This window comes from Flammeovirga sp. OC4, from assembly GCF_000812565.1.
GTDB lineage: Bacteria > Bacteroidota > Bacteroidia > Cytophagales > Flammeovirgaceae > Flammeovirga.
The window spans coordinates 1-57,671 of record NZ_JTAM01000061.1; the positions used below are offsets into that span (position 1 = coordinate 1).

Annotated in this window: 52 protein-coding genes and 2 tRNA genes (1 of these 54 running past the window's edge); 21 read left to right on the plus strand and 33 right to left on the minus strand. The window is 35.2% G+C overall.

What is annotated here, in order from left to right; all coding sequences use genetic code 11:
* Positions 1 to 445, plus strand: a 445-nt coding sequence (locus PL77_RS22885) for an NAD-dependent epimerase/dehydratase family protein (RefSeq protein WP_044210724.1), incomplete at its 5' end; no start/stop codon positions are given.
* A gap of 63 nt (positions 446 to 508) precedes the next feature.
* Here PL77_RS22885 and PL77_RS22890 read toward each other — a convergent pair.
* Positions 509 to 1,759, minus strand: coding sequence for a T9SS type A sorting domain-containing protein (locus PL77_RS22890; protein ID WP_044210725.1), 1,251 nt, complete (start codon positions 1,757 to 1,759; stop codon positions 509 to 511).
* A gap of 566 nt (positions 1,760 to 2,325) precedes the next feature.
* Here PL77_RS22890 and PL77_RS22895 point away from each other — a divergent pair.
* The gene (locus PL77_RS22895; RefSeq protein WP_044210727.1) at positions 2,326 to 2,940 is read left to right on the plus strand and encodes a hypothetical protein; all 615 of its coding nucleotides are present in this window, start codon (positions 2,326 to 2,328) and stop codon (positions 2,938 to 2,940) included.
* A gap of 82 nt (positions 2,941 to 3,022) precedes the next feature.
* Here the strand turns inward: PL77_RS22895 and PL77_RS22900 are convergent, their stop codons facing one another.
* The 5 genes from PL77_RS22900 to PL77_RS22920 all read right to left on the minus strand — a co-directional run bounded on the left by PL77_RS22900 (position 3,023) and on the right by PL77_RS22920 (position 6,784).
* On the minus strand, positions 3,023 to 3,751 hold the full coding sequence (locus tag PL77_RS22900) for a siderophore-interacting protein (protein ID WP_044210728.1): 729 nt from the start codon (positions 3,749 to 3,751) through the stop codon (positions 3,023 to 3,025).
* On the minus strand, positions 3,748 to 4,368 hold the full coding sequence (locus tag PL77_RS22905; RefSeq protein ID WP_044210805.1) for a ferric reductase-like transmembrane domain-containing protein: 621 nt from the start codon (positions 4,366 to 4,368) through the stop codon (positions 3,748 to 3,750). Before PL77_RS22905 ends, PL77_RS22900 begins: the two co-directional genes overlap by 4 nt.
* 204 nt (positions 4,369 to 4,572) lie before the next feature.
* A complete protein-coding gene (locus PL77_RS22910) occupies positions 4,573 to 4,887 on the minus strand; it encodes a hypothetical protein (protein ID WP_044210730.1) in 315 nt (104 codons plus the stop codon).
* 145 nt (positions 4,888 to 5,032) lie between these two features.
* A complete protein-coding gene (locus tag PL77_RS22915) occupies positions 5,033 to 5,581 on the minus strand; it encodes an RNA polymerase sigma factor (protein ID WP_044210732.1) in 549 nt (182 codons plus the stop codon).
* A gap of 231 nt (positions 5,582 to 5,812) precedes the next feature.
* The gene (locus tag PL77_RS22920; protein WP_044210734.1) at positions 5,813 to 6,784 is read right to left on the minus strand and encodes a linear amide C-N hydrolase; all 972 of its coding nucleotides are present in this window, start codon (positions 6,782 to 6,784) and stop codon (positions 5,813 to 5,815) included.
* A 425-nt stretch (positions 6,785 to 7,209) separates the two neighbouring features.
* On the opposite strand from PL77_RS22920, the gene PL77_RS22925 reads away from it, so the two are divergent.
* Positions 7,210 to 8,196: a helix-turn-helix transcriptional regulator gene (locus tag PL77_RS22925; RefSeq protein ID WP_044210736.1), complete on the plus strand. Its 987-nt coding sequence runs from the start codon at positions 7,210 to 7,212 to the stop codon at positions 8,194 to 8,196.
* Between the two features lie 3 nt (positions 8,197 to 8,199).
* On the opposite strand, the gene PL77_RS22930 is transcribed toward PL77_RS22925, so the two are convergent.
* The 6 genes from PL77_RS22930 to PL77_RS22955 form a co-directional block, all read right to left on the minus strand.
* Complete coding sequence (locus PL77_RS22930; protein WP_044210807.1) at positions 8,200 to 8,589, minus strand: VOC family protein; 390 nt, start codon at positions 8,587 to 8,589, stop codon at positions 8,200 to 8,202.
* Positions 8,590 to 8,693: 104 nt separating this feature from the next.
* The gene (locus tag PL77_RS22935) at positions 8,694 to 9,089 is read right to left on the minus strand and encodes a hypothetical protein (protein WP_044210738.1); all 396 of its coding nucleotides are present in this window, start codon (positions 9,087 to 9,089) and stop codon (positions 8,694 to 8,696) included.
* A gap of 114 nt (positions 9,090 to 9,203) precedes the next feature.
* Entirely contained in the window at positions 9,204 to 12,440 is a 3,237-nt protein-coding gene (locus tag PL77_RS22940) for a VIT domain-containing protein (protein ID WP_172665931.1), read from the minus strand.
* 143 nt (positions 12,441 to 12,583) lie between these two features.
* Positions 12,584 to 13,192: an outer membrane beta-barrel protein gene (locus PL77_RS22945; protein WP_044210742.1), complete on the minus strand. Its 609-nt coding sequence runs from the start codon at positions 13,190 to 13,192 to the stop codon at positions 12,584 to 12,586.
* An 87-nt stretch (positions 13,193 to 13,279) separates the two neighbouring features.
* A tRNA-Glu gene (locus PL77_RS22950) sits at positions 13,280 to 13,354 on the minus strand.
* A gap of 32 nt (positions 13,355 to 13,386) precedes the next feature.
* Positions 13,387 to 13,458, minus strand: a tRNA-Glu gene (locus tag PL77_RS22955).
* Between the two features lie 150 nt (positions 13,459 to 13,608).
* Between PL77_RS22955 and PL77_RS22960 the strand changes: the two genes are divergently transcribed.
* The 3 genes from PL77_RS22960 (at position 13,609) to PL77_RS22970 (ending at position 16,271) form a co-directional block, all read left to right on the plus strand.
* Positions 13,609 to 14,373: a TIGR02757 family protein gene (locus tag PL77_RS22960; protein ID WP_044210744.1), complete on the plus strand. Its 765-nt coding sequence runs from the start codon at positions 13,609 to 13,611 to the stop codon at positions 14,371 to 14,373.
* Between the two features lie 164 nt (positions 14,374 to 14,537).
* Positions 14,538 to 14,936, plus strand: coding sequence for a cytochrome c (locus PL77_RS22965; RefSeq protein WP_044210746.1), 399 nt, complete (start codon positions 14,538 to 14,540; stop codon positions 14,934 to 14,936).
* Between the two features lie 168 nt (positions 14,937 to 15,104).
* Complete coding sequence (locus tag PL77_RS22970) at positions 15,105 to 16,271, plus strand: AIR synthase related protein (protein WP_044210748.1); 1,167 nt, start codon at positions 15,105 to 15,107, stop codon at positions 16,269 to 16,271.
* Here the strand turns inward: PL77_RS22970 and PL77_RS31880 are convergent.
* Entirely contained in the window at positions 16,177 to 17,145 is a 969-nt protein-coding gene (locus PL77_RS31880; RefSeq protein ID WP_156152502.1) for a hypothetical protein, read from the minus strand. The two genes, PL77_RS22970 and PL77_RS31880, sit on opposite strands and share 95 nt — an antisense overlap.
* A 188-nt stretch (positions 17,146 to 17,333) precedes the next feature.
* Positions 17,334 to 17,498 (minus strand): DUF5522 domain-containing protein, encoded by a 165-nt coding sequence (locus tag PL77_RS32085; RefSeq protein WP_172665932.1) that lies wholly within the window; start codon positions 17,496 to 17,498, stop codon positions 17,334 to 17,336.
* Between the two features lie 539 nt (positions 17,499 to 18,037).
* Between PL77_RS32085 and PL77_RS22975 the strand changes: the two genes are divergently transcribed.
* Positions 18,038 to 18,376 (plus strand): hypothetical protein, encoded by a 339-nt coding sequence (locus PL77_RS22975; RefSeq protein ID WP_044210750.1) that lies wholly within the window; start codon positions 18,038 to 18,040, stop codon positions 18,374 to 18,376.
* 150 nt (positions 18,377 to 18,526) lie between these two features.
* Here the strand turns inward: PL77_RS22975 and PL77_RS22980 are convergent, their stop codons facing one another.
* On the minus strand, positions 18,527 to 19,171 hold the full coding sequence (locus tag PL77_RS22980) for a glucosaminidase domain-containing protein (RefSeq protein WP_044210751.1): 645 nt from the start codon (positions 19,169 to 19,171) through the stop codon (positions 18,527 to 18,529).
* A gap of 607 nt (positions 19,172 to 19,778) precedes the next feature.
* Here PL77_RS22980 and PL77_RS22985 point away from each other — a divergent pair.
* The 4 genes from PL77_RS22985 to PL77_RS23000 all read left to right on the plus strand — a co-directional run bounded on the left by PL77_RS22985 (position 19,779) and on the right by PL77_RS23000 (position 24,631).
* Positions 19,779 to 20,684: a hypothetical protein gene (locus PL77_RS22985; protein WP_044210753.1), complete on the plus strand. Its 906-nt coding sequence runs from the start codon at positions 19,779 to 19,781 to the stop codon at positions 20,682 to 20,684.
* Positions 20,685 to 20,981: 297 nt separating this feature from the next.
* On the plus strand, positions 20,982 to 21,578 hold the full coding sequence (locus PL77_RS22990; RefSeq protein WP_044210754.1) for a hypothetical protein: 597 nt from the start codon (positions 20,982 to 20,984) through the stop codon (positions 21,576 to 21,578).
* Between the two features lie 60 nt (positions 21,579 to 21,638).
* On the plus strand, positions 21,639 to 23,183 hold the full coding sequence (locus PL77_RS22995) for a glycoside hydrolase family 10 protein (RefSeq protein WP_063769046.1): 1,545 nt from the start codon (positions 21,639 to 21,641) through the stop codon (positions 23,181 to 23,183).
* 17 nt (positions 23,184 to 23,200) lie between these two features.
* Positions 23,201 to 24,631, plus strand: a complete 1,431-nt coding sequence (locus PL77_RS23000) for a hypothetical protein (protein ID WP_044210756.1) — start codon at positions 23,201 to 23,203, stop codon at positions 24,629 to 24,631.
* A 97-nt stretch (positions 24,632 to 24,728) separates the two neighbouring features.
* Here the strand turns inward: PL77_RS23000 and PL77_RS23005 are convergent, their stop codons facing one another.
* The 8 genes from PL77_RS23005 to thrC all read right to left on the minus strand — a co-directional run bounded on the left by PL77_RS23005 (position 24,729) and on the right by thrC (position 39,101).
* On the minus strand, positions 24,729 to 26,975 hold the full coding sequence (locus tag PL77_RS23005) for a pyridoxal-dependent decarboxylase (protein ID WP_052444663.1): 2,247 nt from the start codon (positions 26,973 to 26,975) through the stop codon (positions 24,729 to 24,731).
* Between the two features lie 22 nt (positions 26,976 to 26,997).
* On the minus strand, positions 26,998 to 27,795 hold the full coding sequence (locus PL77_RS23010) for a hypothetical protein (RefSeq protein WP_044210758.1): 798 nt from the start codon (positions 27,793 to 27,795) through the stop codon (positions 26,998 to 27,000).
* A 13-nt stretch (positions 27,796 to 27,808) separates the two neighbouring features.
* Positions 27,809 to 32,962 carry an AAA family ATPase gene (locus tag PL77_RS23015; RefSeq protein WP_044210760.1) on the minus strand — a complete coding sequence of 1,718 codons (5,154 nt, stop codon included), beginning with the start codon at positions 32,960 to 32,962 and terminating at the stop codon, positions 27,809 to 27,811.
* Positions 32,963 to 33,240: 278 nt separating this feature from the next.
* Positions 33,241 to 34,638 carry a TolC family protein gene (locus PL77_RS23020; RefSeq protein WP_044210762.1) on the minus strand — a complete coding sequence of 466 codons (1,398 nt, stop codon included), beginning with the start codon at positions 34,636 to 34,638 and terminating at the stop codon, positions 33,241 to 33,243.
* Positions 34,639 to 34,653: 15 nt separating this feature from the next.
* Positions 34,654 to 35,775, minus strand: coding sequence for an HlyD family secretion protein (locus PL77_RS23025; RefSeq protein WP_044210764.1), 1,122 nt, complete (start codon positions 35,773 to 35,775; stop codon positions 34,654 to 34,656).
* 39 nt (positions 35,776 to 35,814) lie between these two features.
* Positions 35,815 to 36,213 (minus strand): DUF3302 domain-containing protein, encoded by a 399-nt coding sequence (locus PL77_RS23030; protein ID WP_082026695.1) that lies wholly within the window; start codon positions 36,211 to 36,213, stop codon positions 35,815 to 35,817.
* Positions 36,214 to 36,661: 448 nt separating this feature from the next.
* A complete protein-coding gene (locus PL77_RS30955) occupies positions 36,662 to 37,657 on the minus strand; it encodes an AraC family transcriptional regulator (RefSeq protein WP_052444664.1) in 996 nt (331 codons plus the stop codon).
* 118 nt (positions 37,658 to 37,775) lie between these two features.
* The gene (gene thrC / locus PL77_RS23040) at positions 37,776 to 39,101 is read right to left on the minus strand and encodes a threonine synthase (protein ID WP_044210768.1); all 1,326 of its coding nucleotides are present in this window, start codon (positions 39,099 to 39,101) and stop codon (positions 37,776 to 37,778) included.
* Positions 39,102 to 39,326: 225 nt separating this feature from the next.
* Here thrC and PL77_RS23045 point away from each other — a divergent pair, with 225 nt between their 5' ends.
* Positions 39,327 to 41,564 carry a caspase family protein gene (locus tag PL77_RS23045; protein WP_044210770.1) on the plus strand — a complete coding sequence of 746 codons (2,238 nt, stop codon included), beginning with the start codon at positions 39,327 to 39,329 and terminating at the stop codon, positions 41,562 to 41,564.
* Positions 41,565 to 41,982: 418 nt separating this feature from the next.
* Here the strand turns inward: PL77_RS23045 and PL77_RS23050 are convergent, their stop codons facing one another.
* The 5 genes from PL77_RS23050 to PL77_RS23070 form a co-directional block, all read right to left on the minus strand.
* On the minus strand, positions 41,983 to 42,939 hold the full coding sequence (locus PL77_RS23050) for a kelch repeat-containing protein (protein WP_044210772.1): 957 nt from the start codon (positions 42,937 to 42,939) through the stop codon (positions 41,983 to 41,985).
* 254 nt (positions 42,940 to 43,193) lie between these two features.
* The gene (locus PL77_RS23055; protein WP_044210773.1) at positions 43,194 to 43,592 is read right to left on the minus strand and encodes a nucleoside 2-deoxyribosyltransferase; all 399 of its coding nucleotides are present in this window, start codon (positions 43,590 to 43,592) and stop codon (positions 43,194 to 43,196) included.
* 113 nt (positions 43,593 to 43,705) lie between these two features.
* Positions 43,706 to 44,593, minus strand: coding sequence for a hypothetical protein (locus tag PL77_RS23060; RefSeq protein ID WP_044210775.1), 888 nt, complete (start codon positions 44,591 to 44,593; stop codon positions 43,706 to 43,708).
* A gap of 165 nt (positions 44,594 to 44,758) precedes the next feature.
* Entirely contained in the window at positions 44,759 to 45,943 is a 1,185-nt protein-coding gene (trpB, locus tag PL77_RS23065) for a tryptophan synthase subunit beta (RefSeq protein WP_044210777.1), read from the minus strand.
* Positions 45,944 to 45,947: 4 nt separating this feature from the next.
* Complete coding sequence (locus tag PL77_RS23070) at positions 45,948 to 46,619, minus strand: phosphoribosylanthranilate isomerase (RefSeq protein ID WP_044210779.1); 672 nt, start codon at positions 46,617 to 46,619, stop codon at positions 45,948 to 45,950.
* A gap of 33 nt (positions 46,620 to 46,652) precedes the next feature.
* On the opposite strand from PL77_RS23070, the gene PL77_RS23075 reads away from it, so the two are divergent.
* Together PL77_RS23075 and PL77_RS23080 are read left to right on the plus strand one after the other, a co-directional pair.
* Positions 46,653 to 47,345, plus strand: coding sequence for a hypothetical protein (locus PL77_RS23075; protein ID WP_156152503.1), 693 nt, complete (start codon positions 46,653 to 46,655; stop codon positions 47,343 to 47,345).
* 53 nt (positions 47,346 to 47,398) lie between these two features.
* On the plus strand, positions 47,399 to 47,797 hold the full coding sequence (locus tag PL77_RS23080) for a hypothetical protein (RefSeq protein ID WP_044210783.1): 399 nt from the start codon (positions 47,399 to 47,401) through the stop codon (positions 47,795 to 47,797).
* Positions 47,798 to 47,804: 7 nt separating this feature from the next.
* Here PL77_RS23080 and trpC read toward each other — a convergent pair whose 3' ends face one another.
* Genes trpC through PL77_RS23100 form a run of 4 tightly spaced genes read right to left on the minus strand, consistent with a single transcriptional unit; the run spans position 47,805 to position 51,618 of the window.
* Complete coding sequence (trpC, locus tag PL77_RS23085; protein WP_044210785.1) at positions 47,805 to 48,587, minus strand: indole-3-glycerol phosphate synthase TrpC; 783 nt, start codon at positions 48,585 to 48,587, stop codon at positions 47,805 to 47,807.
* A gap of 29 nt (positions 48,588 to 48,616) precedes the next feature.
* Complete coding sequence (trpD, locus tag PL77_RS23090) at positions 48,617 to 49,603, minus strand: anthranilate phosphoribosyltransferase (RefSeq protein WP_044210786.1); 987 nt, start codon at positions 49,601 to 49,603, stop codon at positions 48,617 to 48,619.
* Positions 49,604 to 49,617: 14 nt separating this feature from the next.
* Positions 49,618 to 50,184 (minus strand): aminodeoxychorismate/anthranilate synthase component II, encoded by a 567-nt coding sequence (locus tag PL77_RS23095; RefSeq protein ID WP_044210812.1) that lies wholly within the window; start codon positions 50,182 to 50,184, stop codon positions 49,618 to 49,620.
* Positions 50,185 to 50,211: 27 nt separating this feature from the next.
* The gene (locus tag PL77_RS23100) at positions 50,212 to 51,618 is read right to left on the minus strand and encodes an anthranilate synthase component I family protein (RefSeq protein ID WP_044210788.1); all 1,407 of its coding nucleotides are present in this window, start codon (positions 51,616 to 51,618) and stop codon (positions 50,212 to 50,214) included.
* A gap of 560 nt (positions 51,619 to 52,178) precedes the next feature.
* On the opposite strand from PL77_RS23100, the gene PL77_RS23105 reads away from it, so the two are divergent.
* The 3 genes from PL77_RS23105 to PL77_RS23115 are packed head-to-tail and all read left to right on the plus strand — an operon-like array spanning position 52,179 to position 54,668.
* Positions 52,179 to 52,820 (plus strand): ABC transporter ATP-binding protein, encoded by a 642-nt coding sequence (locus PL77_RS23105; protein ID WP_044210789.1) that lies wholly within the window; start codon positions 52,179 to 52,181, stop codon positions 52,818 to 52,820.
* Positions 52,821 to 52,822: 2 nt separating this feature from the next.
* Positions 52,823 to 54,220 (plus strand): ABC transporter permease, encoded by a 1,398-nt coding sequence (locus PL77_RS23110; RefSeq protein ID WP_044210790.1) that lies wholly within the window; start codon positions 52,823 to 52,825, stop codon positions 54,218 to 54,220.
* A 1-nt stretch (position 54,221) separates the two neighbouring features.
* The gene (locus PL77_RS23115) at positions 54,222 to 54,668 is read left to right on the plus strand and encodes a hypothetical protein (RefSeq protein ID WP_052444665.1); all 447 of its coding nucleotides are present in this window, start codon (positions 54,222 to 54,224) and stop codon (positions 54,666 to 54,668) included.
* A 9-nt stretch (positions 54,669 to 54,677) separates the two neighbouring features.
* On the opposite strand, the gene PL77_RS23120 is transcribed toward PL77_RS23115, so the two are convergent.
* Positions 54,678 to 55,103: a MerC domain-containing protein gene (locus PL77_RS23120; protein ID WP_172665933.1), complete on the minus strand. Its 426-nt coding sequence runs from the start codon at positions 55,101 to 55,103 to the stop codon at positions 54,678 to 54,680.
* Positions 55,104 to 55,392: 289 nt separating this feature from the next.
* Here PL77_RS23120 and PL77_RS23130 point away from each other — a divergent pair, with 289 nt between their 5' ends.
* The 4 genes in view from PL77_RS23130 to PL77_RS23145 are tightly spaced (at most 28 nt apart) and all read left to right on the plus strand, a layout consistent with a single transcriptional unit that may run on beyond the window.
* Positions 55,393 to 56,613, plus strand: a complete 1,221-nt coding sequence (locus PL77_RS23130) for an aminotransferase class V-fold PLP-dependent enzyme (RefSeq protein WP_044210793.1) — start codon at positions 55,393 to 55,395, stop codon at positions 56,611 to 56,613.
* A gap of 24 nt (positions 56,614 to 56,637) precedes the next feature.
* Positions 56,638 to 57,066 carry a SufE family protein gene (locus tag PL77_RS23135; protein WP_044210814.1) on the plus strand — a complete coding sequence of 143 codons (429 nt, stop codon included), beginning with the start codon at positions 56,638 to 56,640 and terminating at the stop codon, positions 57,064 to 57,066.
* 19 nt (positions 57,067 to 57,085) lie between these two features.
* A complete protein-coding gene (locus PL77_RS23140) occupies positions 57,086 to 57,403 on the plus strand; it encodes an iron-sulfur cluster assembly protein (RefSeq protein ID WP_044210794.1) in 318 nt (105 codons plus the stop codon).
* A 28-nt stretch (positions 57,404 to 57,431) separates the two neighbouring features.
* Positions 57,432 to 57,671, plus strand: partial view of a BrxA/BrxB family bacilliredoxin gene (locus tag PL77_RS23145; RefSeq protein WP_044210795.1) — the 5' portion only. It continues 177 nt past the right edge of the window; 240 of the gene's 417 nt are visible here — the first part of the coding sequence; it begins with the start codon at positions 57,432 to 57,434; its stop codon lies off the right edge, out of view.

Sequence of the window (57,671 nt, forward strand, 5' to 3'; positions counted from 1 at the left end):
GAGAGTACAAATCGTTTTGCCGTTTATATATGGCCCTAAACAAAGCACTGACTTTGTAATGTCTAAGTTTATTGATGCTGCACTAAAAAATGAGCCGATCACAATTTATGGAGATGGTTCACAAACGAGGACTTTCTTCTATATTCAGGATAATCTTGATGCAACCATCAAAATGCTCGAAGAAGACTTAGTAGTCAACGATGTTATTAATGTTGGTAATGATCGCATTACAACCATCAAGGAACTTGCTGAACTGATTATTGAAAAAACAGGTTCTTCTTCAGAAATCATTCATTTACCACCTCTAAAAGAAGGTGACATGACAAGAAGACAGCCTGACGTTGAAAAATTAAAAACAATCCTAGATCGTCCTTTCACTTTACTAGAAGAAGGAATGGACAAGGTTATTGAGGCTAGAAAAACTCGTATGCAAAACAATGCATAGCATTTCTATCTTATAAAGGGTGAAAAGTAAAATCATTAAACTGATACTTTTCACCCTTTTTATTTATCTCTTGATTATTTTCAAAGGTTCTTTTCCCTCAATACTTAAAATGTACACCCCTTTTGGTAAATCTGATAAATTGGCTTTACCATTGGTAATATTCACCTCATAATTTATACCTATAAGATTCGTGAATGTTGCAATAGCATTACTTACCTCTTCCACAACCAAATAATCTGATGTTGGGTTAGGGTAAATTTTCATTGATTTCGATAAGTTTATATCATCTAGAGATGTAACATCATTAGAGTCATCAAAATTAAACTCTCCGTAGGTATACTCTCGTTTAGTTTTATTATTTCGTAGCAAATCTTCTGAAGTCAACGACTGTACCTGATATTTAAAATCAAAGTAAATATTTCCAACTGGTCCATCAAAGAAAAGAGTATAGTGTAAATCGTGAAATTGCTCTCCAACTCCAACAAATGGCTTTGACTTATCTAATTCATATGTTATGATGGATTGAAGCTCTTTTTCGTCTTCTTGATCAAAGTATCTATAATAATTAAATACAATTTGATTATCAGAATAAATGTAGTCGGTCTCCCCTCTTAACTTATATCCAATGTCTTCATACCAGTATACCTTATCATGTATTAAAACTTCATCATCATTATAATCATAGGTAGTTTTGCTAGATCTTGAAATTGGTCTGTCATTATATATTGTATAAAGCTCCACTTCAATAACTCTTGTTCCTTCGTATTTTAATTCCTTTATATTTTCCTGTTGCCATGTATCTTTATCAACAACGCCTTCAGCTAAATTAATTCTAGTCCTGTTTCCTAATGCGTCATATTCATAAAACATAGCTGTTTCATAAATCTTCCACTCTTCTTTTTCCTCATCCCAATATTCAAAAATGCCCTCGGTGACCTGTGATTTATCATTTAACTTGAATATATCTCTTGTTTTATTCCCATAATTAAAAATAAGCGTACGTGAATCAGTGTATTCAACCTTTACACCTTGTACTATATTTCCTTCAAGATTAGATACTTCATATTCCATGCTCGTACTGTTTGGATAATCGAACATCAGGCTTACATTAGGTGACCATTCATCATTACCCGATGCTTCCAAAATATCCATCATTGCCAATTTTGTAATGCTTTCTTGAGTTCTTGCCGAAGAAGAGGGTAAGAAGAAATTGGGGGAAAAATAGGCTTGATTTAGCTCATTTCTTGGTTTGATTTGCCCAAAAGCTGATACTACCGATAAAAAAGAAAGTGATAATAATAATAATAATCTCATTGGATTGAAGTTTAGAATTCAGACAGAATCAACTCCACTTTTATGAATAATGTCATCAAAAGTTTACAGATATAAGTAAATAGTTCACCCATCAGAAAAAGTCGATCACTAAGTTTCAATGCTTCTATTAATACTGTCTAGTTGCTTTAAAAAACTATCTTGTTAACTAAAAAATAGGTCTTCAATTTAACCTACTCCATTTATAATAAAAAGGAGAGTCAATATAAACTCAATTTGTCCCCTCTTTTTTAATTAATGTACCGCTCACAATACTAGTTTGGAGTTATTCCAACTTGACATTTCACTTAAAACTGTAAAACTGTTACAAATACCCGTGATTTAGTTAGATCCTTCTCTTTTATACTTTGGATATTTGCTATAACGAAATCATTCTACTGTTATGGTAAAAAACTTCCTCAAACCCTTATCTGTAAAGATGAAGCATCCAATCGATCCTTACACTAGAAAAATCCTAATCTTTTTAAGGAAGTTACTTCATAGACAAACCTATACAATTGCTTTCCATAACTGAAGAGTGAGTAAGATTTAATTTAAATTTTGTAACTATGATCAGCATCAAAAAACTCACTTCAATTTTAATACTTGTTTTGGCTACTCTTGCAGCCGAGGCACAAGATGAATGGAAGTCTTATGATATTCAAGACGGCATTACAACCTTGAAAAGTAAGGTTGAAAAAAAGAAAAACTTCACTAGAATTGATTATGTAATTAAATCAAAAGGCAACTTCACACTCACTCAAGCAGATGAGTTTTTTAAAAATTCAGACAACCACAAAAAGTTTTGGGAGAATTGTCAAACAAGTGAAGAGATCAAAAAGACTTCAGAAAATGAATGGTATACTTATTTGTTTTTTGACTACTCATGGCCACTATCTGATACAGATTGTGCTCAAAAATATACTCGAACAATAAGTGATAATAAATTAGTCTTCAGCGGGGTGACTGTACCTGATGCCATCGAAGATAAAGGTGTCAATAGATCTCCTCTTTTTGATGTGACCATAACCATGGTAGCAATTGATGAAGTCAGTTCTGATATTACCCTTGATGTTTCTTTTGGTAGTACTATGAATGGCCCACAGTGGATGATTAAGGCTTGGTTTCCGAAAGGTCCAGTCGCAATTATGGATAGAATAATTAATGAACTAGAGTCAAAGTAAGAAAAGAAGTTCCAATACTTAATGATAGATGATGATGAAGAGCTTGCTGAAGATATTCTTTGCAAGCTCTTTTATTTTTAAACTACTCCAAACCCTTCTTCTCTGGGTTCCAAAAAGGCTTAGTCTTAATTTGAGAAGGTTCCCAATTCAATTCCTTTCTGAAAAATTGAGTGAGGGCCACACATAATCGGCTATCTCCTGCGATATAAACCATCTTTTTCCCTTCTAAATCTGGTAATATTTCTTTTATTTTTTCAATGATTTCTTGAGAAGGATTTTGAGGTAATTCGTAGAAATCAAAAGGAGTATTCCCATCCAGATCTTCAAACAACTCACTTTGATCTTGACTGTACACTATCCCCTTGATATTCTTATTTACTCCTAGATTTTTTTGAATCATATAAAGATGTGAAAGTGCCGAGAGGTCTCCAATCATTAAATAACTGTCCGCTGAAGCATCGGCTAAAAACTTCCCTTTTTTCAATTTAAAGTAAACCTTCTCTCCCACTTTACAATTCGTCACCCAATGTGATCCGATACCATTGCTATGTGTAGCAATCGCAATATCAATAGAGCCTTCTTTCTGATCTATATCCCAAATACTATAACTTCTGACTTTGTCTTTCATGGAAAGTTCTTCCTTTCCAATACCGATACCCATTCTCAGAAATGCACCAGGATGAAAGTCTAATCCTTTTATTTTTTCACTTTGAATACGAATTCTGTAAGCAGATTTTGATAGTTGTTCTTTTTCAGAAATCACGGCTTCGTCCAAAACGACAGATTTCAATATATTTTCTATAATTTTCATTTTTTTCTTTTCAAACGGAACCCTATGATACGTTCCTTCACCGCAGGTATTCTAATAATGAAACCTACTCCTACCACCACAGCATAGATGATCCATGTTTTTTCTAAAAGTGCTACATGCACTAAACTTAAAATGATAGCGACATAAGCATACTTCTGCAGTTTCTTCCATTTGCTTTTTAAACGCTTCATCGATTTTCTATTCGATGTAAATAACAATGGAATTAATATCAATACAGCAATAAAACCAGCTACATAATTCACCTCCGTGAACGTTTCCAGAAAGCCTTCCATCGCTATAAAAATCACGAAATGAAGAATACTCCAAACGGCAGCCGCAATACCCATCGCTTGACGTACAAAAAGATTTGTGACTCCAAACAGTATAAAGAATGGCGTACAAGTCAGAACGGCTGTCAACCATCGGATGGCAAATTCACCTGAAATATGATACAACATATCCAATGTGGTACGATCCCCTTTTCCTGCACTTTCTACCAATGACATTGATAGGTCATTCGTCCAGTCAATGTGAATCATTTTACTTAAAATAATCAGAGGTAATACCGCAAGGATCGTCACTATGATCCACCCGTAGTTTCGCTTTAAAAATGCCATTCTGTCTTTTTGTTTGTTAGATATATGTTTTGATGTTTCGTGCACCATAGTTAAAACTATGGGCAAGTGATATGTCATCCTAATCAAGACTAAAGTCTTGAAGGTTGAAAACGGAATCAACACTTTAGTGTTGTTGGAGTTAATATCACCTGCCCATGACTTCAGTCATGGTGCACGTTTTCACTCCTGCCTTTTTGCTAAAATTTATTCATTATTGTCTTCTTTCTCTTCAGTACATTTCGATTCTCTCGCCTTAAATTTCTGCATAAATTTTTCTCTATGCATCATAGCTCTACTTCCACCACGACCTTTAAAACGTGGTCTACCACCCCTGCCAAATAAGATTTTAGACATTGCTAATAACCCTAATGACTGTAAGAATGAAATGGTAGTTAACCCAAATATCACAGGCATTAACCAATTCCATAATTGCATAAAAATAAAGGTAATGGCAGTAATGATGACTGCTCCAAAAACGATCTTTTTAGCGATGAACTTTTTCTTTGAAAACTTTTCCATGTCTTTTTATCAATTTTGATCACCCGTGGTGATCTGTTGTACCATTTAATTCAGAACAATTGAATACATCGTGCACCATGACTGAAGTCATGGGCTTTTGATACTGACTCCACCAACACTAAAGTGTTGCCTTCGTTCTCAATCTTCAAGACTTCATCAATTTGAAAAGACTCTCCAATTGTTCTCTTAGATACAATACAGCATATCGCTTTCTACTGATTAATGTGTTCACCGTTTCCCCTGTCATCTCTGAAATCTGTTTGAAGCTGAATCCTTCCAATTCATGCCACTCAAAAACTTCTCTTTGTTCTTTGGGTAATTCTTCCAATCTCAATTGAATTTCCTCCCAAATCATATCTTTCATCAATTGTTCATCAGGCATAGTTTCCAATGAGGGCAATAAATCCATTAGGTTCAATCCTTCCTCTTCATCATTCACTTTTTGATCTTCGATAGAGAGCGGTTTCTTTTTCCTACGGTAATCCACAATCTTATTTTTCGCGACAGTATAGAGCCAGGAGATTGATTTGCGCAAATCAGAGATCTCATCAAATCCCCCTACAAAACTTAAAAACACATCTTGAGCGATGTCTTCAGCATCTTCCATAGAACCTACCTTCCCTTTGATGTAATTCTTCAAACGGCCTTGTTCCTGCTGGAATGTGTTTTCTATATTTTGATTTTTCTCTGCCATAATTATTGTATCTATCTCTTAAGTCGGATAAGGGCAGATTATATTTTAAGAAAAGTGATATTTTTTTGATTTTTTTTCATGAGAAACGAAAAATGTCCGTTTAAGGGCTTAAAAAGACGGTTTTCTGAAGAATAAAAAAAGATGGGTATTTTTTCTTTTGAATACAAATAGCCCCAACTTATTATAAACAAGATGGGGCTTCATATATAAACCTAAAATACTATTTCAATTTTATAAGAAAGGATATGGTGTAGCTGGTGTAAAGTGTTCAGAAACTTCTCCTGCATAAACTGTATCTGTATCACAGTCCAATGATTTAATCTCAGCTTCTTCTGAGAAATCTAATTGATCAAGATCAACCCAAAAAATGGAAGGCTTTAATGCCGACTCAAAATAATATCTGTTGGTTTGATTATCAGAAATTGTTCTCCAAAGCGTAGCAGAAATATTCGGACGATCAGGGTCTTCCATTCCCAAAGGCACACCGATCGCTCTCATTTGAGACATTACTGAAGCCGTAGCCATTGCTTTATCTGTATATTTTGGAGAAGATTCCAAAGCATAACTTAATCTCACGAAACGGTCTGCAGCATTAATCGTACCTGGCAACATTTTACTACCGCCAATCAATTTCCAATATTTATCGATGGCGATTTGCTCCGAATAAATTGGTGAGTTGGTCATCACTTTGTATTCTCTACTATGGTTGATCACTAATTCTCCATTTAAAAACTCAAAAATAGCCGAATCACCTGTTTTGTCTGAGATAGAAAGGTGAACTGTAGCTCCTCTTCCATTCGGTAAAATCGGTGCTGAAATGATAAATGGAACATCCTGCATTGCATCTACTGCTTCTTGAACGTTAGCAAAATTATCAAGGAAGTATTGTCCCCAAGCACCAACCGATAATGAAGGTTTATTACTTGTTGTTATATCTCCATAATCTGACTCTGCTAAGTAAAGAATATTTGCTGTCAGGCCTGCCTCATTCATTCCGTCTGCTGTACCAGCATTATAAAAACTAGCTCCTATTGATCCATATTTGGAAGTCCACTCTATTGGATTATTTTTCGTCCCTCCATCTTTTTTCATTCCTCTAGGATAAATCCATAATGAAGTCTGAGCCGTTGGATCATTCCAATCCATTCCGCGACCTACAATAAACTCCTGATTTCCTGTTTCATAAATAATTCTTGAACACATAATAGCAATATTTTGATTGATAAATAATTAATTTTTGCAATCGAATAAGTTGATTATTAATAGATTGATTTCCTTATTGATCACATTACAAATGTCGCTGGTTCAGAACCAAATGATATACAAGATTTGAGTAAGTGGTTACAAGATTTCGGCAAAATCAGAAAACAATCATGATAAAAAAAAGCTAAAGTGGATTTCACCTTGGCCTTACTGCGGATAATTCTTCAATTTGATTTTTAACAGTACAAAATTAGAGGTTAAGACGAAGAAAGATTGTCACGGTTTGGTTAAGTATTTATATGATTTGAGCATTTTACCTTAAGTTTATTTCCCTTCTTTTTTGACAAAATAACCTGTAATTCATTAGATTAGTACATTGCTATTTATAATGTTTTTAATGATCCTATAGCTCAAAACCAATCATAATGCTAGAAAAAGACAAGTATACCATAGACCCAAAAGGTGCTCACCCACATGATTCCTACCAACAGTTTGCTGATGAATTAGGCGGAACTTGGGATGGTGAGGAATTGGTAATTAAGACAGATTGGTGTGATATAAAAGGATATTCTTTTGAGTTTTTGGATAAATTCATCGTAGCTATTTTTGAGATGGATTCCGATCGACCTATTATTTCTCAGCATACTGTACTGCCTGATGATCATTATATCACTATTCGATTGGGTTTAGGTGCTACTTATAAAAGAGACGGCACCGTCAAAAAGTTCAACAATGCAGGTATATTGATCTTAAACTCTTCACAAGTTCATGATTTTGAATTTCCTCATGGACAACATAGTCAATGGGTTTCTATCCGTTTTTCTTTGAGTTTTTTCCAACAATTTGTAAGAAATCCTAATATCAAATTAAAAGATCTTGTAGAGAATAATAGTCCATGGATTAATTACTATTCTATTAATGCGGATATAGAAAGTAGGGTGAGAGCAATTATTAAAAATGTTGATAAAGAGAAAAGGAAACACACTTTCTTTTTTACAAAAGCAATGGAAATTATTGAGTTGCTAAAAGAGAAAATTGAGAAGGATTCCGAAAAGCATAACAGAAATATTCACCCCGAAGATCTGAAACTAATGATTGATTTAAGGGATAATCATCTTACTGATTTTACAGAAATCCCCAATCTTACAGAATTAAGTGATAAGTACGGCATGAGTGTTTCAAAACTAAACCGTCTCTTCAAATCCATATTTGATAAACCTATTATTCAGTTTTATAATCAGCAAAAAATAGAGGAGGCACATCGACAAATTATTTATACCAATAAAAGCCTGACTGAGATCTCAATGGACTTAAATTTTAGTCACGTGGGACACATGAGTCAAGCTTTTAAAAATCATTTTGGCTATGCTCCTTCTGCTTTGAAAGGGAAGAATATTGATTATTTCAACTAACTCTTACTTCTCATACAACTCAATCGGCAATTCATCTGGATCATCAAAGAAGCAGAACTTTTTACCTGTATGTGGATCAACCATAATATCACCTACAGGTACTTTATTTTCTTTTAGAAAAACGATACTGTCTTCTATACTATCGACTTCAAAAGCGATATGCCTTAGCCCTCTCGCTTCTGGCCATGAAACCCTCGGAGGATTGCTAGGAAATGAAAATAATTCAATCAGGTATTGTCCATTAAATGACAAATCCAATTTCCATGAGTCTCTTTCTTCTCGATACACTTCCTGAAGAATCTCAAAACCCATGATTTCTGTATAAAACTTTTTTGATTTGGGATAATCGGAGCAGATAATGGCGATGTGGTGTAATTTATTTAATTTCAGCATTTTCTCTGTTGTACGATTTATAGATTCATTTATGTACATCTAATATAAATAAAAAAGGCACACCCCGAAGAGTATGCCTTAATATTGGACGACTTTGAATAAAGTTATTTTTTCAACATTTCAACCTGATCTTTCAAGAGTTGAATAATGTCTTCTTTGTCTTTTAACTGAGATTTTAACTGCTTTACTTGAGCTTTTAATTGAGCAACCTCATCTGAAGAATTTACATCTTCCTTAGTTTCCTCAACTTTTTTCTTCTTCTTTTTCTTTTGTTTGATGTCCACTCGGATGTTACGAGTTTCTGGATCCTCAGATTTGATTTCATTTACTTCCACATCAACTGTTTTTGATGCTTCTTGTACGTCTTCCACCGCACCCTGTACAGCTTCAAAAACATTCTTGATGGTCGTTTTTACTTTTTCCTTCTGCAGTTCATCGGTCATACGAGGAAAAACGAAGTCTTTTAGAATATCCTCAAATGGATTGTCTTTTCTGCTCATAATTGATTTAATTAATTTGACATGTTGATTGACTCAACTTAATTTTTTAGTTCAATAAATAAGTTAACGAATTTAAATGATAAGTGTTTCAAGTGAGCTTATTTTTTAACATTCCTAATTCGCAATTTTGTAATCCAAACTTCCAACCTCATAAACACTTTTACCCGCCTTCTTCAATTGTAAACTCAGTTCTTGTCTTTTTTCTTTAGAATTACTGTAAGAAGTATACAAGAAGGTTCTGAGCGTGACAGGCCCAAACAACGACTGCTTGGAGCTTCCATAATAATTGACCTTAATGATGTATTGTCCTTCGATAGCGTGCTTCAAACGAAATTCTTCAGGTCCATAACCTCTTGTAAAGTCATTGGACATTTTTCCACCAATTCTAGTGTCTTTATGAGAATAAAAGCATTTCTCGTTAATAGGATCAATCACCCACAAGTCAATGTCAGTATCCAACATATCCCAATCAATCACAATTCTGACATCCAAAGGCATCGCATGAATAAAGCGAGCATCAATTTTTGAGGTATCAATCTGCTTTGGATACTTGGTGATCAAATTATTCATTTCATGTAAAATGATTAACTCTATATTCCCAAATCGAGCAATGATATCAGCATCCCAATCACTCTCAATTATACTGTAATACTGATCTACCGCTTTTTGATACTCACCCTTATCCACATACAACAATGCCAAATCTCTATAATTCTGAGGTTCGAAAGGTCTTAAGTCAATCAGTTTTTTAAAGATATATTCCGCTTCTTCATAACGTTCAAACTCTTGTAGTTTCCTTCCTAGATTTCTTAATACTTCATGGTTTTCTAAATCAATCTCTGCCAAATTACTCAACACCTGAAAACTCATTTTCTGATCTCCTTCGCTATAAAAATAGGAAGCGACATCATAGTAGAAGGATGGTGCATTTTTATATTCCTTTTTCAATTCATAATACTTGGATGATCTTTTACTTTTTTCTGTCGACTTTAATGCTTCCAAGTACTTTGCATCCGACTCATAAGGAATCAAAGTAGTTTTTACAGTCTTTTTGGGTTTACTTTTTCTTTTTGCAGTAGAAATCTCTTCAACTTCTGCCAATGCCATTTCTTCAACCACTGTCGCTTCTTCCAAATCTACATCCATCATTACTTCTCGCTCATTTGGTACACTTTCCACTTCCACTCCCTGAATAAGTGCAGGTGCTTGCCTTGTAACATCTACTTCAATCATTTCCTCATCTAAAACTTCATTAGGTAATTCAATAGTCTCCACCATAATCACTAAAAGTTCCATGTCAATTTGATACATATCTACCTCTTGACTATCAAAACCTTCAAAAGTAAAAACCAATATCCCATTGAGTGGCACTTCAATACTAAATTTCCCTTGATAATCCGTTACTACACTTTGAGAGGTTCCTCTTAATTTCACCTGCACACCAGGTAATATTTGATTTACTCCGTTTTCCTTTACAATCCCTGATACAATCTTCTTTTGCGAAACATATTCTCTAGGAGGAAGAGGTTGATGATTGTTCTGACCAAGGGATTTTGGTTTATTCAATTTTTCCTTTCGAATGACTTCACTCATGTCCTTAGAATTCTCCCACCATTTTATATCCTCTTGAAAAGAAGCATAAATGCGATCCTTACGAGTCGTCAATTCTTTTGTTTTGTGCTCCTGTTTTTCTTTCAGCTTCGCATAATACTCCTTTCGCATAGAAGCAGGAGGAACAATCTCATGCGTTACATAATCCTCCAGATTGTCTAATACAATAAATGACGTAAAATCCGTCACTATTCCATATTTCAATGCCAAATCCGTAATTTTCTCTTCATTCTGTTTTGAAAGCTCACTGAATTCATCAATCTGTTTTTGTGCCCACAACTTCTCCAGCATTTCATATTTTTTCTCTGAAGACTCAATAACCACTACATCAGAACTCAACACTTGTCCCCCAATACCATAGTTGATTTTCACCTTAGCTTCATTTGATTTCAATTTTCCCGTTATCGCAAAATTCTTTTTCACCAAGGCTACTTTGCTAGGGTAAACTTCCGCTACCTCCCCTTCCAATACTTCTACTCCTAAAAATCGAATAGCAGGCTGTTGCATTTTTTCCAAGAGGGCCTCTAGCTTACGAGAAGACAGATTAAGATAATCTCCCGAATTTTGATTCGCTAAAGCCGAGAGATAAGCTTGATTGACACTACTGCTTGATGAAATAGTATAAAGAGGCTGTTTGAAGTCAAAAAGTATTTCTTGAGCTAAATTAGAAATCCCATCAGAGAACAACCACACTTCTTCTGAGCCTACATTCTGTGTTAAATATTCCCCTAGCTTACAACCTCCATCGTATTCGAAACCATCAATATATTGAAGCAGTTTTGATACATCTCCTTCTTTAATTTGAAACTTCTTAGAAGTAGTCACCTCATAATTGAAAGTCCTGAAATCTACACTTACATTTTTATTCCACTTGAAATATTCATTCATCAATTCCTTCTCTTTCTCAATATCTCTTCCTTTATAATGTGCAGAAACATCCCAAAGGAAAGTAATACTACTTGGTTTCTTTTTATCTTTTGAAACGGCCTTGGGCTGACTTTGTACATAGAAAAACTGATCTGCCGAGAACTTCCCTTTAGTAGACTTGGTCTTTTTGGTTTTTCCCTTTTGAGGTAATGTAAATGATAGGTTAGATTGAACGAAAGTGTCTTTTGCGATGTAATTGGCAATCGTAGATTCATGAACATCTTGGAATTGAATATCTAGTGGATTATCGCCATTTAATGCTACATCAGACTTATTGATGATTTCTACATGCACCTCGAATTCTTTTAGAAGATTCTTATAATACATCGGTAGATTGTAAATAATAGCTCCTTTATCATTCTTACTTAATTCCTGATCAAAAGCGATAATACACTTTTTATATTCTTTTGGGAAAATAGGATAGACTCTTGTTTTGAAGTTATTACCAACGGTCTTCTCCAAGATTGCTGGGTCTACATTTTGCCTTACAATATTCTCAAAAACTTCTGTTGCTTTTTCTTTCTTTACAACTACTCCTTCTCTCCATTCCCCTCCTATATCTAATGAAAAAGCTGAAACAGTAGCTCCTTGTTCCATAGGAAAGTTGAGTTCTCCTTCTAAAACACGATTACCATAATTGTAGAAATGCATTTCCATCTTAGTAGTAGCAATATTATCAAGTACCACCACATCTATATAGAGTTTCCTTAAGGCTACGGAGTCACCTTCAGTATCGGGATTGTTAATCGTAATTATTTGCCCTTTTAGGGTTACTGATACTAATAAAAAGAGAAGTAATAGTTGAACTTTCATGAGAGTAAATGTTGATTGAATATCATTTTTATCAATATAACGACCTAAATTCATAGTTGGTGTTGTCTAATGTTAAGCTCTCAATCCTACTGCGTTATACTATGTTAATGATGCTCAATAAAATTATACTCCAGTTCAACAAGTTAAAATGAATACCCAACACCAAATTTGAAACCATCTTCTACTAATTTATGATGGAATCTGTCTGCAGGCATTTCTAGAAGGGCTCTCATTTTTAAATAAGGGTTGAGCATCAAACTGATGCCGTTATTGAGCTGATATTTGATTCCAACTCCTAAATAAGCACCTACACCTGTTTGACCGTCCATTTCACTGTCTTCTGATAGATCAAAAGAGACTACTGTCCCTGTATTGATAAAAAAGTATTTCAAAAACTTTAACCGAACACCAATTGGTATCTCCAATGTATTAATTCCATGTTCTGTTAGGCTTCGTGATGAAGACATTCCTGGGTAAAAAGGAGCACGTGAAATTACCTTATGGCTGAAATATTCTACACCTGATTCAAGATCAAAAGTTTTACTTAATTGATATTGATAGTTAATACCAATACCAAAGTAGCTCTTTCCTCCTTTGTAGCCTCCTCCATCATAATTCTCAAAGGAGAGTAATTCATTGTTTCCTAGTCCAGAATAAGAAAGTAGAATACTATGCTTGGTTTCTTCTTGAGAAAAGCAGTTGATCACAGCAATAAATAATATTGCAAAGGTTAAAGTTAGCTTGTTGTACATAGTTGCTTTTTAAGTTGATTATAGTTCTCAGACAACTCAAAGAAAATAAAGGACAAAAAAAATCCTGTCTCATTTCTGAAACAGGATTGGTACTCCGTACGGGATTCGAACCCGTGCTACCAGGATGAAAACCTGGCGTCCTAACCCCTAGACGAACGGAGCGGGGTATTGATTTTGAGTCTCAATTAGACTTGTACTCCGTACGGGATTCGAACCCGTGCTACCAGGATGAAAACCTGGCGTCCTAACCCCTAGACGAACGGAGCAACTGTTTTTTGCGAGTGCAAAGGTATTAGAAAACCCTATTCACTCCAAACGGTTTTCAAAAAAAAAGAAGAAATATTACAATCATTAAGAAAAAAAGGTGATTTAGGGCTATTTTTCGGGGTCTAAACACTCAAAAATATAATTTTGACATGTACGAACTTCTTGAAAACAGTTACAAAAAATACAATCAGCCTAATTTTATTCCTGATGACCCTATCTGTATCCCTCACTCTTTTTCAAAAAAAGAAGATATTGAAATCATGGGATTCTGGGCAGCAGTGCTCGCTTGGGGGCAAAGGAAGACCATTATCAATAAGTGCAAAGAGTTGGTGAGTTTAATGGACAACGCCCCTCACGACTTTATTATCAATCATACAGAAAGTGATTTAAAACCCTTTCTGAATTTCAAGCACCGTACCTTCAATGATGTGGATACGTTGTATTTTCTTTCTTTCTTCCAAAAGCATTATCAAAAATACAATTCACTAGAAGATGCTTTTCTGATCGGTTATTCTGAGAAAGATGAAAACGTAGGGAATTCTCTCATCGCATTTCATAATTATTTCTTTGAAGATGAAGATGCACCTCAGCGTACAAGAAAACATATTGCAACTCCTGCAAGAAAATCGGCTTGCAAAAGAATCAATATGTTTTTGAGATGGATGGTGAGGAAAGATAATCAAGGTGTAGATTTTGGAATTTGGAATACCATACAGCCAAGCCAATTGATCTGTCCGTTGGATGTACACGTGGAAAGAGTGAGCAGAAAACTGAAGTTATTGACACGAAAACAATCGGATTGGAATGCAGCGGTAGAGTTAACTGAAAATTTAAAAAAGATTGACCAAAATGACCCTGTAAAATATGATTTCGCATTATTCGGGTTAGGCTTAGAAAAGTTTGCTTCTTCTTAAGAATTACTATTCAATTCGCTTAAAAAGCTCTTTTTGCAAGAAGAATGTAGAATAGTAACCCCTAATAATTCTTGTAAGAATATTGATAATAATCACTTGCCGAATCTATAAAAAAGGGTACATTTGAATTATAATTGTAAAATTAACACCTAAAGATATTCATCATGAAAAAAATAACATTATACCTATCATTATTATTAGCCATAACCTTGTTTTCATTCATCAATTATAATCCATTAGAAGAAAGTATTAAGAGAGGTCAAGGTGTTTATATGGTGAATTGTATGCACTGTCATTTAGAGCAAGGAGAAGGAATAGAGCCTCAAGTTCCACCATTATCAGGTGTAGAGTATTTAGTAAAAAATAAGCATCAAGCAATTCGTCAGGTCTTACACGGTTTAGAAAAACCTATCACTATTAATGGGGTTACTTATACAGGTGCAATGCCTGAACAAGGTGTATTATCAGACCAGGAAACTGCAGATGTATTGAATTATATTAGAAACTCTTGGGGAAACAAAGCACCTATCATTACAGCCGATGATGTCGCTATGGAACGTTAATACATTAAAAATATCAGCTAAAGTCAACAGGATAACTTATTTTCTTATAGAAAACATTTAATAATCCCCGTAAAAAGTATATTTTTGCGCCATCAGCCCATTCCCATATAAAGTTAAATAACAACAGGGTATGGGCTTTTCCATTTTCATTACAACCTATTGAATCTCATGCAAGAGCGATATGCACAGCGCGGTGTTTCCGCCTCAAAAGAGGACATTCACAATGCCATCAAGCAATTAGATAAAGGCTTATTTCCAAAAGCATTCTGTAAAATCGTTCCTGATATTCTAACAGGCGATTCCGATTATTGTGCAATCATGCACGCAGATGGTGCTGGTACAAAATCATCTTTGGCTTATTTATACTGGAAAGAAACAGGTGATATGTCTGTTTGGAAAGGTATTGCTCAAGATGCAATTATCATGAACACGGATGATCTGCTTTGTGTTGGAGCAACTGGCAGTACTCTTTTATCTTCTACAATTGGTAGAAACAAAAACCTTATTCCGGGTGAAGTAATCTCTGAATTGATCAACGGAACTGAAGAAGTATTACAAATGCTTCGTGACAATGGTTTTGACATTCACAGTACTGGTGGTGAAACAGCAGATGTTGGAGATCTTGTAAGAACTGTTATTGTAGATAGTACTGTAACAACAAGAATGAGACGTGATGAAGTAATCGACAACAGCAACATCCAAGGTGGTGATGTGATTGTAGGTTTAGCTTCTTACGGACAAGCAACTTATGAATCTGAATACAACGGTGGTATGGGAAGTAACGGTCTTACTTCTGCTCGTCACGATGTATTTGCAAAATATTTGGCAGAAAAATACCCTGAAAGCTTTGATCCTCAAGTTCCAAATGACTTGATCTACTCTGGTACACAAAAGCTTACAGATGCCATTGCAGACTTAACTTTAGATGCTGGTAAATTGGTATTGTCTCCTACAAGAACTTACGCTCCAATTATCAAAAAGGTGTTGGACGAGTTAAGACCAGAAATTCATGGTATGGTTCACTGTAGCGGTGGTGCACAAACGAAAGTATTACACTTCGTGGATAATGTGCATGTGGTAAAAGACAACTTATTCCCTATCCCTCCACTTTTCGAAATGATTCACAAGAACAGTGGTACAGATTGGAGCGAGATGTACAAGGTATTTAACATGGGTCACCGTATGGAAATCTATGTTGCTCCTGAACATGCTCAGACAATTATTGACATCTCGAAGTCATTTAATGTTGATGCTCAAATCGTTGGTCGTGTAGAAACAAAAGAAGGAAGTAAGTCATTAGACATTCACTCTCCTTATGGAACATATTCTTACTAAAGAGGTAAGAGGTAAGAGGTAAGAGGTAAGAGGTAAGAGGTAAGAGGTAAGAGGTAAGAGGTAAGAGGTAAGAGGTAAGAGGTAAGAGGTAAGAGGTAAGAGGTAAGAGGTAAGAGGTAAGAGGTAAGAGGTAAGAGGTAAGAGGTAAGAGGTAAGAGGTAAGAGGTAAGAGGTAAGAGGTAAGAGGTAAGAGGTAAGAGGTAAGAGGTAAGAGGTAAGAGGTAAGAGGTAAGAGGTAAGAGGTAAGAGGTAAGAGGTAAGAGGTAAGAGGTAAGAGGTAAGAGGTAAGAGGTAAGAGGTAAGAGGTAAGAGGTAAGAGGTAAGAGGTAAGAGGTAAGAGGTAAGAGGTAAGAGGTAAGAGGTAAGAGGTAAGAGGTAAGAGGTAAGAGGTAAGAGGTAAGAGGTAAGAGGTAAGAGGTAAGAGGTAAGAGGTAAGAGGTAAGAGGTAAGAGGTAAGAGGTAAGAGGTAAGAGGTAAGAGGTAAGAGGTAAGAGGTAAGAGGTAAGAGGTAAGAGGTAAGAGGTAAGAGGTAAGAGGTAAGAGGTAAGAGGTAAGAGGTAAGAGGTAAGAGGTAAGAGGTAAGAGGTAAGAGGTAAGAGGTAAGAGGTAAGAGGTAAGAGGTAAGAGGTAAGAGGTAAGAGGTAAGAGGTAAGAGGTAAGAGGTAAGAGGTAAGAGGTAAGAGGTAAGAGGTAAGAGGTAAGAGGTAAGAGGTAAGAGGTAAGAGGTAAGAGGTAAGAGGTAAGAGGTAAGAGGTAAGAGGTAAGAGGTAAGAGGTAAGAGGTAAGAGGTAAGAGGTAAGAGGTAAGAGGTAAGAGGTAAGAGGTAAGAGGTAAGAGGTAAGAGGTAAGAGGTAAGATACTTTTGGTATGACATTACTACAAATCTGCTTCTGAATTTTTCTTCTTATTTCAAAACTGAAATAATAGGATGGTGAAGAATACGAACCATCTCTTCCCTCTTACCTCATCACTCTTAACTGTTCTTTTTTCCTTAGAATAAAGAAAAAGGATTGATTAAAATTAAACATTTAATCAATCCTTTTTTTATTGTTGCAACGTCGATTAAAAAACGGACGTTTTCTGCTTTTTCTTTTTGAATCCCCAAGGGCAGTGTTTGCACTGGTTCTTACAACAGTATCCTCTTTTCAAATGATACTCTTTAGTGAAAACGTACAAGCCGTTTTCGATATAATAATCTTTCCCTTCTTCGAGAGGAGTATTGCTCATAGCTATAAATTTATTTTTTAATCCGGTTTACAAAACTGAAGAGCACGGACTTTCAAAATACGTAACATATTTGAGAATACAATAAAAATGAGGTCAACTTTTTGTAAAATCTCATTCTAAAAAAATCCAATACCACCCACCCTATCTTAGATGAAAAGGGCGCTTACCTTCAAAAAGTGCATTTCTCCTTTTTTTTACTTAAATTATAGATAAGTGCTTGGCACTCTTGTTACTTATCAATTTTTATCATCGACGTGCAAGCTCTAGACGGGAGACTGTGCGTTTTTTTATTTTCTAGCTTATATGTTTATTGAAATCAGCACCCATGCCTATAATGCGATGTCCAAAAGATGTCGGCATTGGCGAAAAAAAGATTATCTAAACATCGTGTACCAGGCGTATAAATCAGAGAGCTATGGTTCACACTGCCGAAGAGATAAAAGGAAGTACAAATCGTACATATTTATCTTTGAGGACACCCGTCTTATCACCGTCTATCGGTCTAGAAAAAAGTCAAAAAACTACGTAAACAGAGCCTCATGAAGCATTTCATCAAACCCCGCGTTACTGCAACAGCCCAAGGAGACAGTTATGAATTCAATGTTTCCATTCGTGCTAATTCAGATTTTGAATTAGGTGTATGTGCACAGCTAGTCCAACGCATGAAAGACATCTTGATCAAAGATGAAATTCAACGCAAAGGTCTTAAAGATCTTTACCAATTTGCTACTGAGGAAGATGAAAGAAATTTCTATGAAATCGTAGAGATGAACATCTGGGATGATCTCCTTGCACAAGGAGAAGTTGTCCGCGACCTTGGACGCAAAGGGTATAAAGATATGGACGGCACAATTAACTCTATTCTTAAACCCGAGTAATGTTATTGAAAAAAAATTGTTGAATTTCTCAGTAACACAAATTTAACACTGACATTTGTTTCACCCTTTAAATAACAACAGGAGATCTTACAATTGTAGGATCTCCTGTTTCGTATTCTTTTCGATATGTTATGTCAAAAGGGTTGGCTTCTAATACCCTGAAGGTAAACAGAAGCGAATGTGTTGTGCTTCTACGCTACTGATCGAAGTAACAGATTGAAGTTCTTCCGATCTTCTAGCTAAAGCTTCTTCTTCACGTAAATAATCTACAACTGGAGAAACAAATCTCTCCATTACCGCAGTTACCAATTCCTGGTACTTTGGATTTGTTGCATATCCACCTTTCGCAATTGATTCGATTTGCATGTTTGGATCTAAAGTCTCAAACAAACCATTTTTGCGGTAAGTGTGGAAACTAGTTAGCACTTTGCAATAATCTTCCACCGCTTGTTCTAATGACGTATAGATTCTATAACGTCGGTAACGCTGCTCCCCGTTATCGTAAACTAATTTACTTCTTGTAGGGTTTGTGGATGCAATGTTGAAAATTCTGAAGTCTTTTCTCAGTTCCCAACCTTGCTCGGCTATCGCTTGGGATATAGCCACCTTTGTATTGATACCGTATTTTCTACAGATTGGATCGAAGGCTTTATATAATGTTCTTATATATTCTTCTCTCTTTATAGTATCTGTATCCTTTACACTTGTAATAGAATTATTTGAAGATGCTACTGCAAAATCAGTTGTTCCTATACTTAATACAAACGCAGTTAAAATAAGTAAAAACTTTCTCATTAAAAGTTTATTTCGTAAGAGAATCAAGTGTCCGTCTGACGCTTGTGCTGATTATCAGCGAGTTATTTCAATATTTTTGATTTATTAAAATATTGGATGCAAATATAACACACATCAGTAATATAACAATAGTTTTTTAACAATTATTTGAAACCTATATTTTATACAATACAAGTCTTTTATTGTACTTTTCTAAGGTTACATAATTTAAAGTATATAAAATTGCATTTTACATAGTACGATAAGCAGTTTTATAAGTTTCATTTCAAGGTTGCGAAGCAAAAAAAATCGAGTTTTATTCTTAAATTTGTGTAACAAACAAAGGGATGGTGTTCATTTTTTAGTTAACTCATTGATAAGCAGTGTAAAGTATACTCTTATTATGAGTTGATCATGTAACCATGATTTTTTATTTTTATTTTGAATACAAATTGAAAATCACAATATTATAACCTATTGAATAGACATTCTCCCTTAAGCAGTTGACCAAGGTTCATTTCACTATATCACTGCTTTACATAATAATTAGGAAACTTATCTAACTTACTCGGTTAATTTTCCACTTTATCTGTTATTACATTTAATTTATTGTTCGCAAAAACAGTCAATGAGAAATAATACAAACGGTTTCAAAGAAGAGCTTGTTCAACAAAAAAGTTGGGTAAGAGTGGGGGTCATAGGACTACTAGTCTGTGGGGTACTTGGTGTATATGCGGCTTTTTCTGGTGCAGATGGCTCAAAACATCAGAGAATGAGAATCAATGAGTTAGAAAAGAAAAATGCTCAAATTGAAGCCGAAAGCGGTGCATACCTCTCTAAAATTAAACATCAAAATGATCGTATTCTTGACCTTAAAGATGACATGCTAAGGCTAGAGAAGCGATTGAATGAAAGAGAAGCAGAGTTGAATACCAATGATCAAAAATTGGATATGAAACAAGGTTCTATCCGATCACTTGAAACACGCATTTCTGAATTAAAAGACGACAAATTCCGTTTACAAAGAAATATCGACGAAAATAACCGAGTGATCCAAGAGATGAGCCAACGTGCTAAGGAACATAATGAACTCCTAAAAAGGACTCAACAACAATTGGCCGAAACACAAGAATCTCTTGCAAAAGCACAAGCAAAGCATGTGCAATCTTTAAAAGAACAAAAGCTTGCGGAACAATCTGAAATCGCTGCTCAAGAGGCTTTAAGAAAGCAAAAAGAGCTTACCAATGATCTTATGCAAGAATTGGCTACAACTAGAGGAGAGCTTAATTCGGCCGTTCTAAGTGCAAATGACAAAGACCTTAAGCTACAGTTAGCACAACAAAAAGAATTACAACAGCAACAAATTCAACTTAAAGAAAAAGAGTTAGAAACGCAGGCTAACACTGACATCTACAAGATTATGGCTGCCACAAGTATTATATTGGTGATTGCCTTGATCATCTTTGTTGTTTTTGCTTTACAAAGAAATGGTACTGACTTAATGGTTTTTCAGAAATCACAGGATAAAGATTAAACTTCTTTCAATTTAAATCATTCCACTATTTTTCAATTAATAGCAGACAGCGGATCCACTAAAACAGACTGGACTTTACTGAATCTATCAGAAAATAAAGTAGTCTCCTCCTTTAAATCGGCAGGGTACAACCCTCTTTTTTGGAGTAAAGAAGAGCTGATCAAAGCTTTTCAACAGGATCTATACGCTTTTTCACAGGTTGTTGATATCAATGACATCAAAAAGGTTTTTTTCTATGGTGCAGGATGTAGCTCAGAAGAGCGAAAAGCCAAAGTAGAACAAGCTTTATCTGCTATTTTGCCTGAGACTGAAATCACAATAGATACCGATCTGTTGGGTGCTGCCAGAGGTTTACTCGGTAAAGACAACACCGGAGTAGCTGCTATATTGGGTACAGGTGCCAACTCTTGCCTTTATAAAGAAGAGCAAATCATTGATAAGCCGGTTTCTTTAGGATATATGTTAAGTGATTTTGGTAGTGGAGCCACTCTTGGTTTATCCTTCTTGCAAAAATTACTGACCACTCAGCTATCTATGGAAACGATCAGTCATTTTATAGATACTTTCAATCTGACAACTGAGGATATCTTAGAATCACTTTATAAAAAGAAAAACCCTAATACTTTCTGTGCTTCTTTTGCCCCTTTTATTATAGAACATCATCAATACGATGAACATTTAAAACAAATGATTTTAGAGCAGTTTCATCAATTCATACAATATTACATCCTTCCCTTTTTAAACAATAACAGCTCTACTGTAAAAATTACAGGCTCTATTGCACATCACTTCTCTCCTTTACTTTTAAAAGCTTTTGAAGAGTGCCAGTTGGAGGCTCCCGAAATTATTCAATCTCCTACAGAAGGACTAATTCAATATCATTTATCCTTATAGGAAAGTAGGTTTTAACCTAAATCATGTATCTTCATGTCTCAATTGATTTTACAAACAGACATGAAGCATTTTTTTCAACTTCAATTATTTTTTATTACTCTTTTATGTACTTATTCTACCTTAATGGCCCAAAGTACAAGGGAGTTCCGTGGCGTTTGGATAGCCACAGTCAATAATATCGATTTCCCTGCCCCTCACCTTACCACTACGGAAGAGCAAAGAGAAGACTACGTTCGTTATTTAGATAAAATTCAGGAACTAGGTTTCAATACTGTCATTGTACAAGTAAGGCCGGTATCCGATACTTTTTATCCCTCCTCTTATGAGCCTTGGAGCAAATACCTTACTGGTAAGCAAGGTAAAGCACCTAGCCCCTATTTCAATCCGCTTCAGTTTATGATTGATGAAGCACACAAAAGAAACTTAGATTTTCATGGTTGGTTTAACCCTTACAGAGTAACCATGAATGCTGACACTACTGCATTAGCTCCAGGGCACCCATTTTTTCACCACAGAGAATGGTTTGTGAAATATGGCAACAAATACTACTTCGACCCCGGACATCCCGAAGGAAGAAAATTTGTATTAGATGCCATCATGGAAGTGGCTAGACATTACAACCTTGATGCTATCCATTTTGATGATTACTTCTACCCTTACAAAATCCAAGGTGAAGACTTCCCGGATGAAGCATCTTTCCAAAAATATGGTAGTCAGTTCAAAGATAAAGATGCTTGGCGCAGAGATAATGTCGATTATTTTGTACAAAGTTTATCCATGCAACTAAAAGCTGAAAGACCTGATATACAATTTGGCATTAGCCCTTTTGGGGTTTGGAGAAATAAAAATGTAGATCCAAAAGGATCAAACACTAGAGCCGGTATCACTAATTATGATGATTTGCATGCTGATATTGTCAAATGGATGAAAAGAGGATGGATTGACTATGTAATTCCTCAGGTCTATTGGCATAGAGAATTAGGAGCTGCTCCTTATGAAGAGGTAGTAATGTGGTGGAATAACAACTGCTATAATACAAACCTCTATATCGGTCAAGCACTTTATAAGTTGGGTACAAAATGGGAAGATCCTAAAGAGATTTCGGAACAGATGCATATCAATAAAAAATATGATAAAGTGAAAGGGAATGCCTTTTTCAGTGCAAAATATCTATTTGAAAATCCACTAAATGTAACCAACTCCATCAAGGTCAATTATAAAAACTATGTCTTACCTCCTTCGGTCACTACTAAAGAATTAGAAGCTCCATCAAAAGTTAGAATTACTAATAGCGGAGGGCAAGTGGATAGAGGAGCTACATTGAAATGGGAAGATACAGAGAAAGGAACTGGTACTACAAAATATGTAATCTACCGTTACGATGAGGGCGGTTTTGGTCACCTTGATGGGAAATACATCCATGACATTATCAATAAAGCACCTTATAAAGAACAAGTTTACGTAGATAGAGACCTTCAGAAAGGTAAAAAATATACTTACATTGTTACTGCATTGGATGCTAACTATAATGAAAGTGGCAGAAGCAATGCAATTATGCTTAAGGCGGGAAACTTTTTCTCTAAAAAAGTAAAAGTACTACACTAATATTAACTACTCTACAAATGCAGAAGGAAAGAAATCCATGGCAGTGGCTGCCTACTCTTTATTTTGTTGAAGGTCTTCCTTACACAATTGTAATGACCGTGGCGGTCATCATGTATAAAAATTTAGATATCAGTAATGCTGAAATTGCACTTTATACTTCGTGGCTTTATTTACCATGGGTTATCAAGCCTATTTGGAGTCCTGTAGTAGACGTAGTACGTACAAAAAAATGGTGGATATACATGATGCAATTGGTGATTGGTGGTGCTTTTGCCGCAGTTGCGTTCACCCTGCCTATGGATAACTTTTTTCAATATTCCCTTGCTGCATTATGGATCGTAGCACTAACCTCTGCCACCAACGATATTGCTACGGATGGTTTTTATATGATTGGGCTTCGTGATGATCAACAAGCCTTTTTTGTAGGTATTAGAAGTACTTTTTATCGATTAGCGATGTGGGTCGGCCAAGGAGGCATTGTTTATTTAACAGGTCATTTCTATAAAACTTATCAAAACTATACGACAATTTGGAGTACGACTTTCTTGGTTCTTGGTGCAGCTATGGCCGGTTTTAGTCTATTACACAAAGTGATTTTACCAAATACTGAAACACTAAGATCTGATAAAGAACAAGAACGTGGCATTAAAGAAGTGGCTATAATCATTAGTCAGATCTGCATCATTGGGCTTGGAGGTTTTCTTATCAATAAGTTTTTAAATATAGATACCACTTGGACTTACTTAGCATTAGGCGTTTTGGTAGTGATCTATACTTATTTCGACTTAAAGAAAAAAGCAAAGACACAACCTCAAATTCTCAATTCCCCAATTCTGACTTTCTTTAATAAAAAAGGAATCAAACTTTCTATTGGCTTCATTCTATTGTACCGTTTAGGCGAAGCTCAGTTAGTAAAAATTGCTACACCATTTTTATTAGACGATAGACAAGTAGGTGGTATTGGTCTTACGAATGAAGATTTTGGTATTCTATACGGCACCATCGGGCTTGCTTGTTTAGTCGTCGGAGGTGTACTTGGAGGAATAGCTATTTATAGAAAAGGATTAAAGTTTTGGATACTGCCAATGCTTCTTTCTATCAATTTACCTAACCTTGGCTACTGGCTATTAGCCTCTTTTACTCCCGAAGGACTTGTTTTCCCAGGAATTGTAATTGCTATTGAGCAGTTTTTCTATGGTTTCGGTTTTACGGCACTAATGATGTATATGCTCTATATTTCTCAAGGAGAAAATAAAACAGCACATTATGCGGTTTGTACTGGATTAATGGCGTTTGGAATGATGGTACCGGGGATGCCGTCAGGTTATATTCAAGAGTTTCTGGGGTATAGTCATTTCTTTCTTTGGGTGGTCATTTCGGGAATACCCGCTATTGTACTTTGCTTAAAACTGAAAATTGATCCGACATTTGGATTAAGTCAGAAGTAGAACAATTAGATCAGAAAAAGTTCAAAATAAAAAAGAGGCTGTTTACTCCAAATAAACAGCCTCTTATGCTATAAAATAGAATTCAACTTATGCTGAACTACTGTAATTTGCCACTCCAAATTTCCAATACAATTTCTTCCACGGTATTTCCTAGAATCTCAATATACTTAGGAAGGAAAGAACCTTGATCCGTAGCAGTGGTCCAAGGGTTCATCATTGTCGAAATCATAAAAGGAATTGGTGTTTCTTCATCACCTTGTAGTCCTAATCTCAATCTAAGTGAATCGATAAATTCTTTAGAATAATTGTCCAGTGAAAAATTAGAAGATGTAACTACTAATTTAGTCTCCTCCAAATCCTTTTGACCTGGACTAAAACTTAATCTTCTATAGATCTCATTATTCAACAACTGACACTTAGCGGAGTCTGTATTAACACTTCCGTCAGCATTTTTGAAATTAAACATATAAGTATTGATCGTTTGATCTTGCCCAAGTTCTCTGAACAACTTCATAGCCTCTTGGTCTTGAATCAATTCCTCATTACTTACATTGATTATTCTTTCTTGGATGTATTCCATCTGTTGAATGCCTTCCTGAACACTGCCTCCTTTATTGATCACTGGTAAATCAATCAAAGGCACACTGATATAAGGCTTCGATCTATCCAAATTCATACAAACAAGATTGGCGTAAAACTTCTTGGAAGAGAAGAAACACTCACCCAATATTTTACCATAACCTGTTTCGTCTGTTCGAATTACTTTATGGCTAAGGTACGTCGCTGCTGCTGCTGCACCTGGTTTAGAACCTTCAATACCATAAACACCTACAGTAGGATCAAATCCACCATGGAATACTACTGGAGCAGTAAACGTCACCACGTTTCTCATTGATGAATTTCTGTAACATAACCCACCTGCTGGGTAAGGAATATACCCTGCCTTATGTGGATCAACGGTGATAGAATCAGCGTGTTTAAAAGCTTTGTACTGTTCGATTACATAATCACTCATTGGTAAATCCGGCACCAATTGTTCATCGATATCTTCCGGCTGGTTTTTATCTCTCCACAATGTACCGTCTTTACGAATCATTGCAGCGAAATATCCTCCCCATGCGGCATCAACATGAACGCAGAATTCCATTCCTTTCTTTCTGAATTTTTCACGCAAGGCTAAGATCTCTTGCAATGGATCTACTGCACTTTCTTCCGTACTACCAATTACGGCAATTACCGTTAGTACAGGTTGCTTCTTCTCTAAACACTCTTGCAATTGTTTTTCAAGATCCTTCACATCCATTCTACAACGAAGGTCTACTTTTACGGCTCTATTATTAGCAGAACCCAAACCCAATAAAGTAGCTGCTTTAGGCCATGAATAGTGTCTTGTATCAGGTGAAAAAGCAAGTGGTGTATGATAAATATCTCTAAGGTATTTCTGATAATATTCGAGTAAACCAAGACTTTGAACAGAATACTTATTGATAAGATCACCAGAGACTTTCGTATCTATGCCATAATCATCTTCCATATCTTGAGGTAATTGTAACACCTCGTCAATTGGAAGGTTCAAGAGCGTCCAATTATCCAAAGACAATAATTCTTCACTGTCTCCATTTAATAAGGTTACTCTAATCTTTTTTGCAGGAGCTAAAACCTCTTCATTTTGAATCGCCAATGCTACTGCCAAAGCATAGAACTTTACATTTCTGGCCATCCACAAGCCTTCGGTATTCGCTACACTTCCGTCACACGTGATGTGTCCCCAGCTAACAATTTTATTCGTATTTACATCACTTTTTGAGGTCTTATTGGTATTGATCGGCTGTGTATTATAACCTAGCATTTCACATAGATCATTTCCCACTTCTAATTCAAGGAGAGTTGTTACGGGAGATGCTTCTGCTGCTACGTTATTTTGATTGTATAACATCGCCGAGAAGTAGCCCAACATACCAGGTAAAGAAGTATCCCAAAGCATGTGACCAATACTTCTCATACTCCAAAATGGTCCTGAAAGCTGTAATTGGCTCAACAGTTTTTGGTATTCTTTCTGAAGAAAATCAACGGTATTTTTATATTCTTCAGAATCTTTTAACTGTTCTGTGATATATGCGGGGTCATCAGGATAGTAACTTAAACGTGCTTCCTGATGAGCGTCAATTCCTTTTTGTATTAATTCTGAGAATAGAGAAATGTTTTCACCTTTTGTTCCCAAAAACCAAGCTGCAGAAGAATTTGTGCCACTAGATTTTAGATGAAGCTTTAACTCTTCTGGCATTTTTTCAAACTTCTCTCCTAACTGTATTACTCTTTCTGATAGTTCTGTTGTTGACTTCATAGTATAAGTTTTAAGAGAGTGATTAATCGTTATCTGGAGGCATATTGATCAAGGTTGTATCAAAATGAATTGTTCTTTTCACCTTGATAGTATGCAACCCTTCTTTACCTCTTATAATGACATTATGGTCACCGTCTGAAATTGGCGATTTTTCCGGTAAAGACTGACCAGGATATGAGTATAAAGCTGGGAAAGAGATTAATACACCTTGTTCCAGTTCTTCTTGTGTTAAACACTCAGGAACTTCTGCCAATTCTACTTCATGTTGGAAATCAGGGCCAATAGTTACAAAATGGCAAAGGTAAGCTTCTTTTCCTTTACCAAATAAATAATACGTTAGGTTAGGTGTGTAAGTACCTGTATCTGACATATCGAAATGTCTGAAAGCAATCACTTTTTTGATCGTTAAAGTGCTCTTTGCTAATAAAACGGCATGTTCTTCTGGTATAATCGGAACACCTCTGTACATTTCAAATGGGAAGGAATGAATCACATAAGGGTAATTATCAAAGGCTGGATTACCTCCCTTACCGATGTCCGGTAAGATCATTGGGAAAATCTCTTGGATGTTGGCCAATGTATGTGTTCTATTAGGGTATTCCTTTAGATCATTTACATACAACTGTCTATCGTTTTCAGGCATTTCTATTTCCAATATGACTTGATATTGGTGGTTTGGCATCGCAAACATCATGAAATGACTTAAAAACAATGTATCCTCTCCAAGGATAACAAAGCCGTGTTGGTCAGGGGTATCTACAGGATACCCTTTTACTAAATCACTTGATTGAGTAGCATTAGTTAGCTCTAAGTGTTCCATTAAGGTGTAATTTTTAATTGAGTTTAATACCTATTACTAGGATATCGTCGATTTGACTTTCATTAGCTTTTTGCATCCAGTCACTGAGTGTATGCTCTAGTTTGGATACCTGTACTTCTGATTTTTCTTTATGAATATCTAAGAATAGTTGCTTTAACCTTTTAGGGTAAAACTTCCTATTTGCATCACCACCAAATTGATCTTGATAGCCATCTGAGTAAATATATATAGCATCTATTTCTGAGAAATTAAACGTATGCAATTCAAATCCCACATGGTTAGAATGTAATTGTCCAATGGCTGACTTACTTCCTTTTACCGTTTTCAGTTCTCCATCTTTAATGAATACAAAAGGATTTTTAGCTCCAGAATAATATACTTTTTCTTCATCATGATCAAACATACACATGGCCACATCCATACCATCTTTTACTTGAGTAGTCTTAGTTTTCAATGCCTTCTGGAACTCTTTATGCATTCTATCCAATACATCATCTGGCATATATGTATTTTGATCTCTTACAATTTTCTTCAGAATAGAATCACCAATCATACTCATCAATGCCCCTGGTACACCATGACCTGTACAATCTGCCGCAATGATTAAACTCCTATTGTCTTCCAGACTATGGCTAAACCAATAAAAGTCTCCACTTACAATGTCTTTGGGTTTGAAAAATACAGTTGTATCAGGCAAGAATCTATTAATGTCCATCAACCTTGGAAGAATGGCTTGCTGAATCCTTTTAGAATAGTTGATACTTGCTGTAATATTCTGATTTTTACGCTCCAACTCCACGGTTCTTAACCTTACTTTTTCTTCAAGGTTTTCGTAAAGGTTAGAGTTTTCGATAGAAATTGATATTTGAGTGGATAACATCTTCAACAACTCTAAGTGTCTATCACTGAATGCTCCTTTGGTGAGATTATTTTCTAAGTAAAGAATTGCATTACAATGATTGGTGTGTACTAACGGTATGCACAACACCGACAACACGTTGTTTTCCTTTAAATAAATATCTTTATTAAAACGATCATCAGAAGACAAATCTTTCGCCAGCAAGATCTCCATTTTTCTTCCTACATAGTTGACCAATGACATTGGTACTCCTGTTTCATTTGTTTCCTGCTCACTAGAAATATATGATTTTGAAACTTCCCATTTATCATTTTGAGGTAAGAGTACAACAGCTTTTCTCGCTCCTGCATTTTCGGCTATTGTATGAAGCATTTTTTCCAACAAATCATCTAATTTCACTTCTTTCGAGAAGGTTTCAACTGACTTAATAATGGTTTTTACATCAATAGATGCGGTTGTACTTGATGAAGAACTACTTTCTCCTTCAAGAGAGAGATGTTTCGATTTATATTGAGGATAATCTTGTTCGATTAATGCCAACTTTGTTTTTGCACCCCACTTATTGTAGAAATTATAAGCCTTTTCGATGTGGATCATGTGATAGTCATCAAAATCCAGTTCTTTCCAAAGGTCTGATAACAATTCGTGAGCAATAGCGGCATGATTAGAGAAACCGTTCTTCTCCGCATCTTTAATTGCGGCCTTGAAGATCTTTACGGCTTTCATTTTTTTGCCTTCTGCGTAAACCTTCATTGCCTCTACAATCAAAAACATATGTGTAAAATTGTCAGGACAGTTGTCCATCCATTTTTTCATTTGTAATTGATTTTGTGCTACTAAATCAAAGCTTTCCTGAGTTGGTTCATCAATAAGGTGAACCAAACTTTGAATGAAGTTGAACGTTGCAGTGATGATCATACCTGCGATAGCTGGCACTACTTCTGCAACTTTATCAAGGCATGCTTTCGCTAGAGAATAGTTTTTATAAATAAATGAATTTTGTGCTTTGAGGATTAAGAAAAAGGCTACGCCGTTCAAACTATTTCTTTCCAAACACTCTTTCAAATGCTGCTCTTCCTTGAAATGATCTGTATCAAATTCAAATATATCATTAGGGCAATTGGCTAGATTCTCTGCTACTGCCTTCATTGAACGTATTCCATCATTTACCCAAATATGCTTCGTCTTGTTTGTAAATGAAATGTACTCCTCCGCATTTTTGATTACGTCATCCAATGATTGTCCCATAAAAATAGGCTTCATCACTTGGAACATCGAAATATAACCTGGGTATTGTAACTCACCCGACTCCAATCCAAGTTGAAAGCCTTGAGCATTAATTTCTGTAGATGTTTTAACGTGTTTTGTAAATGGATTGATGTAATTCGCAAATAACATGGAGTCCTTACATCTTAGGTATTTGTTGTCAAACTTATGGGTCAATGCCAAGGCCAATTCTCCAAACTGGAACGCCGCCTGATATTCTCCCATCATAGCAGCAATCACACCTCCATAATTTGAATATCCATGAGAAGACTCTGCTGAATGCCCATATTCTAATGCCAAGTTGATAATTTTGGCACTGATCACGGCATACAATTCCATTTGACCTGATAGGTAAGCTGTAGGGATAAGGTTCACCAACAATTGAGTTGAGATGATTTTACTCTGTTGCGTCATTACAGGCTCATCAATCAATGACGGTATAGGCTTGCTTCCAATTTTACCCATCATCTTTTGCACCTCTCCTCCCAACACTTCTTGAAGGTTTTCAGTTTCTAATGTAAGGCCAAGAATACTCAAGGCTTTTACACCCGTTTCTATTCCTCTCAGATAATCGGTTTCAAACGTCAGCTGAATAATGAGCATATTCAGTATTTCTGCTCTTTCTAAATCTGTATGTACATGGCTTTGGATATTCTCAATATATGCTTGAGATTCTTCAAAGTTTCTATTCAAATATTGAACATCCGCTAGTTCTTTGAACAGTTCAAGTGCAATTGTATAATTTTCAGTCCAGACTTCATCTCCCCCTAACAACGCCTTCGCTCTTTCTAAATACTCTAATGAAGATATATAAGCGGAAGATTGTTTCGCTATTTTCCCCGCTTCAAAATTCAATAAGGCAATTCTTTCTCTCTCATAGGTTGTATCGATGATCGAAAGTGCTTCATTGTATTGATTGACCAAATCAAATAAACTCTTAGGATTTTCATTGAATTGGAGGTCTAACAATCGGGCACATTTTAGGTGGTTTCGTACCCTTTCTTTTTCGTTGACGGTTGTATATACTGCCTGCTGAATTTTATCATGAATAAAGATGATGTCTTTTTCAGATTCATATATAATTCCAGATATTAGAGCAGGTTCTAATGTTTTCAATAAACTCTTTTCGTCTTCCTGGAAAACAACTTCCATAAAGCTTTTAGAGATGCTATTACCTAAGCAAGAAATTGGTTTAAGAACAGCCTGAACATCAATTGGTAAACTTTTAATTTTCTCAACCATCAAGTCTACCACATTGGATGTGATATTTTCAATTCTGATTTTTTCAACATCCCATTTCCAAACTAATATATCACCTGCAAATTCAGTGTATAATAGTTTTTTCTCATAGATAACCTCAATAAACCTATTGACAAAAAACGCATTACCATCGGTTTTCTGAATGATTAATTCACTTATCGCGTCTATATTATGCTGATCATAAGTATAATCAGCCACTTCAACCATATCACTGATCAGTGCTTTTATATCCTTTTCCTGAAGATTATCAAGGTGTAAGTTTTCAAACTCAACACCATTTTGAATGATTTCTTTTTGTGTCAGATAATAAGGATGTGAAGTATCTACCTCATTGGTTCTGTAAGCCCCAATAATCAATAAGTATTGAGAAAGATTACTTTCTGAAATTGTTTTAAGTAATCGAAGTGAAGCATTATCAGCCCATTGTAAGTCATCTATAAAAATGATCAAAGGATTGTCCTCATTACAAATCAAACTCACAAACACCTCGAATAAATAACTTAAACGGTTTTGAGCTTCTATACCACTCAATTGTGCCACTTCAGCTTGTTGGCCAATAATCAATTCAAGTGAAGGAATGATATCCGTAAGTACTTTCGCATTGTCTCCTAAACCGATTTTCAGTTTTTCACTCCATTCCTCTAATTGCTCTTGATTATGCGTCAGTATGTTATCAAGATAACGTTGGAAAGCCTGAATCCAAGCAAAATATGGAACAGTCTTTTGGTATTGATCAAACTTACCCTTAATAAAATTGACATTCGAACTTGTGATATACTTGTGGACCTCATTTACTAAAAAGGACTTACCTGTACCCGATAATCCATCAATCATGAGTAGGTTTTTACGTCCATCGACCATTTTTAATGCCGACTCCAATACAGTATTAAATTCTTTGTCTCTACCGTAAAGTTTCTGAGGTATTTTTAATTGATGATTGTAATCTCTCTTGCCTATTTCGAAAGTTTCAAGAGCTTCTTGATTCAAGTTTTCTAAAATAAATTCTAAGTCATGAATCAATCCATTGACCGAATTATATCGATCTTCTGCATCTTTCATGATCATTTTAGAGATCACTTGTTCGATAGCCTTTGGGTAATCACTTCTAAACTTAGAAATTAAAAATGGTTCTCTAGCAATATGAGAATGAATAAGCTCTAATGAATCAGTGACATCGAAAGGTAGATGATTAGTAATTAATTCAAAAAATGTAATACCAAGAGAGTAAATATCTGCTCTATAATCAATCACCCTGTTCATTCGTCCTGTTTGTTCTGGAGCAATATAGTTTAGCGTTCCTTCAAGAGTATCAACGTTATTACTAAATTCAACCCTTGTTTCCATTTTAGAGGAAATACCGAAATCAATAATAGATACTTTCTTGGTCTCTATATCAAAAAGAATATTATTTGGGTTGATATCCTTGTGTACAATCTTGTGACTATGGATATCCTTCAAGATTTTAGAAGCTTTGATTGCTATTTCTAGAAAACGCTTAGGTTTTGAAATTGGGAAAAACTTCTTCAGGGTTTTTCCTGGTGCGTATCTAGACCAAAGAGCTACTTTATCTTTATATTTTTGAATTTTGAGAGGCTCTCTTATTCCATTGATTGAAAGATCTTTTGTCAGGTTTAATTCATTATAAAGTTGAGATAATTCACTCTCTGATGGTGTCTCATTTTGTATAATTTTCAAAGAATAAACTTCCTTCGTATCAGCATCTTCTTTTCTGATGATATTGTAACGTTCGTTAGTGTAAATAAGATCTTCTGAAGTGAGCATAATAAAAATATTGTCAAAAAAATTAAGAGAGTGAAAGTAAGTGAGATATCAGTCACAATGAACGTTTAATTTACATTTGTTTACACAATAAAAACAAGAAAAAGTATAATTATTACATAATAAAACAGCAGAAAAAGCATAAAAATAACAGTGTATAAACAAATGAATACAAAATACATTACACTGCAACGGTAAAAGAATGTTTTTATACAAAAAAACTCCGCATCAATTGATACGGAGTTCAATACACAAAAGTGCACTACAAATTATTCATCCTATTAATTTTTCGCTATGTAATCACCACCTAGAGCAAGATAAAGATTGATCCTTTGAGAAATCTTTTCGTACTTCAAGTTCAACTGATTTGTCGCTTCGTTCAATAGTTGTATCTGCTTCTGTAATAGGGTAAACATATTTTCATTACCAATTTTATACTGCATTTCTGACAATTGGTAAGTACGTTCTAGGTTTTCCAATGCAATTGTAGATTGCGTAAACCTTCCTTCCACTGCATTAATACCATTCAAACTTGTCTCAACTTCGCTTAACGCTGTTAAGTACGATTTTGCATAATATAAAACAGCTTGTTTTTGTGCTTCATTTTGAATTTCAATATTCGATTTGATCGCACCCCATGTGAAGATTGGCGTCACTAAGTTACCTCCAATAGTCACCAATGGGTTTGATAAACCAAATAATGCCTGAGTTGTGGAGTTCACCGCCCCAAAAGAGGAGTTTAAACTCACTTTTGGCCAACGTGCTGCCTTCGCTACTTCTGTATTATAGAAAGCACTTTGGACTGCATATTGACTAATCATGATGTCGGGGCGGTTTTCCAACATACTCATTGGTAAATTTTCAGGTACTTCCGTTGTCAATACAGGAAGTGTTGAAGCAACTTCAATTTCTCCCTTTGGGTATCTACCGATTAACAGCTCAATCGATCTTTTCGTATCTTTTTCGATTTGCTCCAGTTTTACTAAAGTCTCTTTAAACTTGGCTTCCTGAGCATTCATCTGCAATACGTCCGACTCTTTTGCTACACCAATTTTCAATCTAGCTTCATTCAATACAGCCATTTCATTGGTCGCTTCAATAGCCTGATTGAGCAATTCTTTTTGTTGATTAATGAAGACAGAAGTATACCATGCTTTTGCGATTGTGGCTGCTAAAACTTGCTCTAGCTTCTGCTTCCCATATTCAGCAGAATAGATCATTGTTTCAGTTCCTTTCTTAGCATAGCGAAGTTTCCCCCAAAGGTCCACTTCCCATGACATATTGACCATTCCGTAGCCAATAGTCTGATTACCCCCATTAAAATTGTAACCGTTTTGTGCACCAGCACCAAACATAGGCAACAGTCTTGAATTGGCAATTTTCAATGCTGAATTAGCTTGCTCAATTCTTGATGCTGCAATATTAATATCCGCATTAAAACGGTACCCTTCTGCTATAATTGAATCTAGTTCGGCTGTCTCCCATTCTTTTGCCCAACTCAAATCAATATCCGCAGAGTCTATTTCTTCAAATACCCAATCATTTGGAATCTGCATATTTTCCAATGCTTGGTTATCTTCCTTGATCTCATCAGAAGTGGGAGCGTCTTTGAGATTAAGACATCCACTAAGTACCATTGAGGCACCTAGTGAGATGATTATTTTTTGATATAAATGCATAATGAAAGTCTGGTTTTAGTGCGCTTTCAAGATCAAGTAGTTCACTTTCGCTGAAAGACGAATCATCACTTTACGTACTACATAGAAAGGTTGCATTGTAGAAGTATAAACTGCTACAGACCCGTTGGCACCCATTGGAATGTTATAATCCTCTTCCGTAGAAAATTTCACCAAATACTTTCCTCTTTTCTGTAAATTCTGATCGATCTCCGGTACTCTACCACTTGGTAATAACTGACCTCTACTCGATGCCCAAACTACCGACTCTACTTTAGCAGGAATAATCTCACCCGGACGAGTAACGAACGTTAAATCGACCTCGTTACCTTCTTGAATTTTATGCAATTCATTTTGATCGAATGAAGCAATGATATTTTGACGACCTTCTACCAATGACATTAAGTCTGTAAGAGGAAGAGCCATTGCACCCGGACGTAATTGTAAATTGACTACAGTAGCATCAATTGGTGCTTTTACTACTGTTTGTTCCAAGTTCCATTTTGCTTGTTCCAACTTCGCTTCCAACTCTGCAACAGATACTTGCTGACCGTTGTATTCCGCAGTGATGTTAGCCAAAATCGAAGCCTCTTGAGCTTTAATTTGAGCCAATTGAGCTTCTAATTGCTTTACATTATTTTGAGCTTGTTCTAAGTCAAATTTATTACCAGCATTGGCATCAACCAACTCTTGGAATTGACGTTCACGTGTTCTTTGTAAATCCAACTGAGCTTCTACTGCTCTTCTGCTAGCTCTTAATGCATCAACATTTTTATACTGTACACTTACTGATGCTTCTGCTTTTTTAATAGAAGCATTTAATCCTTCAATTTGAGCCAAGAAAGGAGCTTGTTCAATGACAAATAAAGTATCTCCCTTATTAACTCTTGAGTTTTCTTGTACTAAAACATCTTGTACACGACCACGAACATTGGCTTTGATTTGAACGGTTTTATTATAAACTCTTACATCATCTGATGAAGGCATTAGTACGTTCATTGCCAAGATCAGGAAAGAAACCCCGATTACAGGAATAATGAAAACTATGATTTTTGAAGTGGTGTTCCAGGCTAGTAATTTGAATTTGATAAATACCAACCATACAATAAGACAATAAACAATTAATATTAAATCTACCATGATTATTGATTTTATAAAGTTTTGAAGATTAGGCTTTGATTAGGCTACGTCTGTTTTTTTAATTTCTTCAGATTCCTCTGTATCTGAATTCTCACCAAAGGCTTGCTTTTCAGTGACATGAATTTGATATGGATTAGAATAAGCCCAAATCAATGCGATAGGCCATAACATACCTCCCATAACCAATGAAAGTAAACACATGATGTGAATTGAATCTGCTTGAGGATGATTTCTCTTTTTGGCGATTTGCTCAGGAATAACGTGAATCTTCCAGAATACAATCGCTCCAACTACAGGAACAACACTGATTACTACCCAAGCCATAATATCAGCAAAAGCATTTACTTTATCAGGGCTTATCATAGCAAACGCAGAAGTAGGCATTGTTACCAGTACATACATCAGGAATAAAAACGAAAAGGTAATTTTCTTCTTCATCTCAGTTAATATTTTATTAGGTATCTATTTGTGTACCTTCCCGCTGTTTAGGAGGTACTTTTTAATGGTTTTTAGAATTGATAATCCATCAAAGACAACGTGATCATTTCTACACAATCGTTCAATTATCTCATGATGTTAATCGATTATAAGTGTAAATTATGGTTTAAAACAACTCTTTGAAAACGTGTAACTTATTTAATTGATACGTCAAATATAGTTTATGGTTTAACAAATTAATTATTTGAAAATCCATTTATAATTATGCGATTGTTCATTTCAAAATTGTTCACACTTAAACAAACTTATTAATGATAATTATCACCGAAAACAGCTCGAAGGTGAGTAAAATGGAATTGAAATCAGATAGGAAGATGAAGAAAATTTGTAGTTCAAAGAGAGACAAATAGAGGTTTTCCCTTACCATTACAGCCTTAAGAGGTAAAAATCAAAGTATATCAGAATTATAACCCTTTCTAAACTGAACAGGAGTGACACCAAATTCTTTTTTAAATCTGTTTGTAAAATGAGGGATAGATTGATACCCTACTTGAATTGAAATCTCAGAAATAGGCAAGTTTGTTGTTAATAAGAGCGACTTTGCTTTAGATAGCCTCAAGTATTTTATGTAATCATACATCGAATATTTAAAATAGGACTTAAACAAATTGTGAAGTTTTGTCTTAGAGTAACCTATCTTTTTACAAAGCATCTCAATCGTTATTTCTTTATCTAAGTTACTCTTGATATATTCTTCCAAGTCATCCAACTCCATTTGAACTTCTCTTGAAAAAGTAAATTTTTTAATTACTTCCGTTGAGGCTTGCAATTGATTTAATATATCTGCGACAATGATTAATACTAAACCTTTATAGACAGGAGTTTTGATCTCATCAGGATACTCTGTAAACATCAACTCCTCTAGAGATTTTTGATGTTTCAATGTATAAGATTGGCGAGCCAAATAAGATCTATTCGTTGTAAGTCCTACATCTACGTTAGGATATTTATCAATAAAATCTTTATAGTTACGTTTCAGCCAATCAAGCCCTATATGGATTTCAATAAACATCCTAGGCTTACTGACCGGAAAGCGACCAATCATTGTTGAGTTATCAGAATAGATTAATACCTGCTTCTCTTCTCCTAAGACTTCTTGCGGATGTTCTACAAAAACGGTCCCTTCTGGAAAACCTTGAAAAGAAAAACTAATGATAAGAGTTTGTTTATTTTTTCTTGCTTGCTCTTTAAAAAGAATTTCTTCGTTCAATGTAAAATTAATACTACGCACCTGTATTCCATCTTCTACATTATAACTACTAAACCTTCCTTTACCTATTTCATTATCAAAAGTAAAGCTATCAGCACCTTCTGTAAGGTCTGCTTTTAAAGATTTAGCAATGGTCTGAAGCCACTCATCTCTGTTCGTAATTTCAACAAGCATTTTGGTAAAAAAATAAGGATTAGGGGTTCTGGTACTAAAACAAAAAAGGTGAAAAGTAATTGAAATAACTACTTTTCACCTGATATATTTAGAAGAAGAATATGAGGTATTCTTCTGATTAACTCTTCACAAGTTCAGTTTCGTTCAATAAATATTTTTTGAACTGCTTGAAACTAGCTGGCATTAACGTTGCCTCTTTTGGTCTGTCAATGATTTCTTGTAGACGTTGAGGAATTTCGATTTTCTTGTTGATCACTGGCTCAACAATCTCTACGAATTTCACTGGATGTGCTGTAGATAAGAAAACACCTGCTGTCTTTTTACCTAGTTCATTCTCATCCATATACTCTTTCAATGCTTTGTATGCAATAGCCGTATGAGGACACATTACATATTGTGTTTGATCATACACCTCTTTCATTGTTGCTTCAGTGTCGTCATCGCTGTACCAAGCACCTGTAATTCTCTTTGTCAATTTCTCGTAAGAATTACCTGTCAACTCCAATAAACGTGGGAAGTTAGAAGGGTTTCCAACATCCATGGCATTTGAAATTGTTGAAATTGAAGTCTTTGGCTGGAAAACTTCCGTTTTCAAGTAAACAGGAACAACTTTGTTAGAGTTTGTCGCTGCAATAAAGTTTTCTACTTTCAATCCCATTCGGTTCGCGATCAATCCACCACAAAGGTTACCGAAGTTACCACTTGGCGTACAGAATACTACTTTCTTAAATCCTTCTCTCTTCAATTGAGCAAAGGCATTGAAGTAGTAGAATGATTGAGGAATCAAACGACTAATGTTGATAGAGTTCGCTGAAGTAAGATTTAATGCTTCACTTAATTCTTTATCAAGGAACGCTTCTTTTACCAAACGTTGGCAATCATCGAAAGTACCTTCAATCTCAACAGCTTTAATATTACCACCATTGGTCGTCAACTGTTGTTCTTGAATAGGACTTACTTTTCCTTTAGGGTAAAGAATAGTTACTTGAATACCTTCCACACCAAAGAAACCTTGTGCCACAGCACTACCGGTATCACCTGATGTTGCTACTAAAATATGTAGATTTTCTCCTTTGTCTAAGAAATATGACATTAGACGAGCCATAAATCTTGCTCCAAAATCTTTGAATGCTAAAGTAGGACCATGGAATAATTCAAGTGCGTAAATTTGATCTACTACTTTCACTATTGGTGCGTCAAAGTTAACGGCATCATCTACAATCTTGCGAATTTCTTCTGAAGGTACATCTCCACCCAATAAAGTATTGGTTACTTCAAAAGCAATATCTTGGAATGATAGATTCTCAATATTGTCAAAGAATTCTTGAGGTAACTTCGCAATTGTCTCAGGCATGTAAAGACCATTGTCTTCTGGTAACCCTTTGAAGAGTGCTTTCTTTAAACTCGCCTCTTCCGCTTGTCGTTTAGTGCTATAATAGATCATCTTACTTCTTCTTTTCGTTCTCGCATCACATTGATATATCCGTAAAAGATAATCGTGTTTTATTGAAAATATTACAAGCAAATATAGTCATTTAATAAAATATTTCAATAAAATAAGTGATTTACATTTGTTTTTACAATGATTTAATACTCAGCCTTGTTATATTATTTAGTATTTTTGATAAATAGTACAAACAATACTTATTCTGTTGTATTCCTTTTTTTTATGAAAAAAACAATTTTACTCGTATTCATTGCCATCACTTTTTTATTGCAAGATGCTAGTGCTAAAAAAATTGCACTTGTGATTGGCATTGACAAATATGTACCAGACACTCCCACTGGAGAAACACTTACCTGGAGAAACCTTAATGGTGCCGTTAGGGATGCTAACGCAATGTCTAATGTCTTAAAATGTAAATATCAGTTTGATGTTATCAAAGTATTAGACACCCCTGAAGAAACTACTACTAAAGGACTAAAAGAAGCGTTCAAATGGCTTCAAGATAACACAAAAGCAAACGACATCGTCTTCTTCTATTACGCAGGACACGGTTCTCAAGTAGAAAACAGTCGACACTTTGAAGCCGATAAAACACAAGAATGTATTGTTCCTTCTGATGCTTACAAAGGAAAACAGAATTATATTCTTGACACAGAACTTAATGCCTTTTTGCTTTCTTTAACCAATAAAAAAGCAATGGTTACTGCTATTTTTGACAGTTGTCATAGTGGTTCGGTCAGTAGAAATGCCATTACAGCAGAAACGCCTGCTACAAGAAGTTTGAATCACAAGTTCCCTGATATCAAAACTTCAGTACCTAAAACTATTCCTCCTGCTACAAGAGGTGCATTAATTATTTCTGCCGCTCAAAATAATGAAACGGCCTCTGAAACCGTCAACACAGAAGGGCTTCCTCAAGGTGCCTTTACGGATGCATTTCTACAAGCTATAAATGCTTCTCCTTCTGTTGAAAATGTAGCTACATTAGAAAAAAGAATCCGTTCTTTATTACGATTCAACGGTAAAGTACAAACCCCTACTTTCGAAGGACAAGAAGACCGTATGAATAAGGCTTTATTCGGTGAGAACGTTTCTAGTTCTGATAATCCACTTCTATTTGTCGAGAAAGTAAATTCTTCTTCAGGAGAAATAAAATTATTAGGTGGTGCTGCCCTAAAAATCAACAAAGGAACAACGCTTAAAAACGATAAAGGAATTGAACTTGAAATTTCATCTCTCGATGGTATGACAGGTTCTTATGCCAAAGTTACAAGCGGAAGTTTGAGCAGTATCAAAGAAGGTGATGCTTTTGAAGTAAAAGTATGGGCACATGCCAATCATCCTAACCTCGTAGTATATGCTTCAAAAAGCTCGTTGAGCGATATTCAAATCACGAGTATTGGGCACGACCTACAATCACTAAATTCATCTTCTTTTAAAATCATAAAACCATGGGAAGTAGGTACCCACACATTGGCTTTTAATGAAAGTACTGCTCAATGGGTTGTTTCTAATACATGCGGGCAACAAAAAGTGATTCCTAATCCTACTCCCGCTGTTGTAAAGAAAGCTGTAACTGGATTAACATGTGAGGGAAACAGCAATGTTAAACTCTTCGTCAACCTTCCTTTGTCAAGCGGTAAGTACAAAATGCTCGATGATGAATTTGGAGAATCTGCTACCAAATTATCAAAAAGTAGTATTGAAGCTTCTTACATTTTAGGAGGATTCTATGAAGATGGAAAATTAAAGTATGCTTGGACTTTACAATCTGCCAATGCTCAAAGTGAAGAGACAAGAACTCTTCCTACTTATGCCGACCCTGTAAATGTAAATAGCCAATCTTTCAAATTCAATTTGACTGATCAAGCTCAAAAAATTGGAGCTTTAAAAAAGTGGATGACACTTCGATCTCCTGCTAGCATGGCATTTCCATACAAACTATGTCTTCAAGATTTGGATAACGGAAGTATCATTGATGGAGGAAAAATTTACGAAGGACAAAACATGCGTTTAGCTTTCAAAAAAGACCCTGCCTTATTTGCTCGTTGGAAAAAGAGAAACATGTTCTTGTATGTATTTATGATTGATGATGACGGCGAAATGCAATTATTATTACCTTTTGATTTCTCAGACAATAAATCGGATAATATTCTTCAAGGATATGAAAAAGATGTCGTCCCTGTAGATTTAGAAGGCAATTATATTGAATTCACCGTTGAAGGAACAGGGGTGGATAAAATGTTTGTTTTGGCCTCAGAGGAAGCTATTCCGAATCCAGAACAATTATTTAATATAAATGGTGTCCGCTCTACAAGATCTGGAGTGGGAGGAGATCCGTTGGTTAACCTTCTGAACAGCATCAATACAAATACTAGAGGGCTTTCCATGAAAGAACGTAAAGTAAAAGCAGTTTGGAGTATTAGTTCAACTACATTTGAAAGTAGTTTGAGACAGTAAAGGTTCATTCCAAAATATAAAAAGCACAGATCAGTAAAGTGATCTGTGCTTTTTTTAGATTAAAATTTAGAGTTAAACCTGATCAATACTTTTGATGATCTGTTATAAGGGCTTAAAAACACCTTATAGATAAACCAAAGGATAATTAAATAGATAGTCTTTCGCATGATTGAAATTGGTCTGCTTTATAATACAATACGTTTCATCAATAAATAATATACCTAATATAATCAAAAAGTCCTCCGAATTGTTTCAGAATATTGATTGTATCTAATTAATTATTAGTTCCTTTTAATTAAAAAACATATTCAAGCAGACTTACTCTGAGGCCATTTTTAAATAGTTGACAGCCAAAAAGAAAAAAGGTCAACCAAGTATTATTACTCCATTGACCTCCTGTTAAAATGCTCTTTAGAAATTACATTTCTAGTTTCTGAACACTATTCAATGTCTTTCCTGTCGTAGATGTAATACCACCAAAAATGTATAATTCATTATTGATATAAGCACAACCACCATGACGGCTCACTTTCATGTTTGAATTGTATTCAATGTATATCTTATTAATTGGATCAATAGAAGCTAGGTAACTTTCTTCATTATAATTTCCAACAATCCATATTTTACCATCAATTACCGCTGTCGCGTGTGCTGACACTTCAACGGGTAAATCAAATACGTGTCCCCATTTATCGGTAGAAATATCATAAACGTCTACGCTATTGGATGCCTTTTCCCCATTATAACCACCAATAGTATAAAGTTTTCCATCGATGATCTCACCTTTTGTACTTTTCTTTTCTGGCATATTTGCCAACTTTTCCCAAGTATTGGTTTTAGGGTCGTACCTTTTCAATACTTTTGAATAAAACGTTTTATCGTAAGCTCCACCAAAAATATAAATTTGACCTCCCCAAACAGCAGATCCACAACTTGCTGTAGGTGTAGACTGTTCCATTCCTTTTGAAAACTTACCTGTCTTCAAATCATAGATAATCACCTTCGAGTTCACTTTACCCGTTTTCGTCACTCCACCAATGATATACAGCTTATCTGAATTTAAAGAAAGAGAAGAATACTGCAAAGGAGTCATCTTCTTCGAAAGCACTTCCCAGGTATTATCTTTTGGGTTGTAACGCTCTATTGTATTTTTAAACTCTTTATCTTCTGTTACTCCAGAAGTCATATAGATATAACTAGCATCATTTGCATAACCGAATCCTAATCTTGGAGAAAGTAATTGTTTTTGATCTTTAAACTCCAATACCTGACCTTTTTTAGAAGACAATGTGTTATGATTCGTATGAGCCAACTGAGCCACCGCAAGCAATGAAGATAAGAGATAATAAAGTAATAAAGTAAGTCGCTTTCCCATGTAATTTTGAATTTTGTATTGCTCGTAATCCTATCTCTAGTAGTAGATATATATAAAAATTAAGAGTATTAAATAGTCAGATAAAAATAACCAAATTTACTCAAGAACGACCTTGTAGTTACTTTTGTCTGTTTTCTAATAGCACAATATAGAAAAAACCCGATCTAAAAGCATGAACAATTTCAAGAAATTAGTTCGAACGTTTTTTCTCTCAACAAACTTCATGCTCTATTAACAAATACATCAAAATTGGGCTATAGCTCCTTGAATATTTTCTCAAAAAGTCCCTTTACCTCTTCTAATTCAGTATACTTATAAGTGTTGATCGTTTCACAACCAGAAATCATCGCTGAAGTCTTTTCGGTTCTATGGAAACAATAAATTGGCTTTTTCATTTCCAAACCTCTACCAATTTCATACCCTACACCTAATGATGGCACTGTCACTTCCGCAATAATAATGTCTGAAGCAGTCAACCACGCCATATCCTGATTGTGTATTTGGATGTCCGTAATTTCCTCCTCCTGGAGATCCATTTGACCGATATGTTCTGTCAATACTTCTCCATATTGTTTTAATTCATCGATGATTTGGGAATATAAATTGGCATCTTCTCTTCCTCCTCTGATGGAGCCTGAAAAATAAATTTTCATCTTATTTATTTTTAAAATTAAAAAGCAGCAAACCCAATGTAGAGATTGAATATCCCACCTTTGAATTTACTGCTTAAAGCTACATTTTACTTTTCAGATTCAATAGTCTTTTACTATCTACTTTCTACAGGAAGATTTAACTGATTGTTATAATTGATGGTATTCAATAAAAAGAATGCCCAGTTTTGCTCACTGTATTTATTAACAGAAGCCTCGTTTCCTTTCTTTAAATTAGAAACCAATTTTGCATCCTCATAAATCGATGAATCATACTCTCCATTAGACTGCTTATATGATTTTTGTGAAATATGGATTACTTCGTTCGTTCCATTATTTTTCACATAATAAGCATTTGGAACAAATTCCATCACAGCACCTTTATATCGATAACCTTGCTCTTTAATATCAAGGTTCACCTTTACTTGAGTTGATTTTGATTGAGGGTCAAAATATAAAGTCACATAATTACAGCCCATACACTCATAGTTTACGGCTTGTAAAAGTACTTCTTTTTCTTTCTTCCCTTTTTTGATCTTTACTTTCTCAAAATAAGTCACTTGGTTTTGAGCAAAACCTAATTTTTTCACTCCTGAAATATCTTTATCCCCAACATAATTAAGTGATTTATGCTGATCAGAAAGCTGTTCTACTGAAATTGTTTTTTCTCCTGTCAAAATTATAGACTTAATGTCCTCCAATTTCAATTTTACTTTATCTCCAGTAAGCTGATCTTTCACATGAATCACTGTAATAAGGTTATTCGTTCCACCTTGAATAAACTTGATAGTGCCATAGATGTAATCTTCATTTTCAGTCAGTACAGATACAGGTGAAGATAGCTTGATTTGATCCAGATCATTGATCACTGAGGGCATATCCTTCGGTAAAAAAGGATAGGTAGGGTTCTTTCTTGAAAGATCGATTTCTACTGGAATCAGTTGAGCATTTGCAGCAGAAGATATGAACAGTAAAAAGGTAAAATACAATAATGATTTTCTCATTTTGGTTTTGATTTAGTAATTATGGATTAGTTTTAATAAGGATTTAAAACGCACCTTTTACTATTATGCTTTCCGTAATGAGATCATTTTTTTCCGAAAAAGAATCAAAAAAGGCTAGTACCCATATCGAATACTAGCCTAATAAATATCTATAGAATGGCGTTTCTAGTAGTTACCCCACTTGATGTATGTCTCCAAGTCTTTATCACCTCTACCTGAAAGGTTCACGACTACTACATCATCTTTCTTGAAATCCATTTTTGCTAATGCCGCAAAAGCGTGTGCTGATTCTACAGCTGGAATTATACCTTCCAAACGAGAAAGTTCTACACCTGCATTCATTGCTTCATCATCTGTCACATACTTGAACTGAGCTCTACCTGAATCAAACAAGAAAGCGTGAATTGGTCCAATACCAGGGTAATCCAAGCCCGCAGAAATAGAATAAGGCTCCACTACTTGACCGTCATCTGTCTGCATCAAAATGGTCTTACTACCATGCAATACTCCTGGCTTCCCTAATGCAGTAGTTGCTGCTGATTCGCCAGAATCTACACCATGACCTGCCGCTTCAACCGCAACAAGGTTCACATCCAATTCATTTAAATAATGATAGAATGCACCCGCAGCGTTACTTCCTCCACCAACACAAGCAATTACATGATCAGGGTTCTCTTTTCCCTCTTTCTCTTTTAATTGCTCCTTGATTTCCTCAGAAATAACAGATTGGAATTTCGCCACCATATCAGGGTAAGGGTGAGGCCCTACAACTGAACCAATGATGTAGTGTGTTTCGTTTGGATTGTTGATCCAGTGACGCATCGCTTCGTTTGTCGCATCTTTCAAAGTCTTCGAACCACTTGTAGCAGGAATTACTTCCGCACCCAACAAACGCATACGCTCTACATTTGGACGTTGACGAGCAATGTCAATTTCGCCCATGTACACGATACAATCCAATCCCATCAATGCACAAACTGTAGCAGTTGCCACACCATGTTGACCAGCACCTGTCTCTGCAATGATTTTCTTTTTATTTAGTCTTTTCGCTAAAAGAATCTGACCAATTGTATTGTTCACTTTGTGCGCTCCAGTATGGTTCAAATCCTCTCTTTTCAAATAGATCTTTGCTCCATATTTTTCTGAAAGCTTCTTTGCGTGATACAAAGGAGTAGGTCTACCAACATAATCTTTTAATAAACCATCAAACTCTTCCTTAAATTTTGGATCGGCCATCATCGCCTCATAATTATCCTTCAATTCTTTCACGTTTGGATAAAGCATCTCTGGGATATATGCCCCTCCAAATTGGCCGTAATAGCCATTCTGATCTGGTTCTTGATATGTCATCGTATTATTTGTTTTTATTGTTGATAGATTTCACCCAATCGCTTAATTCTGTTACCATTGCAATATCTTTCATTGCCGGCTCAATTTCAAACTTACTATTGACATCTAGCCCTTTAAAGGGCAAATCTTCCAAAATAGTAAGGTCTTTTATGTTTTCTAAAGAAACACCTCCACTCAAGAAAAAAGGCTTTGTGGAAGAGTATTGTTTTAAAACTCCCCAATCAAATGTTCGCCCTGTCCCTCCGTGTTGTTTACTTTTTGTATCAAAGAGGAAAGCATCAATGTAAGGTTCATAAGGAGTCAAAGCAGAAAAATTAAACTCATCTTTAATTCCAAAAACCTTGAAGATTTCCAATCCTTCTTCTTTCAATTGTTTGGCTTCTTCAGGAGATTCACTTCCATGTAATTGAATAACATCAAAATGATACTTCTTCGCTGAAGCAAGAATATTCTCAACCGTTTCATTCACAAATACTCCTACCCTTTTGGTTGAGCTGTTCCATTTTTGTTCTAAAAAAGAAACGTCTTCCCTTTCAATATATCTGCTTGACGGTGGATACATAATAAAGCCTAAATAGTCAGGTTCCAATGTTAAAACATCAGAAATATTCTGCTTATCACGCATTCCGCAGACTTTCAATTTGACGATATTATGTTCCTCTTTGTCTGTTTTCATGATACGAAACTTATAACTTTTACTTTGTTAAAAATGAAAACTCTAGCAAACTTCTTCATCCTATTATTTTTTATTCCTGTATGTTATGTATCAGCTCAGGATAGTTCAACTCCTAAATTCACTTCAGACCATTCTTCTGTTGATAAGAAAACGGGTATTTATTCCTACATTGGAAATGTCCAAACTGAAATCAGTCATTTTTTAATTGAAAATGACAGTCTTGAATATAATGAGTTTGATGAAGTCATTACTTTTTATGCTTCAAAAGCACATCCAATCAAGATTATCGATCTCAATTTTGAATATGTAAAACCTATTTATCTTGATTCCACTTACAAACTAGACTTACTCGTCAACCCTGATATTGTTCCAGTAAAAGAAGTAATAGATATTAATTCACTAATACCTAAATATCCAATTACTGAATCAGACTCTTCAAATCTTAACTATGGTAAGAATAATCTTGCCCTCATCGGTAATGTTTCCATCACATTTGAAGAATTTATAATCAAAAGCGATCATATTGATCAAGATCTTTCAACTAATAACCTATTCATCCACGGTTCAAAAGATTCTCCGATCACCATCCAAATCACCAACCCTAACAATATTCTTTCTTCAAATTCTAGCTCAATAGTAAATAAACTCTCTAAAAAAGGTGAATTTATCATTAAAAGTAACCTCCTCTTTAAGGTCAAAGACAATAGATTGGATTTAATTCAATAAGAAAATAGCCAAGATTTAGATATCTTTGTGCTTATAAATTCTTTTATTGAAATATGCTAAAATCAGCACTTTATTCTTGTCTCATATTACTTGTCATAAGCTGTAATCAACAATTCTATGATCGTGAAAGATCGCTAGAATACAGTGCTGATAATGCTTACATAGATGCTCCAAACCGTTTATTGTGTCTAAGAGGAAAGGCTTACTTTATTGACCCCTCCATTGAAATCAAAGCGGATTCCATTGATATTCACCATAAATCAGGGAAAGTAATTGTTTACGGAACTGAAAACACACCTGCCGAAATTTACATTAAACAAAGTGACGTCAAAGTCTTAGGTAAATATCAGGTTTCGGGTACTCGTGAAAAGTTTTTCAGAAACTTTGATTATTACCCTCAAATCAATCGAATCCGTTTTCATTCCGATAAGCAGAAATGGAAAATATTTTAATGCGGAATTACAGTTGTTTCATAAAATCAATGGCTGCTTTGGCAGGATCTTCCGTTTTCATGAAGTTCTCACCGATCAAGAAACCTTGATAACCGTATTTCTTTAATTCTTTGATATTTTCAATATTACTGATACCGCTTTCTGATACTTTTACGTACTCATTTGGAATCAATTCAGCCAACCTTTTTGACGTTTCAATACTTACTTCAAAAGTCTTTAGGTTTCTGTTGTTCACCCCAATCAAGTCCATTTTATCACAAACATGAGCTTCTAATTCTTGCTCATCATGTACTTCCAAAAGAATCTGCAAACCTAAGTTTCTTGCTACAGTAGCATAGTGCTTACTTTCTTCAGGAGTCAAACAAGAAGCAATCAAAAGAATAAAATCGGCACCTATTGATTTTGCTTCAATGATTTGATATTCGTCAACGATAAAATCCTTTCTGATAATTGGCACTGGAGAAACAGATCTTGCCGCCAATAAATCGTCCACTGTTCCACCAAAAAATTCTTGATCCGTTAAAACGGACATCGCAGAAGCACCTGCTTTATAATACCCTTCGGCTACATCTGAAACTTTGGCAGTTCCGTTGATTAAACCTTTTGAAGGCGACTGCCTTTTGAATTCGGCAATAATTCCAGATCTGTTCGGACTTGTGATCCATGATTTGGCAGAAACAGGTTCTTTGTCAAATAATGGTCTTCCTTCTAAATCTTGAACACTTAATAACTCTTTTCTTGCTGCTACTTCAATCTTTTTATGAGCAACAATTTTATCTAGAATTGTCATTTCTCTATTATTATTTAGACGAATAGTCCTTATGAATTAATCAATTTCTTAAATGCATTCAGTGCCGCACCTGATTCCAATGATTCTTTGGCTTGGGCCACTCCTTCTTCAAATGCTAAACCTTTACCTGTCGCAATTGCTACACCGGCATTGGCGAGTACTGCTTCTTTTTGAGGAAGTGTACCTTTGTTTTCCAATACATCAGTGAAAATCTTTGCCGACTCTGCAATGGTTCCTCCACCAAAAAGTGATTCTTTTGTTTGATAATGCAAACCTAAATCCTCTGGTTTTAATAGACGCTCACTTTCTTTTGTGATGATTTTGAATGGTGAAGTCAATGAGATTTCATCATACACATCCAATGAGTGAAGGATCGCAAATTGCTTATCAGTTTGTTGGTATAAGTACCCATACAAACGAGCAATTTCTAAACTGAATACACCCACAATCTGCTTTTTCGGGAATGATGGATTTACCATTGGTCCCAACATATTGAAGAAAGTTTTTACACCTAATTCTCTACGGATAGGAGCCACATTTTTCATCGCTGGGTGAAACAATGGAGCATGAATAAAGCAGATCCCTGCCTCGTCTAAATTACGTCTTAATGTATCGATATCATTCGTGAAATCATACCCGAAGTGAGCCATTAAGTTCGATGATCCACATACTGATGAAACACCATTGTTACCGTGCTTAGCCACATTTTGACCAGCACCTGCCACTATAAAAGAGGATAATGTAGAGATATTGAAGGTATCTTGACCATCACCACCTGTACCGCAAAGGTCCATCGCATCGTAGTCGTCCAAATCAATTCTCAAGCACAATTCCAACATGGCATCTCTAAAACCAGTCAATTCTTCTACCGTAATACTACGCATAGAGTAGACTGTCAAGAAAGCGGCAATCTGACTAGGGTTGAATTCCCCTTGTGCCAATTTAGTAAGCGTTTCTTTTGCTTCTTGTTCCGTTAAAGAACCGTATTCAAAAAGTCTGTTTAATATCTTTTTCATGGTTGTTTTATTAGTTAGCCTTGAATCCAGTTTTTAAGAATTTCCATGCCGTGTTCTGTCAATACAGATTCTGGGTGAAATTGTACACCTTGTACATCAAATTCCTTATGTTGAACAGCCATCACAAATCCATTTTCATCACGAGCTGTTACTTTCAAAGGTGTTCCTGCTAAACTGTCAGACTGAATCACCCATGAATGATAATGTCCAATTTTAAAAGTATTGGGTAAACCTTGGAATAATCTCGCATCTGGCGTGACCACTTGAGCGTTATCCTGTACACCATGTAGAGGATAATTGTTTTCCAACGATGCTCCAAAAGCTTCACCAATGGCTTGATGTCCCAAACAAACGCCCAAAATACTTTTAGACGACGCGTATTCTTTAATCACCTCAGGCATAATTCCCGCTTCCGAAGGAATACCAGGACCTGGAGAAAGAAGGATCTTATCATATTTCTCAACTTCCTTCAAAGTGATCTTATCATTTCTATATATATCTACCGTCTGCCCTAATTCCCTTAAGTAATGTACTAGGTTGTACACAAACGAATCATAATTATCTATAACAAGTATTTTCATTGCCTTCATCAAATTTTCTTCCCTGTATTATAGTTCTTCTGCCATATCCATTGCCTTACGCAATGCTGCTAATTTATTATGTACCTCCTGTAATTCACTTTCTTCAGAAGATTGAGCCACTACACCTGCACCTGCTCGATAATGTAATTGATTGTCCAAACTTAAGAATGAACGAATCATGATAGCATGGTTAAAGTCACCTTCAAAGCTCATAAAGCCAATTGCTCCACCGTAGAAGCTTCTTCTTACATTTTCGTATTTATCAATCAACTCCATGGCTTTGTATTTCGGTGACCCCGAAAGTGTTCCTGCAGGGAAAGTATCAGCAACCACTCTTAAAGGATCAGTTCCTTCAGACAATTGACCATTTACTTTAGAAACCAAATGAATCAAGTGAGAGTAATATTGAATTTCTTTGAATACTTCAACCTCTACATTATCGCCATTTCTACTCAAATCATTTCTCGCTAAATCAACAAGCATTACATGCTCTGAGTTCTCTTTTGGATCATCATAAAGCTTTTGAGCAATTTCTGCATCAGCTTTATCATTACCCGTACGTTTGAAAGTACCTGCGATAGGGTGAATCGTTGCTTTTTTATCTTTTACAATAATCTGAGCCTCTGGAGAAGAACCAAAGATTTTGTACGTACCGTAATCGAAATAGAATAAATAAGGAGAAGGGTTGATAGAACGTAATGCTCTGTAGACATTGAACTCGTCTCCTTGGAAGTCTTGTTGGTATCTTCTTGAAAGTACAATTTGGAATACATCCCCTCTGAAACAGTGATCCTTTCCGCTTTTAAGCACTTTCAAAAATTCCTCATCGGTAAAGTTTGTTGTCTCCTCACCTGTTCTAGAGAAGTGGTAAGCAGGGAAGTTTTTACTTTTAATCAGAGACTTAATTTCTTCAATATTGCTTTCTGACTCAGATCCTTCAGGAATGTGCTCAAAAATATGTAACTCATTCTTGAAGTGATTGATCGCAATCACATATCTAAATGCTTGATATCTGATTTGAGGAATGTCTGTATCCGTTTTATCATCATCAAAAGTAATTTCCTCAAAAGACTGTACCGCATCATACGTCATGTAACCGAATAACCCATGAGAAGGGAATTTTTGATCTTCTTTTTGTTCGTATTCAAAAGATTTTGAAAAAACTAACAGTTCTTTTAATGCATCAGCATGTGTTGCTAATTCTCTTTTTTCCTCTTCTTTATTAGGATATTGAACTCTTAATAATTTATCCTGAACTGAAAATTCTGCGATGGGTTCACAGCAAATAAAAGAATAACTATTATCTGCTCCATGGTAATCAGAACTCTCTAATAATAAACTATTTGCGAATCTATCTCTTACTCTAAGATAGATGCTCACTGGTGTCACTGTGTCTGCCAGTAGTTGTGCATGTGTGTTATTAAATCGATACATGACGTAGTATATTAATTTTGTTTTTTAGGTACTCATTCCAATTTTTTCTTTGTTACCTTAAAATAAGGCACAAAAAAAGCTCACTGAGTGAACAGCGAGCCTTCAATATATATTTTAAAATAAAGCCTATACGCATCTGCCACTCAATTTGATTTAACTGAGTGCCACCACCATGACTTTACGATATTTTCTACTGAATTTCTCATTTCGCAATAAAACTATGAATTAAGAATGAAATTCACAATTAAATATGAAATTTTATATAAATTATCTTTCATTAAGATTTAAATCTTCTCCTAATTCAGAATAAAATAATGAAAATGAAAGGTTAAGACCAATGATTCAAAATAGTCTCTATTTACCCTTAAAACCTTTAATTTCAACTATAGCTTTAGCTATTTCAGGGGAAGAAAAGTAAGCATAAGAACTTGGTGAGAAGCTTATGATTGTTATAATCCTCAAAAAACTATAAATAACTACATTACTTTCTCGAATTAATTATTTTTAAATGCAATTTTAGATCTTTCTCTTGTATTTTTGCGACTCAATTGCATATAAACATGATACAAACAACAAATCTACAATATACTTATCCTAAAGGAAGTACAATCTCATTCCCGGATTTTGAGATGACTTCAGGTGATAAATTATTAATACTAGGACCTTCAGGTTGTGGTAAAACAACATTACTACATTTACTGGGTGGGTTATTACCTTGTACACAAGGTCATATTTCCATCAATCAAAAAGATATTTCTACGCTGAAAAGTAAAGAGATGGATCAGTTTAGAGGACAAAATATTGGGATCATTTTCCAAAAGCCTCATTTTGCTCAAGCACTTACTGTTTCTGAAAACCTAGCTTTTGCTCAACAAGCGAGTGGTAAAAAAAGTGATAAAGGTAGAATTGATCAATTACTCAGCAAATTAGGCATCATAAAACATAAGGATAGACTTCCTCAAAAAATGAGTGAAGGGGAAAAACAACGTCTTTCTGTGGCTATGGCATTAATTAATAAACCTGCATTATTGTTAGCTGACGAACCTACCGCTAGTTTAGATGACGGTCACGCTTTTGAGGTCATTCGATTGTTGAAAGAAATGGCTACTGAAGAAAATACTTCCTTAGTTATTGTTACTCATGACAGCCGATTAAAAGAAGAATTCCAAGACAATATCCTTACGCTAAAAAGTATCCAATAATCATGAATATATTCAAATTTGCCTGGAAAAACCTATGGCATAAACCACTGAGTACTTCACTAAATCTCACATTATTTGCTTTTGGTGTAAGTATTATTTCTACTTTGTTTTTAGCTCAAGATTATTTCCAAAAAACACTTGAAAAAAATAAAGCCGGGATAGGAATGGTTGTAGGAGCCAAAGGAAGCCCACTACAATTAATATTATGTGCAATCTATCAAGTAGATAATCCAACGGGAAATATCTTACTTAAAGATGCTATGCGGTTAAAAAAGCATCCACTTATTGATAAAGCAATTCCACAATCTTTAGGAGATAATTATAAAGGCTACAGAATTGTTGGTACTACGCACGAATATACAGCACTTTATGAAGCTGAAATCCAAGAAGGGAGAATGTGGAATGAAAACAAAGCTTTTGAGGTGACTGTTGGTGCAAATGCGGCTAGAAAGTTAGGTTTGAAAATTGGAGATGAATTCCATAGTTCACATGGTATGGATGAAGGTGGTCATAGCCATGAAGATGAACTCTTTATTGTAGTGGGCACTTTAAAGCCTACCGGGACGATCATTGACAATTTGATAATGACGAGTCTAAAGTCTATTTGGGATGTTCACCAACATGCACCTACAAGTAAAGTAAATTATGGTAATTTCTCAGATAAGAAAAAAGATCAAGAGAAAAGCCATAAAAAACATAATGAGCATGATCATGATGACCATGCTCATAAACATGAAGAACATGAAGAGCATGATCACGATGAACACGGTCACAAACATAAAGAACATGAAGAGCATGGTCACGATGAACACGATCACAAACATGAAGAACATGAAGGACATGATCATGATGAGGCCGAAAAAGAGATTACCACTTTACTCGTTAAATTTAGAAACCCAATGGGAGCTGTTGTTCTTCCAAGAATGATCAATGAACAAACTTCTATGCAAGCTGCAAGTCCTGCTTATGAAACTGCGAGATTATTAAGTTTAGTGGGGGATGTTATTTTAGCATTAAAGTATTTAGCAGTAGCCATAATAGTAGTATCAGGACTAAGTATATTCATTTCTCTATACAATTCTTTAAAAGAAAGAAAATATGAATTAGCTTACATGAGATCATTAGGAACTAAACAAAGTTATATTTTTGGTTTATTATTGACCGAAGGTTTATTATGTGCATTATTAGGGTTTGTCATTGGAATTGCAATTAGTCATACTACTATTGCAGTTTCATCCACTTCTATAGATGCCCTACAATCCTTAAACATAAGTGGTCTATCATTTGTAATTGAAGAGTTATACCTCTTCTTAGGTACATTGAGTATTGGTTTTATTGCATCTATTGTGCCTGCAATACAAGCCGCGAATACAAACATTTCACAAGCACTATCTGAATAATATGAAATTAATAAGCATCACATCACTTCTATTCTTACTTTTTTCTTCCGCACCATGGACTCAAGATTCATCTAATAATGTGTGGAAAACACTCAGTAATGTGGAAATGAAAACCTACATGGATGAGACTTTAGGTTTTGAAGTATCTGAACCTATTTTTGGAGGAGAAGTAGAAATGATTGATGGCTCTATGATCACTATCAGCGGGTATATATTACCTGTTGATAGCGATGATGGAACAAGTATACTGTCTTATATGGCTTTTGCCAATTGCTTTTTTTGTGGAAATGCAGGGCCTGAAACGGTCATGGAGTTGGATACTCCAAAGCGTCAAAATTTGGTCAATAAGAAAGTGGTTGTAAAAGGAAGGTTGGAATTAAACCGTGATGATTTTTTCAGCCTTATTTATAGACTAAAAAATACAGAAATAGTTGAAGTTTTAAACTAGAAGTTAAAGCTAACACGTACAAACTTCTTTTTGCTTTGTATGTGTTTGCTTTAGGTTAAATAAATGACTTGCAATCAAACCAATAGAAGCACTGTAAGATACAATCGCTAACCATAATGGTTCATACCCAATATACTTCACCATCATACTTAAAGCATATACGGAATAAAATAACCACATACCATTCTTCAGAATGTTTGACTTTGTTTTCTTCACTGCAAAGAAAACTGCAACCCCACTAATAATAATCATTGTGATGTCTAGTACTCCCCAAAAATCTAAAGTGTGTGCATGATCATGATGATGATCATCCATATGAGATACAGCGGAACTAATGACAATAACACCTGAAGTTAATATACAGTGTATCAAGCAAAATAACGATCCAGTAAAACCTATCTGATCTGCATATTTTGCTACTTGTTGTCTCAACATTTTTACCATACTGCAAAATAAATGGTTAAAAAGTTAATTTGCAAAACTGTTGCATATAAGATTATGTTGCAAAAAGGTAATAATTCTCAAGAACTTTTAAGTGTGTCATTAGTTTACATTAAAAGTCTCATTTTTTTTAAGCAATTCACTCCAAATATTAATAATTGTTCATATAATCATCTTTTTTTGCAATTATTTGATACGAATAGCTTAAGAAACTTGAACAAGACGAACTTTTATATAAAATTGCAACTTAATTAGAGTAGATTCATTCTAAATAAGACAGAAAATGATTGATGTAGAACAACTTCGTAAAGAATTTCCTATTCTAAGCACTGAGGTAAACGGACACGCTTTGATATATTTTGATAATGCAGCAACCAACCAAAAACCCAAAGTGGTAGTTGATGCTTTACAAGAATATTATGATGGCTACAATTCCAATGTTCATAGAGGTGCTCATACTTTAGCAGATAAAGCCACAAAGGCATTTGAAGAAACAAGAACGCTCCTTCAGGAGTTTATCAACGCAGGAAAATCAGAAGAAGTTATTCTTACAAAAGGAACTACCGAAGGAATCAACCTTGTAGCTCAAACCTATGGAAGAATGGTGCTTAATGAGGGAGACATCGTATTGGTCTCTACTATGGAACACCACTCTAACATTGTACCTTGGCAACTTATCGCCAAAGAAAAAGGTGCTTCTGTACTTCCTATTCCTGTAAGCGAAGAAGGTGAAATTATTTTCGAAGAGTATGAAAAATTACTTTCTGAAAAGGTGAAGATCGTGGCGGTTAATCACGCCTCTAATGCTTTAGGAACTATTAATCCTGTAGAAGACATCATCCAAAAAGCACATGCAATAGGTGCTAAGGTACTAATTGATGGTGCTCAATCTGCCGCTCACCTTACAGTAGATGTTCAAGCAATGGATTGTGATTTCTTTGTCACTTCTGCACACAAAATGTTTGGACCTACAGGTATGGGCTTCCTTTACGGAAAAGAAGAACTTTTAAATGCGATGCCTCCTTTCTTAGGTGGTGGCGAAATGATCAAAGAAGTTTCTTTTGAAGGTACAACATTCAACGAACTCCCTTATAAGTTTGAAGCAGGCACACCCAATATTGCGGATACAATTGCTTTTGGTGTAGCAGTTCAATTTATCAATAAGTGGGGTAAAGAGAACATTGCAGCACACGAAAAAGCACTTTTAGACTACGCTACAGAGAAATTAAAGAAAGAGGTTCCAACTGCAAAAATATACGGAGAAGCTCAAAACAAAGTGAGTGTACTATCGTTTGTTATTGAAAATATACATAATTATGATATCGGAATGATGTTGGATGCCAGAGGTATCGCTGTAAGAACAGGACATCATTGTACTCAACCACTCATGGCTAGATACGGGCTTGAAGGAACTGTAAGAGCTTCATTCTCCGCTTATAATACGTTTGAAGAAGTTGATAAATTTATTGAAGGGTTGGTACGTATAGTTAAAATGTTTGGTTAAAATTTAAGATATATAATGGCAGTAATGACAAAAAATATAGAGGAGATCCAAAATGAGATCATTGATGAGTTTGATCTTTTAGATGGAGATAGAGAGTCAACAATTTTCTATATCATGGAATTGGGACAAGACCTTCCTGCTATAGATGAGAGTGATAAGGTAGACGAAAACATCATCAAAGGTTGTCAATCAAAGGTTTGGTTGACTACTGACTTTGTAGATGGTCATGTTATTTTCAATGCAGATAGTAATACAGACATCACAAAAGGTCTTATCAGCTTATTAATTCGTGTTTTGAACAACCGAACACCTCAAGAAATTATTAATGCAGATTTATTCTTCTTTGACAAAATCGGTATGAACGGAGTAATTGGATCACAACGTTCTAATGGTTTTGCTTCAATGATTAAGCAAATGAAGTTTTACGCTTTAGCTTATAGTGCAAAGAGTTAATCTTAAAAAATAGATACAAGTGGAAAATACAGAAGGCTTAAAAGATAAAATTATTACTGCGATCAAAACAGTTTATGATCCAGAAATACCTGTAGACGTATTTGAGTTAGGATTAATCTATGATATAAATATTATTCCTCCTCTTAATAAAGTTCATGTCCTTATGACATTAACAACTCCTTCGTGTCCTTCAGCAGAACAAATTCCTGGCGAAATTGAGCAGGTTGTTAAAGCTGTAGAAGAAGTAAGCGAAGTGGAAATCGAATTAACTTTCGAACCTCCTTATACAACAGACATGATGTCTGAAGAAGCGAAATTAGAACTTGGATTCTTATAGAAAACGAAAAATTTAATTTATATAAATTATGTATCCTGAACATTTAACAACTCCTATGAAATTGGAGTTAACTGACAATGGTTTTGCTGATTTAACTTCAGCTACTCAAGTGGAAGAGGCTGTTGCTAAAGAAGGCACTACTCTTTTAGTCATTAACTCTGTTTGTGGTTGTGCTGCTGGTACTTGTAGACCAGGTGTTTTACACTCATTACAAACATCAACTAAAAAACCTTCTCAGTTAGCTACTGTATTTGCTGGCGTTGACGCT

What these genes read in the sequence shown, in the direction of transcription:
- PL77_RS22890 (WP_044210725.1), bottom strand. Translation starts at nt 1,759, where the DNA reads ATGAGATTATTATTATTATTATCACTTTCTTTTTTATCGGTAGTATCA.
- PL77_RS22895 (WP_044210727.1), top strand. Translation starts at nt 2,326, where the DNA reads ATGATCAGCATCAAAAAACTCACTTCAATTTTAATACTTGTTTTGGCT.
- PL77_RS22900 (WP_044210728.1), bottom strand. Translation starts at nt 3,751, where the DNA reads ATGAAAATTATAGAAAATATATTGAAATCTGTCGTTTTGGACGAAGCC.
- PL77_RS22905 (WP_044210805.1), bottom strand. Translation starts at nt 4,368, where the DNA reads ATGGCATTTTTAAAGCGAAACTACGGGTGGATCATAGTGACGATCCTT.
- PL77_RS22910 (WP_044210730.1), bottom strand. Translation starts at nt 4,887, where the DNA reads ATGGAAAAGTTTTCAAAGAAAAAGTTCATCGCTAAAAAGATCGTTTTT.
- PL77_RS22915 (WP_044210732.1), bottom strand. Translation starts at nt 5,581, where the DNA reads ATGGCAGAGAAAAATCAAAATATAGAAAACACATTCCAGCAGGAACAA.
- PL77_RS22920 (WP_044210734.1), bottom strand. Translation starts at nt 6,784, where the DNA reads ATGTGTTCAAGAATTATTTATGAAACAGGAAATCAGGAGTTTATTGTA.
- PL77_RS22925 (WP_044210736.1), top strand. Translation starts at nt 7,210, where the DNA reads ATGCTAGAAAAAGACAAGTATACCATAGACCCAAAAGGTGCTCACCCA.
- PL77_RS22930 (WP_044210807.1), bottom strand. Translation starts at nt 8,589, where the DNA reads ATGCTGAAATTAAATAAATTACACCACATCGCCATTATCTGCTCCGAT.
- PL77_RS22935 (WP_044210738.1), bottom strand. Translation starts at nt 9,089, where the DNA reads ATGAGCAGAAAAGACAATCCATTTGAGGATATTCTAAAAGACTTCGTT.
- PL77_RS22940 (WP_172665931.1), bottom strand. Translation starts at nt 12,440, where the DNA reads ATGAAAGTTCAACTATTACTTCTCTTTTTATTAGTATCAGTAACCCTA.
- PL77_RS22945 (WP_044210742.1), bottom strand. Translation starts at nt 13,192, where the DNA reads ATGTACAACAAGCTAACTTTAACCTTTGCAATATTATTTATTGCTGTG.
- PL77_RS22960 (WP_044210744.1), top strand. Translation starts at nt 13,609, where the DNA reads ATGTACGAACTTCTTGAAAACAGTTACAAAAAATACAATCAGCCTAAT.
- PL77_RS22965 (WP_044210746.1), top strand. Translation starts at nt 14,538, where the DNA reads ATGAAAAAAATAACATTATACCTATCATTATTATTAGCCATAACCTTG.
- PL77_RS22970 (WP_044210748.1), top strand. Translation starts at nt 15,105, where the DNA reads ATGCAAGAGCGATATGCACAGCGCGGTGTTTCCGCCTCAAAAGAGGAC.
- PL77_RS31880 (WP_156152502.1), bottom strand. Translation starts at nt 17,145, where the DNA reads ATGTCATACCAAAAGTATCTTACCTCTTACCTCTTACCTCTTACCTCT.
- PL77_RS32085 (WP_172665932.1), bottom strand. Translation starts at nt 17,498, where the DNA reads ATGAGCAATACTCCTCTCGAAGAAGGGAAAGATTATTATATCGAAAAC.
- PL77_RS22975 (WP_044210750.1), top strand. Translation starts at nt 18,038, where the DNA reads ATGAAGCATTTCATCAAACCCCGCGTTACTGCAACAGCCCAAGGAGAC.
- PL77_RS22980 (WP_044210751.1), bottom strand. Translation starts at nt 19,171, where the DNA reads ATGAGAAAGTTTTTACTTATTTTAACTGCGTTTGTATTAAGTATAGGA.
- PL77_RS22985 (WP_044210753.1), top strand. Translation starts at nt 19,779, where the DNA reads ATGAGAAATAATACAAACGGTTTCAAAGAAGAGCTTGTTCAACAAAAA.
- PL77_RS22995 (WP_063769046.1), top strand. Translation starts at nt 21,639, where the DNA reads ATGAAGCATTTTTTTCAACTTCAATTATTTTTTATTACTCTTTTATGT.
- PL77_RS23000 (WP_044210756.1), top strand. Translation starts at nt 23,201, where the DNA reads ATGCAGAAGGAAAGAAATCCATGGCAGTGGCTGCCTACTCTTTATTTT.
- PL77_RS23005 (WP_052444663.1), bottom strand. Translation starts at nt 26,975, where the DNA reads ATGAAGTCAACAACAGAACTATCAGAAAGAGTAATACAGTTAGGAGAG.
- PL77_RS23010 (WP_044210758.1), bottom strand. Translation starts at nt 27,795, where the DNA reads ATGGAACACTTAGAGCTAACTAATGCTACTCAATCAAGTGATTTAGTA.
- PL77_RS23015 (WP_044210760.1), bottom strand. Translation starts at nt 32,962, where the DNA reads ATGCTCACTTCAGAAGATCTTATTTACACTAACGAACGTTACAATATC.
- PL77_RS23020 (WP_044210762.1), bottom strand. Translation starts at nt 34,638, where the DNA reads ATGCATTTATATCAAAAAATAATCATCTCACTAGGTGCCTCAATGGTA.
- PL77_RS23025 (WP_044210764.1), bottom strand. Translation starts at nt 35,775, where the DNA reads ATGGTAGATTTAATATTAATTGTTTATTGTCTTATTGTATGGTTGGTA.
- PL77_RS23030 (WP_082026695.1), bottom strand. Translation starts at nt 36,213, where the DNA reads ATGAAGAAGAAAATTACCTTTTCGTTTTTATTCCTGATGTATGTACTG.
- PL77_RS30955 (WP_052444664.1), bottom strand. Translation starts at nt 37,657, where the DNA reads ATGCTTGTTGAAATTACGAACAGAGATGAGTGGCTTCAGACCATTGCT.
- thrC (WP_044210768.1), bottom strand. Translation starts at nt 39,101, where the DNA reads ATGATCTATTATAGCACTAAACGACAAGCGGAAGAGGCGAGTTTAAAG.
- PL77_RS23045 (WP_044210770.1), top strand. Translation starts at nt 39,327, where the DNA reads ATGAAAAAAACAATTTTACTCGTATTCATTGCCATCACTTTTTTATTG.
- PL77_RS23050 (WP_044210772.1), bottom strand. Translation starts at nt 42,939, where the DNA reads ATGGGAAAGCGACTTACTTTATTACTTTATTATCTCTTATCTTCATTG.
- PL77_RS23055 (WP_044210773.1), bottom strand. Translation starts at nt 43,592, where the DNA reads ATGAAAATTTATTTTTCAGGCTCCATCAGAGGAGGAAGAGAAGATGCC.
- PL77_RS23060 (WP_044210775.1), bottom strand. Translation starts at nt 44,593, where the DNA reads ATGAGAAAATCATTATTGTATTTTACCTTTTTACTGTTCATATCTTCT.
- trpB (WP_044210777.1), bottom strand. Translation starts at nt 45,943, where the DNA reads ATGACATATCAAGAACCAGATCAGAATGGCTATTACGGCCAATTTGGA.
- PL77_RS23070 (WP_044210779.1), bottom strand. Translation starts at nt 46,619, where the DNA reads ATGAAAACAGACAAAGAGGAACATAATATCGTCAAATTGAAAGTCTGC.
- PL77_RS23075 (WP_156152503.1), top strand. Translation starts at nt 46,653, where the DNA reads ATGAAAACTCTAGCAAACTTCTTCATCCTATTATTTTTTATTCCTGTA.
- PL77_RS23080 (WP_044210783.1), top strand. Translation starts at nt 47,399, where the DNA reads ATGCTAAAATCAGCACTTTATTCTTGTCTCATATTACTTGTCATAAGC.
- trpC (WP_044210785.1), bottom strand. Translation starts at nt 48,587, where the DNA reads ATGACAATTCTAGATAAAATTGTTGCTCATAAAAAGATTGAAGTAGCA.
- trpD (WP_044210786.1), bottom strand. Translation starts at nt 49,603, where the DNA reads ATGAAAAAGATATTAAACAGACTTTTTGAATACGGTTCTTTAACGGAA.
- PL77_RS23095 (WP_044210812.1), bottom strand. Translation starts at nt 50,184, where the DNA reads ATGAAAATACTTGTTATAGATAATTATGATTCGTTTGTGTACAACCTA.
- PL77_RS23100 (WP_044210788.1), bottom strand. Translation starts at nt 51,618, where the DNA reads ATGTATCGATTTAATAACACACATGCACAACTACTGGCAGACACAGTG.
- PL77_RS23105 (WP_044210789.1), top strand. Translation starts at nt 52,179, where the DNA reads ATGATACAAACAACAAATCTACAATATACTTATCCTAAAGGAAGTACA.
- PL77_RS23110 (WP_044210790.1), top strand. Translation starts at nt 52,823, where the DNA reads ATGAATATATTCAAATTTGCCTGGAAAAACCTATGGCATAAACCACTG.
- PL77_RS23115 (WP_052444665.1), top strand. Translation starts at nt 54,222, where the DNA reads ATGAAATTAATAAGCATCACATCACTTCTATTCTTACTTTTTTCTTCC.
- PL77_RS23120 (WP_172665933.1), bottom strand. Translation starts at nt 55,103, where the DNA reads ATGTTGAGACAACAAGTAGCAAAATATGCAGATCAGATAGGTTTTACT.
- PL77_RS23130 (WP_044210793.1), top strand. Translation starts at nt 55,393, where the DNA reads ATGATTGATGTAGAACAACTTCGTAAAGAATTTCCTATTCTAAGCACT.
- PL77_RS23135 (WP_044210814.1), top strand. Translation starts at nt 56,638, where the DNA reads ATGACAAAAAATATAGAGGAGATCCAAAATGAGATCATTGATGAGTTT.